49 protein-coding genes, 1 tRNA gene, 1 rRNA gene and 1 pseudogene (1 of these 52 running past the window's edge) are annotated in these 57,671 nt (G+C 66.7%); 15 read left to right on the top strand and 37 right to left on the bottom strand.

Going from position 1 to position 57,671, the window contains the following annotated elements; all coding sequences use genetic code 11:
• Nucleotides 1-1,118, bottom strand: the 5' portion of a protein-coding gene (locus NNX34_RS06950) for a class II 3-deoxy-7-phosphoheptulonate synthase (RefSeq protein WP_255766573.1). 244 nt of this gene lie to the left of the window's left edge; 1,118 of the gene's 1,362 nt are visible here — the first part of the coding sequence; the start codon lies at nucleotides 1,116-1,118; the stop codon falls past the left edge of the window.
• A gap of 516 nt (nucleotides 1,119-1,634) precedes the next feature.
• Nucleotides 1,635-2,315, bottom strand: a pseudogene (locus NNX34_RS06945) (lysophospholipid acyltransferase family protein); the annotation flags it as partial.
• Nucleotides 2,316-2,484: 169 nt separating this feature from the next.
• Here NNX34_RS06945 and NNX34_RS06940 point away from each other — a divergent pair.
• Together NNX34_RS06940 and NNX34_RS06935 are read left to right on the top strand one after the other, a co-directional pair.
• Entirely contained in the window at nucleotides 2,485-3,249 is a 765-nt protein-coding gene (locus tag NNX34_RS06940; protein ID WP_255765800.1) for a carboxylesterase, read from the top strand.
• Entirely contained in the window at nucleotides 3,246-3,773 is a 528-nt protein-coding gene (locus NNX34_RS06935; RefSeq protein ID WP_255765799.1) for a hypothetical protein, read from the top strand. Before NNX34_RS06940 ends, NNX34_RS06935 begins: the two co-directional genes overlap by 4 nt.
• A 31-nt stretch (nucleotides 3,774-3,804) precedes the next feature.
• On the opposite strand, the gene NNX34_RS06930 is transcribed toward NNX34_RS06935, so the two are convergent.
• Nucleotides 3,805-4,785 carry an ROK family glucokinase gene (locus NNX34_RS06930; RefSeq protein WP_255765798.1) on the bottom strand — a complete coding sequence of 327 codons (981 nt, stop codon included), beginning with the start codon at nucleotides 4,783-4,785 and terminating at the stop codon, nucleotides 3,805-3,807.
• Nucleotides 4,786-5,021: 236 nt separating this feature from the next.
• On the opposite strand from NNX34_RS06930, the gene NNX34_RS06925 reads away from it, so the two are divergent.
• Complete coding sequence (locus NNX34_RS06925; RefSeq protein WP_255765797.1) at nucleotides 5,022-6,830, top strand: long-chain fatty acid--CoA ligase; 1,809 nt, start codon at nucleotides 5,022-5,024, stop codon at nucleotides 6,828-6,830.
• A 32-nt stretch (nucleotides 6,831-6,862) separates the two neighbouring features.
• On the opposite strand, the gene NNX34_RS06920 is transcribed toward NNX34_RS06925, so the two are convergent.
• Both NNX34_RS06920 and NNX34_RS06915 read right to left on the bottom strand, forming a co-directional pair.
• Nucleotides 6,863-8,290 carry a mycothione reductase gene (locus NNX34_RS06920; protein WP_255765796.1) on the bottom strand — a complete coding sequence of 476 codons (1,428 nt, stop codon included), beginning with the start codon at nucleotides 8,288-8,290 and terminating at the stop codon, nucleotides 6,863-6,865.
• Nucleotides 8,291-8,346: 56 nt separating this feature from the next.
• Entirely contained in the window at nucleotides 8,347-11,745 is a 3,399-nt protein-coding gene (locus NNX34_RS06915; protein ID WP_255765795.1) for a pyruvate carboxylase, read from the bottom strand.
• A 264-nt stretch (nucleotides 11,746-12,009) separates the two neighbouring features.
• Between NNX34_RS06915 and NNX34_RS06910 the strand changes: the two genes are divergently transcribed.
• Complete coding sequence (locus NNX34_RS06910; RefSeq protein ID WP_255765794.1) at nucleotides 12,010-12,852, top strand: ParA family protein; 843 nt, start codon at nucleotides 12,010-12,012, stop codon at nucleotides 12,850-12,852.
• Nucleotides 12,853-12,963: 111 nt separating this feature from the next.
• Here the strand turns inward: NNX34_RS06910 and NNX34_RS06905 are convergent, their stop codons facing one another.
• The 7 genes from NNX34_RS06905 to NNX34_RS06875 all read right to left on the bottom strand — a co-directional run bounded on the left by NNX34_RS06905 (nucleotide 12,964) and on the right by NNX34_RS06875 (nucleotide 17,454).
• Nucleotides 12,964-13,551: a MerR family transcriptional regulator gene (locus NNX34_RS06905; RefSeq protein ID WP_308219735.1), complete on the bottom strand. Its 588-nt coding sequence runs from the start codon at nucleotides 13,549-13,551 to the stop codon at nucleotides 12,964-12,966.
• Between the two features lie 191 nt (nucleotides 13,552-13,742).
• A complete protein-coding gene (locus tag NNX34_RS06900) occupies nucleotides 13,743-14,237 on the bottom strand; it encodes a bifunctional nuclease family protein (RefSeq protein ID WP_255765793.1) in 495 nt (164 codons plus the stop codon).
• Between the two features lies 1 nt (nucleotide 14,238).
• Nucleotides 14,239-14,988: a MerR family transcriptional regulator gene (locus tag NNX34_RS06895; RefSeq protein ID WP_255765792.1), complete on the bottom strand. Its 750-nt coding sequence runs from the start codon at nucleotides 14,986-14,988 to the stop codon at nucleotides 14,239-14,241.
• A 37-nt stretch (nucleotides 14,989-15,025) separates the two neighbouring features.
• Entirely contained in the window at nucleotides 15,026-15,496 is a 471-nt protein-coding gene (locus NNX34_RS06890) for an FHA domain-containing protein (RefSeq protein WP_255765791.1), read from the bottom strand.
• 275 nt (nucleotides 15,497-15,771) lie between these two features.
• Complete coding sequence (locus NNX34_RS06885; protein ID WP_255765790.1) at nucleotides 15,772-16,584, bottom strand: rRNA adenine N(6)-methyltransferase family protein; 813 nt, start codon at nucleotides 16,582-16,584, stop codon at nucleotides 15,772-15,774.
• A gap of 317 nt (nucleotides 16,585-16,901) precedes the next feature.
• Complete coding sequence (locus NNX34_RS06880) at nucleotides 16,902-17,030, bottom strand: LPXTG cell wall anchor domain-containing protein (protein WP_255765789.1); 129 nt, start codon at nucleotides 17,028-17,030, stop codon at nucleotides 16,902-16,904.
• Nucleotide 17,031: 1 nt separating this feature from the next.
• On the bottom strand, nucleotides 17,032-17,454 hold the full coding sequence (locus NNX34_RS06875; RefSeq protein WP_255765788.1) for a hypothetical protein: 423 nt from the start codon (nucleotides 17,452-17,454) through the stop codon (nucleotides 17,032-17,034).
• Between the two features lie 500 nt (nucleotides 17,455-17,954).
• Between NNX34_RS06875 and NNX34_RS06870 the strand changes: the two genes are divergently transcribed.
• Nucleotides 17,955-18,533, top strand: a complete 579-nt coding sequence (locus NNX34_RS06870; protein ID WP_255765787.1) for a GNAT family N-acetyltransferase — start codon at nucleotides 17,955-17,957, stop codon at nucleotides 18,531-18,533.
• Here NNX34_RS06870 and NNX34_RS06865 read toward each other — a convergent pair.
• The gene (locus NNX34_RS06865; RefSeq protein WP_255765786.1) at nucleotides 18,530-19,486 is read right to left on the bottom strand and encodes a PQQ-dependent sugar dehydrogenase; all 957 of its coding nucleotides are present in this window, start codon (nucleotides 19,484-19,486) and stop codon (nucleotides 18,530-18,532) included. The two genes, NNX34_RS06870 and NNX34_RS06865, sit on opposite strands and share 4 nt — an antisense overlap.
• Nucleotides 19,487-19,692: 206 nt before the next feature.
• The gene (locus tag NNX34_RS06860; protein ID WP_255765785.1) at nucleotides 19,693-20,466 is read right to left on the bottom strand and encodes an SDR family NAD(P)-dependent oxidoreductase; all 774 of its coding nucleotides are present in this window, start codon (nucleotides 20,464-20,466) and stop codon (nucleotides 19,693-19,695) included.
• Between the two features lie 397 nt (nucleotides 20,467-20,863).
• Here NNX34_RS06860 and NNX34_RS06855 point away from each other — a divergent pair, with 397 nt between their 5' ends.
• Together NNX34_RS06855 and NNX34_RS06850 are read left to right on the top strand one after the other, a co-directional pair.
• Nucleotides 20,864-21,496, top strand: coding sequence for an Ltp family lipoprotein (locus NNX34_RS06855; protein ID WP_255765784.1), 633 nt, complete (start codon nucleotides 20,864-20,866; stop codon nucleotides 21,494-21,496).
• 283 nt (nucleotides 21,497-21,779) lie between these two features.
• A complete protein-coding gene (locus tag NNX34_RS06850) occupies nucleotides 21,780-22,295 on the top strand; it encodes an alpha/beta hydrolase (protein ID WP_255765783.1) in 516 nt (171 codons plus the stop codon).
• A gap of 32 nt (nucleotides 22,296-22,327) precedes the next feature.
• Here NNX34_RS06850 and NNX34_RS06845 read toward each other — a convergent pair whose 3' ends face one another.
• A complete protein-coding gene (locus tag NNX34_RS06845) occupies nucleotides 22,328-25,057 on the bottom strand; it encodes an AAA family ATPase (RefSeq protein ID WP_255765782.1) in 2,730 nt (909 codons plus the stop codon).
• Between the two features lie 276 nt (nucleotides 25,058-25,333).
• Here NNX34_RS06845 and NNX34_RS06840 point away from each other — a divergent pair, with 276 nt between their 5' ends.
• Together NNX34_RS06840 and NNX34_RS06835 are read left to right on the top strand one after the other, a co-directional pair.
• Nucleotides 25,334-25,918 (top strand): small multidrug efflux protein, encoded by a 585-nt coding sequence (locus NNX34_RS06840; RefSeq protein ID WP_255765781.1) that lies wholly within the window; start codon nucleotides 25,334-25,336, stop codon nucleotides 25,916-25,918.
• A gap of 89 nt (nucleotides 25,919-26,007) precedes the next feature.
• Nucleotides 26,008-26,649 carry a hypothetical protein gene (locus tag NNX34_RS06835; RefSeq protein ID WP_255765780.1) on the top strand — a complete coding sequence of 214 codons (642 nt, stop codon included), beginning with the start codon at nucleotides 26,008-26,010 and terminating at the stop codon, nucleotides 26,647-26,649.
• Nucleotides 26,650-26,738: 89 nt separating this feature from the next.
• On the opposite strand, the gene NNX34_RS06830 is transcribed toward NNX34_RS06835, so the two are convergent.
• The 10 genes from NNX34_RS06830 to NNX34_RS06785 all read right to left on the bottom strand — a co-directional run bounded on the left by NNX34_RS06830 (nucleotide 26,739) and on the right by NNX34_RS06785 (nucleotide 36,788).
• Nucleotides 26,739-26,812: transfer RNA gene (locus NNX34_RS06830), tRNA-Pro, on the bottom strand.
• 431 nt (nucleotides 26,813-27,243) lie between these two features.
• Complete coding sequence (gene der, locus NNX34_RS06825; protein ID WP_255765779.1) at nucleotides 27,244-28,806, bottom strand: ribosome biogenesis GTPase Der; 1,563 nt, start codon at nucleotides 28,804-28,806, stop codon at nucleotides 27,244-27,246.
• Nucleotides 28,807-28,976: 170 nt separating this feature from the next.
• Nucleotides 28,977-29,678 carry a (d)CMP kinase gene (gene cmk / locus NNX34_RS06820; protein ID WP_255765778.1) on the bottom strand — a complete coding sequence of 234 codons (702 nt, stop codon included), beginning with the start codon at nucleotides 29,676-29,678 and terminating at the stop codon, nucleotides 28,977-28,979.
• On the bottom strand, nucleotides 29,675-30,784 hold the full coding sequence (locus NNX34_RS06815; protein ID WP_255765777.1) for a prephenate dehydrogenase: 1,110 nt from the start codon (nucleotides 30,782-30,784) through the stop codon (nucleotides 29,675-29,677). The genes cmk and NNX34_RS06815 overlap by 4 nt, the downstream gene beginning before the upstream one ends.
• 3 nt (nucleotides 30,785-30,787) lie before the next feature.
• The gene (locus NNX34_RS06810) at nucleotides 30,788-32,008 is read right to left on the bottom strand and encodes a pseudouridine synthase (RefSeq protein WP_255765776.1); all 1,221 of its coding nucleotides are present in this window, start codon (nucleotides 32,006-32,008) and stop codon (nucleotides 30,788-30,790) included.
• A 24-nt stretch (nucleotides 32,009-32,032) separates the two neighbouring features.
• Nucleotides 32,033-32,677, bottom strand: coding sequence for an SMC-Scp complex subunit ScpB (gene scpB / locus NNX34_RS06805; protein ID WP_255765775.1), 645 nt, complete (start codon nucleotides 32,675-32,677; stop codon nucleotides 32,033-32,035).
• Nucleotides 32,674-33,627 carry a ScpA family protein gene (locus NNX34_RS06800; protein ID WP_370647242.1) on the bottom strand — a complete coding sequence of 318 codons (954 nt, stop codon included), beginning with the start codon at nucleotides 33,625-33,627 and terminating at the stop codon, nucleotides 32,674-32,676. Before NNX34_RS06800 ends, scpB begins: the two co-directional genes overlap by 4 nt.
• Nucleotides 33,605-34,498, bottom strand: coding sequence for a ParA family protein (locus tag NNX34_RS06795; protein ID WP_227922680.1), 894 nt, complete (start codon nucleotides 34,496-34,498; stop codon nucleotides 33,605-33,607). The genes NNX34_RS06800 and NNX34_RS06795 overlap by 23 nt, the downstream gene beginning before the upstream one ends.
• 114 nt (nucleotides 34,499-34,612) lie before the next feature.
• Nucleotides 34,613-35,200, bottom strand: a complete 588-nt coding sequence (locus NNX34_RS06790; RefSeq protein WP_255765774.1) for a GNAT family N-acetyltransferase — start codon at nucleotides 35,198-35,200, stop codon at nucleotides 34,613-34,615.
• 160 nt (nucleotides 35,201-35,360) lie between these two features.
• The gene (locus NNX34_RS06785; RefSeq protein WP_255765773.1) at nucleotides 35,361-36,788 is read right to left on the bottom strand and encodes a cation:dicarboxylate symporter family transporter; all 1,428 of its coding nucleotides are present in this window, start codon (nucleotides 36,786-36,788) and stop codon (nucleotides 35,361-35,363) included.
• A 131-nt stretch (nucleotides 36,789-36,919) separates the two neighbouring features.
• On the opposite strand from NNX34_RS06785, the gene NNX34_RS06780 reads away from it, so the two are divergent.
• Nucleotides 36,920-38,542, top strand: coding sequence for a sensor histidine kinase (locus NNX34_RS06780; protein WP_255765772.1), 1,623 nt, complete (start codon nucleotides 36,920-36,922; stop codon nucleotides 38,540-38,542).
• The gene (locus tag NNX34_RS06775) at nucleotides 38,539-39,258 is read left to right on the top strand and encodes a response regulator (protein ID WP_255765771.1); all 720 of its coding nucleotides are present in this window, start codon (nucleotides 38,539-38,541) and stop codon (nucleotides 39,256-39,258) included. The genes NNX34_RS06780 and NNX34_RS06775 overlap by 4 nt, the downstream gene beginning before the upstream one ends.
• Nucleotides 39,259-39,283: 25 nt before the next feature.
• On the opposite strand, the gene NNX34_RS06770 is transcribed toward NNX34_RS06775, so the two are convergent.
• Nucleotides 39,284-41,200 carry an AMP-binding protein gene (locus NNX34_RS06770; protein ID WP_255765770.1) on the bottom strand — a complete coding sequence of 639 codons (1,917 nt, stop codon included), beginning with the start codon at nucleotides 41,198-41,200 and terminating at the stop codon, nucleotides 39,284-39,286.
• A 185-nt stretch (nucleotides 41,201-41,385) separates the two neighbouring features.
• Here NNX34_RS06770 and NNX34_RS06765 point away from each other — a divergent pair, with 185 nt between their 5' ends.
• Genes NNX34_RS06765 through NNX34_RS06750 form a run of 4 tightly spaced genes read left to right on the top strand, consistent with a single transcriptional unit; the run spans nucleotide 41,386 to nucleotide 45,649 of the window.
• Nucleotides 41,386-42,051, top strand: coding sequence for a GntR family transcriptional regulator (locus tag NNX34_RS06765; protein WP_255765769.1), 666 nt, complete (start codon nucleotides 41,386-41,388; stop codon nucleotides 42,049-42,051).
• On the top strand, nucleotides 42,048-43,565 hold the full coding sequence (locus NNX34_RS06760) for an MmgE/PrpD family protein (protein WP_255765768.1): 1,518 nt from the start codon (nucleotides 42,048-42,050) through the stop codon (nucleotides 43,563-43,565). Before NNX34_RS06765 ends, NNX34_RS06760 begins: the two co-directional genes overlap by 4 nt.
• Entirely contained in the window at nucleotides 43,566-44,471 is a 906-nt protein-coding gene (gene prpB, locus NNX34_RS06755; RefSeq protein ID WP_227933236.1) for a methylisocitrate lyase, read from the top strand.
• 44 nt (nucleotides 44,472-44,515) lie between these two features.
• Nucleotides 44,516-45,649 (top strand): bifunctional 2-methylcitrate synthase/citrate synthase, encoded by a 1,134-nt coding sequence (locus NNX34_RS06750; protein WP_255765767.1) that lies wholly within the window; start codon nucleotides 44,516-44,518, stop codon nucleotides 45,647-45,649.
• A 284-nt stretch (nucleotides 45,650-45,933) separates the two neighbouring features.
• Here the strand turns inward: NNX34_RS06750 and NNX34_RS06745 are convergent, their stop codons facing one another.
• From NNX34_RS06745 to rrf, 11 genes are all read right to left on the bottom strand, one after another.
• Complete coding sequence (locus NNX34_RS06745) at nucleotides 45,934-46,416, bottom strand: 8-oxo-dGTP diphosphatase (RefSeq protein ID WP_255765766.1); 483 nt, start codon at nucleotides 46,414-46,416, stop codon at nucleotides 45,934-45,936.
• Complete coding sequence (xerD, locus tag NNX34_RS06740; protein WP_227922815.1) at nucleotides 46,416-47,378, bottom strand: site-specific tyrosine recombinase XerD; 963 nt, start codon at nucleotides 47,376-47,378, stop codon at nucleotides 46,416-46,418. The genes NNX34_RS06745 and xerD overlap by 1 nt, the downstream gene beginning before the upstream one ends.
• 302 nt (nucleotides 47,379-47,680) lie before the next feature.
• Nucleotides 47,681-48,343: an NUDIX hydrolase gene (locus NNX34_RS06735; RefSeq protein WP_227922710.1), complete on the bottom strand. Its 663-nt coding sequence runs from the start codon at nucleotides 48,341-48,343 to the stop codon at nucleotides 47,681-47,683.
• Nucleotides 48,344-48,345: 2 nt separating this feature from the next.
• Nucleotides 48,346-50,040 (bottom strand): CTP synthase, encoded by a 1,695-nt coding sequence (locus NNX34_RS06730; protein ID WP_308036363.1) that lies wholly within the window; start codon nucleotides 50,038-50,040, stop codon nucleotides 48,346-48,348.
• 46 nt (nucleotides 50,041-50,086) lie between these two features.
• Nucleotides 50,087-51,808 carry a DNA repair protein RecN gene (recN, locus tag NNX34_RS06725; RefSeq protein WP_255765765.1) on the bottom strand — a complete coding sequence of 574 codons (1,722 nt, stop codon included), beginning with the start codon at nucleotides 51,806-51,808 and terminating at the stop codon, nucleotides 50,087-50,089.
• Nucleotides 51,805-52,848 carry an NAD kinase gene (locus tag NNX34_RS06720; RefSeq protein WP_255765764.1) on the bottom strand — a complete coding sequence of 348 codons (1,044 nt, stop codon included), beginning with the start codon at nucleotides 52,846-52,848 and terminating at the stop codon, nucleotides 51,805-51,807. Before NNX34_RS06720 ends, recN begins: the two co-directional genes overlap by 4 nt.
• A gap of 54 nt (nucleotides 52,849-52,902) precedes the next feature.
• Complete coding sequence (locus NNX34_RS06715) at nucleotides 52,903-53,775, bottom strand: TlyA family RNA methyltransferase (protein ID WP_255765763.1); 873 nt, start codon at nucleotides 53,773-53,775, stop codon at nucleotides 52,903-52,905.
• A gap of 2 nt (nucleotides 53,776-53,777) precedes the next feature.
• Nucleotides 53,778-54,002, bottom strand: a complete 225-nt coding sequence (locus NNX34_RS06710) for a hypothetical protein (RefSeq protein WP_255765762.1) — start codon at nucleotides 54,000-54,002, stop codon at nucleotides 53,778-53,780.
• Nucleotides 54,003-54,076: 74 nt separating this feature from the next.
• On the bottom strand, nucleotides 54,077-55,075 hold the full coding sequence (locus NNX34_RS06705) for an HAD-IIA family hydrolase (RefSeq protein ID WP_255765761.1): 999 nt from the start codon (nucleotides 55,073-55,075) through the stop codon (nucleotides 54,077-54,079).
• Entirely contained in the window at nucleotides 55,068-57,245 is a 2,178-nt protein-coding gene (locus NNX34_RS06700; protein WP_255765760.1) for a hypothetical protein, read from the bottom strand. Before NNX34_RS06700 ends, NNX34_RS06705 begins: the two co-directional genes overlap by 8 nt.
• 330 nt (nucleotides 57,246-57,575) lie before the next feature.
• Nucleotides 57,576-57,671 (bottom strand): 5S ribosomal RNA (rrf, locus tag NNX34_RS06695); the annotation flags it as partial.

The following is a 57,671-nucleotide window of genomic DNA, read 5'->3' as shown; positions in this document are numbered from 1 at the left end:
AAGTTGCGGGTCTTGTAGCCGTTGGGCGAGGTGACGGTGTTGCCGTGCATGGGGTCGGTTACCCAGAGAACCTGGGCGCCCGAGGCGGTCACCTTCTCCACCAGTGCGGGAAGCTTCTCGCGGATGTTACGGGCACCCATCCGGGTGATGAACGTCAGCCGCCCGGGTTCCCGGTTCGGATCCAGCTTGTCGATCAGGGCCAAGGCGTCTTCGGCGCTCGTTTTCGGGCCGAGCTTCACGCCAATGGGATTGCGTACCCGGGACAGGAAGTCCACATGCGCGGAATCGAGGTCACGGGTGCGCTCTCCGATCCACAGGAAGTGTCCGGAGGTGTCGTACGGCTGGCCGGTCCGGGAGTCCACCCGGGTCAGGGCCCGTTCGTAGTCCAGGAGCAGCGCCTCGTGGCTGGCGAAGAACTCGACTCGCTTCAGGGCTTCGAAGTCCGCGCCGCAGGCATCCATGAAACGTACGGCGCGGTCGATTTCCCGGGCCAGGGATTCATAGCGGGAGTGCGCCGGATTGGACGTAAAACCCTTGTTCCAGTGGTGCACCAGCCGGAGATCGGCGAAACCGCCCTGCGTGAAGGCGCGGATCAGGTTCAGCGTGGATGCGGACGTATGGTACGCGCGCACCATCCGCGCCGGGTTGTGCCGGCGTGATTCGGGCGTGAAGTCATAGCCGTTGACCATGTCGCCGCGGTAGGCGGGCAACGTCACGCCGTCACGGGTTTCCTCGTTGGAGGAGCGCGGCTTGGCAAACTGGCCGGCCATCCGGCCCATCTTGATCACGGGAACGGACGCGCCGTAGGTCAGGACCACAGCCATCTGCAGCAGCGTCCGGACACGGGCGCTGATCTTGTCCGCGGTGGCCGCTTCGAAGGTCTCGGCGCAGTCGCCGCCCTGCAGGAGGAAGGCACGGCCCTGGGCGGCCTCGGCCAGTCGGCTGCGGAGGACATCCACTTCGCCGGCGAAAACCAGCGGAGGCACCATCGAGAGCTCGGCAATGGCCGCGTCATACCCCGGATCGTCCCGCCACGTCGGCTGCTGGGAGATCGGCAGGGAACGCCAGTTGTCCAACTCGGGGTGGGTCGCGGAAGTGGCCGCCGCGCCCGAGAGCATGGTCGGAATGGACTCGCGGTGTACGGGGGTGTCAGTCACGGCTTAAATCCTACTAGTTGCCCGGCTGGAGCGAACAACGCCGTCACAAATGCTGCCGGAGCCCGCAACACATGCACGGTCCCGCCATCCCCCGAGGGGAAGCTAGGCGGTGTGGGAGCGCGGGTCTGCGTCGCGGTCAGCGGCCGGGCGGGCACCGCCGGTTTCGACGCCGCTGCGTTCGTCGGCATCCGTCCGGGCAGCGCGGGCACCATTGGCCCCGGGCATCCGGCCACGGAACTTCGGGCGCCGTTTGTTTCCGGCTTCGCCCGCGGCGTCGCCCGCTTCGGCTGCAGCCGGCTTCGAGGATTTTCGGATCCCCTTCGCCGCGCTCGAACCGATGACGGTCACGGCGCCGGGCAGTTTGCCGCCCGCTTCGGCAGGCAGTTCCGAACCGCCGGCCGGGGGCACTGCACCGGAATCGGATCCGTTGGAAAGGCGGACAGCCGCGCTGCGTGCCTGTGCGGCCTTGACGCCCTTCTTAGCGGCCATCTTTTCCTTGACGGTGCTGGCGTATACATCCACGTATTCCTGGCCGGAAAGGCGCATGAGTTCATACATGATCTCGTCGGTCACGGAGCGCTGGATAAAGCGGTCGTTCTCCAGCCCGGCGTACCGCGAGAAGTCCAGCGGTTCGCCGACGATGATGCCGATCCGGCGGATATTGGGAATCCGCCGGCCGATGGGCTGGACCTTGTCGGTTCCGATCATCGCAACGGGGATGACGGGAACGCCGGTAGAGAGCACCAGCTTGGCTACACCGGTCTTGCCGCGGTACAGCCGCCCGTCCGGGCTGCGGGTACCTTCCGGGTAAATACCCAGCAGGCCGCCGTTTTCCAGGACATCGACGCCTGCCTTGAGGGAGGAAGCGGACGCTGCTCCGCCCGAGCGGTCCATCGGCAGCTGGTTCGCGAGCCGGAAGAAGGTTGCGGTGAGCTTGCCCTTGATGCCTTTGCCGTTGAAGTAATCGCTCTTCGCGAGGAAGCTCACCGGCCGGGGTACGGCCAGCGGAAGGAAGATCGAGTCGGAAAACGAAAGGTGATTGCTCACCAGGACGGCAGGCCCGGATTCGGGGATGTTATCCATTCCCTTGACCCAAGGCCTGAAGAGAAGATTTACCACCGGCCCGATGAATATAGTCTTCATCACCCAATAGAACACGCGGCTTGATCTCCTGTCCGGACAAGACAATAACGGGGGACCCGTTTGGTTCCCCAGACTCTACTGTATGCGCGCTTATCCCCGCTGGTGAATTTGGCGCGTGCCGGGGTTCCCGGGAGTTTCCCCCCTGCAGGGTCCAAAAAGGCCCCTCTAATGCAACCATAGACACATGACTTCCCTCCCCGGCGCTGATGCCTTCCACTCCGAGGGGCACGGACCCAACGCGGGCGTAGGCGTGCTTCTCAGCCACGGATTCACCGGATCCCCGGTGAGCCTTGCGGCTTGGGCGCGCCATCTGGCGGGCCGCGGCTACGCCGTGAGCCTTCCGCTGTTGCCCGGCCACGGCACCAGCTGGCAGGAATTGGCCCAGACACCGTGGCAGCGCTGGTACGAGGACTACGAGAGCGCCTATCTGGACCTGCGGGAGCGGACGGACTGTGTTGTATCGGCAGGCCTTTCCATGGGCGGCACGTTGGCGCTGCGGCTGGCGGCCCGGCAGCAGGTGGCCGGCGTCGTCGTCGTTAACCCCGGTCTGACGTTCGCCGACCCCCGGGCGCGCTATTCCGGCGTGCTGAAGTACTTCCTAAAATCGGTTCCCGCCATTGGCAACGACATCCGGCTCTCGGGACAGGATGAGGGTGCGTATCCGCGGACGCCGGTGGGCGCCGTGCAGCAACTTGGCAGGCTCTTCCGGAATACTGCCGCCGCCCTGCCCGACGTGACGGCTCCCGTGCTGGCGTTCCGTTCACGGGTGGACGCCGTGGTGCCGGAATCCAGCATGGAACTGCTCCGCCGACGGCTCCTTAATGCAGAGCTTGAGGTGGTGCCGCTTGAGAACAGCTACCACGTTGCCACCATGGACCATGATGCGCCGCTGATCTTCGACCGCTCTTCCGAGTTCATCCACCGTGTCAGTTCCGGGGTGCGGGCATGAGCGAACGCGAGCCGGAACATAACGAGTCCACCGACGAGGAAGTCTGGCTGGACCTGGTGGCCCGCCTGGAGCATATGGACGCCAGCGATCCGGTACGTCCGGAACCGGACCGGTCCGCCGGCACCCCGGATGCCGATGCCCCGCGCGGCAGCGGAGAACCGGGAGAAGCAACACCGCCCGGCGGTCCGGCGGCACCGACCCCGGCGGAACGGACCCGCGCCATCTTCGAGAACCAGCCGCTGGCATCAGCGGGGCCTCGGGACTATACCGCCGAGGATGAGGACGACGGCGGGTTTGTGCCGCCCGAACCGCCGCCGCTTGGCACCGGGGAACCGCTGGTAGTGCTCAGCTGGCTGGGCACGCTGGCCGGACCGCTCCTGCTCCTGGTGTTCGCCATGTTCTGGCGCACCGCGCCGCTGCCCGTCATCCTCGGCACTGTCGCCGTGTTTGCGGGATCCGCGGCCTATCTGCTTTTCCGGCTACCCCAGCACCGCGATGAGGATGACGACGGAGCGGCCGTCTAGGCCCGGCTTCCTCCCCCGGGGCCGCCCCGGCTCAGCGGCGTGCAGCGATCCGAGACAGGTCCGCGGCTCCGATCATCCCCGCGGCCGGACCCAGGGCCGCCCGCTCCATCTTGGCGGCGGGGCGGAAACCCCGCCCGGTAAGGTTCCGGGCAAAGGACCGCCGCGCCGGACCAAGCAGCAGGTCACCGGCATCGCTCAGCCCGCCGCCGATGACGAACATGCCAGGATCCAGGGCAGCGGCCAGGTTCGCCAGTCCCAATCCGAGCCACTGCCCCACTTCGTCAAGGAGTTCAATGGAGGCCGGGTCGCCTTCGAGGGCCAGGCGGGTGACGACGGCGCCGGTCACCTGATCCGCGTTGCCGTCCACGGCCCGGAGCAGCTCCTGGGCTACCGGGGAGTTGGCTGCGGCCAGTTCCCGGGCCTCCCGGCCCAGGGCGTTACCCGAGGCGTACTGCTCCCAGCACCCGCGGTTGCCGCATTCGCAGCGGTGCCCGCCGGGCATGATGATCTGGTGCCCGAACTCCCCCGCCACGCCGTACCGGCCGCGCTCAAGCCGGCCGTCGAGCACCATCGCCCCGCCGATTCCGGTTCCGAGGGTGACGCAGACCATCCTGCTCTCCCCCGCACCGGCGCCGAACCGGTATTCCGCCCAGGCGGCGCCGTCGGCATCATTGACGAGGAAGACGCGTCTGCGCAGCAGCCGCTCAAGGTTCTCGCGGAGGGGCTCATTGCGCCAGGCCAGGTGCGGGCTGAACAACACGGTGCCGCCGGCGAGGTCCATCCACCCGGCCGCACCGATTCCAACGGACCACACGTGGTGCTCGGCCGAGAGTTCCCGGACCAGGTCCACGATGACCGCTTCGACTTCCCGGGGATCCTGCCCCGGCGTCGACCGGCGGGCCTGCTTCAGCACGCGTCCGTCGCCGTCCACGAGCCCCGCCGCCACTTTGGTCCCGCCGATATCGATCCCGATGGCCAGGCCTCGCCGCCGCATCCGGTTCGGCAGGCGCATGGGCCTGCGTGGCCGGAAGGGTTCCGTAGCAGCAAGCCTGCGCTGGAGCGGGGTGGAAAGGGGACGGGGAACGGGTGCTGGGGTAACTGGACGCATCAGAAACCTATTCTAGGGAAACAGCAAGAGCGGCGACGCGTTCGTTATGAATCTGCAAGGTTACCGACGGGTAAGAAAATGTGATCTACGTTATAGGCTGAACAGTGCCTACGGGCGTAACGGATATCAAAGGAGCTATCGTGCGAGAATTCAGCGTTCCCGTCCTAGCGGAGTCCCCGCCGCAGACGAACATCACCAACATGCTGCTCGATCAGGCAGCCAAGCCAAGCAACCCCGCTCTCTTTGCCGTCCGGAACGGCCAGGGCGAATGGCAGCGGATCAGTGCCACGGAGTTCACCAAGGACGTCCAGGCACTGGCAAAGGGCTTTATGGCCAGTGGTATCAAGGCAGGCGACCGCGTAGCCATCATGTCGCGGACCAGGTACGAGTGGACCCTGGTGGACTTTGCACTCTGGTTCGCCGGGGCGGTATCGGTTCCCGTCTATGAGACCTCCTCCCCTTCGCAGGTCGCCTGGATCCTGAGCGATTCCGGCGCCGTCGGCATTGTGGTTGAAGCTGCCCGGCACGAGAACATTGTCCGCACGGCTGCAGCGGACGAAGACCTTTCCATGGTCGCCAACGTGTGGCAGATCGACGGCGGCGGACTCGACACCCTGCGCGCCGACGGCGCGTCGGTGAGTGATGAAGATCTCGAGAAGCGCCGCTCCACCGCACAGATGACCGACCTGGCGACGATTATTTATACGTCCGGAACCACGGGCAAGCCGAAGGGCTGCGAACTCACGCACGCCAACTTCGTCGATGTGTCCCGGAACTCCGAGCTGGCCGAGCCCGAGGTTGCCACCGAGGGCTCGCAGACAATCATGTTCCTGCCCCTGGCACACGTCCTCGCCCGTTTCATTTCCGTGTTGTGCGTGGCCACAGGCGCCACCGTGGCACACACCCCCGATGTAAAGAACCTGCTGCCCGACCTGCAGAGCTTCAAGCCCAGCTTCATCCTGGTGGTTCCCCGCGTCCTCGAGAAGGTCTTCAATGCCTCCATGCTGAAGGCCGAAGACGGCGGAAAGGGCAAGATCTTCCACGCCGGCGTCGCGACCGCCGTAGCCTGGTCGAAGGCGAAGCAGGAGGGCAAGGTTCCACTGAGCCTCACCCTGAAGCATGCCCTCTTCGACCGCCTGCTCTACGGCAAGATCCGTGAGGCCATGGGCGGCAACGTGAAGTACGCCGTCTCCGGCGGGGCTCCGCTGGGCGAACGGCTGGGGCACTTCTTCCACGGCATCGGACTGCTGGTGCTGGAAGGCTACGGTTTGACCGAAACCACGGCTCCGCTCACCACCAACACCCCGCAGCTCGTCAAGCTGGGCACCGTGGGCGCTCCCCTTCCCGGGAACAGCGTCAAGATCGCCGACGACGGCGAGATCCTGGCCAAGGGCATCAGCGTGATGAAGGGCTACTACAACCGCCCGGAACTGATGGCGGACACGTTCACCGACGGCTGGTTCCATACCGGTGACATCGGCGAACTCGACTCGGACGGCTTCCTGAAGATCACCGGCCGAAAGAAGGAAATCATCATCACCGCCGGCGGCAAGAACGTGGTTCCCTCCCAGCTGGAGGATTCCATCCGCGCCGATTCGATCGTGTCCCAGTGCGTGGTGGTCGGGGACGCCAAGCCGTTCATATCGGCCCTCATCACCCTCGACGAAGAGGCACTTCCCGGCTGGCTGGGGCGGCACAAGCTGCCGGCCACCATGACGGTGACCGAAGTGGCCAAGACCGATGAGCTGCAGAAGGAACTCCAGGCCCTGGTGGACCGCGCCAACAAGAAGGTGTCCTCCGCCGAGGCGATCAAGCAGTTCCGCGTGGTTCCGACCGACTTCACCGAGACCAGCGGCCACCTGACACCGTCACTGAAGATCAAGCGCGCCCAGGTGATCCGGGACTTCTCCGACGTCATCGACGACATCTACAGCGGGCAGCGGGTCTGATTTATCCGCGCGCCGGGCAGGAACCGACTCCCCTAGAGCCGGTTCCTGCCCGGCGTTTCCTTTGTCTTCAGCGAAAGCAGCGCGTTTTCGACCACTTCCGTCAGTGCCGGGTGGATCCAGTACTGCCCGCGGGCCATGGTGGCGGCATCCAAGCCGAACTCCATCGCCTGCACCAAGGGCTGGATCAGCATGGACGCCTCATGTCCCATGATGTGGGCGCCGAGCAGCCGGCCGCTTTCCTTTTCCGCCAGCAGTTTCACGAATCCGGTGGAATCCTCCATTGCCCAGCCGTACGCCGTCGACCCGTATTCCTGCACGGCCAGGGCGAGTTCGACGCCGCGGGCTTCCGTATCGGCGATGGCCTGGTCCTCGGTCATCCCGACGCTTGCAATCTGCGGGCTGCTGAAGACGGCCGCGGGCACGAAGCGGTGGTCCATGGCGCGGAGGTCCCCGGGGTGCACCAGGTTGTGCGCCACCACCCGCGCCTCATGGTTGGCCACGTGCTTGAGCTGGTAGGGGCTGCTGATGTCGCCCAGCGCCCAGATCCCCTCCACCGGAGCGCCGGATGCCAGCACCCTGCCGTAGCCGTCCACGGCCAGCCGGCCGTCCGCGGTGAGGTCAAAACCGGCGGCTGTGACGTCCAGCCGGTCGGTGTTGGGGGTTCGACCGGTCGCCACCAGCACCAGGTCCACGTCCAGGGCCGTTTCTCCGGCGGGGCCGGAGAGCACGGCGTGCACGGAACCGTCGGCGTTCTCCACCAGTGAGTCCACGGTGGTTTCGAACTGCACGTTCCACTGCTTGGCGGCTTCCGCGGTGAAGCGCTCGGACACGGTTTCGTCCAGGGACCGAAGCAGTGTCCCCGACCGCACGGCCAGGGTGACGTCCGACCCGAAGGCGGAGAAAACGAAGCCGAACTCCGCCGCGATATATCCGCCCCCGATGATCAGGACGCGCGCCGGCAGCTCATCGATACGCATCACCGTGTCCGAGGTATGCACCTGGGGAAGGTCCATCCCCGGCACATCCGGCAGGACCGGGCGGGATCCGGCGGCCACCACTATTTCATCGGCGGTGATTTCCTGCCCCGACGCCGTGACGAGTGCGTGCGGCGAGACGAAGCGGACGTATTCACTGAACAGCGTGACGTTGTCCAGCTCCTCGTCCCGGTAGCGGCGCCCGCCGTCGGAAATCGCGTCGATGCGGGTGAAGATCCGGTCCCGGATGTCCCGCCACCGGACCCCGGCAGACACCGTGTCCACGCCCAGCCGCGCGCCGTCCACAGCTGCTGCCGCGAGCTGGGCGGGATACACGAACATCTTCGTCGGGATGCACCCGACGTTGAGGCACGTTCCTCCGAACGTGCCTCCGTCAATGATCGCTACCTTTTTGCCGTCCCAGTCCGGGGTGATGATCGAGTTGCCGGAGCCGGAACCAATGATGGCCAGATCGAAGTGAGTCACGCTCTTCAGTCTATGCAGTCACGGTCCAACGTTCATTTCACACCGGAAGCCGGTGCTTATTTCGGGGCGATGACCAGCAGCAGATCCCCGCCCTGGACCTGCTCCACCCGGGAGATGGCGACCCGTTCCACGGTTCCGGCAACCGGTGCCGTGATGGAGGCCTCCATCTTCATTGCCTCGATGGTGGCGACGGTCTCTCCTGCTGCGACCTCTGCACCCTCCTTAACCGTGACCGTGACCGCACCGGCAAACGGTGCCGCAACCTGGCCGGCTTCCGCCGGATCTGCCCGTTCCGCCGATTTCGTGGTGCTTTCGATGCTGCGGTCCCGGACCGAGACCGGCCGCATCTGCCCGTTCAGGGTGGTCATGACCGTGCGCATGCCCTTTTCATCCGGCTCGGACACCGCGTCCAGCGCTGCGATCAGCCGCACGCCCTTTTCCAGTTCGATGACGTGCTCTTCCCCGCGCCGCAGCCCGTACAGGTAGTCCCGGGTCTCCAGTACTGAAACGTCGCCGTAGGTTTCACGGACGGTCGCGAATTCCTTGGCCGGGCCGGCAAAGAGCAGCCGGTTCAGGGTTTCCTGCCGGGTGGCCGAATCGGCGTGCAGCCCGGCCTTGTCCACCTCGGTCAGTTCGACGTCGCGGGCCTTGACCTTGCGGCCCTGCAGCGCCTTGGTCCGGAAGGGCTCCGGCCAGCCTCCGGGCGGATCACCGAGTTCACCGCTGAGGAAGCCGATCACGGAATCCGGAATGTCGTAGTTCTGCGGGTTCTCCTCGAAGTCCTCCGGGGAGACGTTGGAGCCGACCAGCTGGAGGGCCAGGTCCCCCACCACCTTCGACGACGGCGTGACCTTCACCAGGCGGCCCAGGATCCGGTCGGCGGCGGTGTACATGTCCTCAATGGCTTCGAACCGCTCCCCCAGCCCCAGGGCAATCGCCTGCTGGCGCAGGTTGGAAAGCTGGCCGCCAGGAATTTCGTGGCGGTACACGCGGCCGGTGGGACCCGCCAACCCGGATTCGAACGGCGCGTACACACGCCGCACGGCCTCCCAATACGGTTCCAGTGCGCCTACGGCGTCCAGGCTGATGCCGGTATCCCGTTCGGTATTGGTCAGCGCGGCGACCAACGAGGACATGGACGGCTGGCTGGTGGTGCCCGCCAGCGGCGCGCTGGCAACGTCCACGGCGTCCACCCCCACCTCGGCCGCGGCCAGCAGGGTTGCCAGCTGGCCTCCGGCGGTGTCATGCGTGTGCAGGTGGACGGGCAGGTCGAAACGTTCCCGCAGCGCGGCGACCAGCTTGGCCGCTGCAGCCGGCCGCAGCAGGCCCGCCATGTCCTTGATAGCCAGGATGTGCGCGCCGGCGTCCACGATTTTCTGTGCCAGGTCCAGGTAGTAGTCCAGCGTGTAGAGGTCCTCATGAGGGTTCAGCATGTCGCCGGTGTAGCAGAGGGCTACTTCGGCGACGGCAGTACCGGTCTTGCGGACGGCCTGGATGGCAGGCTCCATCTGGGACACATCATTCAGCGCGTCGAAGATGCGGAAAATGTCGACGCCGGTAGCCGCGGCTTCCTCCACGAAGGCTTCGGTGACTTCGGTCGGGTATGGCGTGTAGCCCACCGTGTTCCGTCCGCGAAGCAGCATCTGGATGCAGATGTTCGGCAGCTGGTGCCTCAGGGCGGCGAGCCGCTCCCACGGGTCCTCGCCCAGGAAGCGCAGGGCGACGTCGTACGTGGCACCGCCCCAGGCCTCCACGGACAGCAGTTCCGGAGTCAGGGCTGCTACGGCCGGTGCCGCCGCGGTCAGGTCCCTGGTCCGCACACGGGTGGCCAGCAGGGACTGGTGGGCGTCGCGGAAAGTGGTGTCGGTGACGGCCAGTTCGGTCCGCTGCCGCAGGTCCGCGGCGAAACCCTCAGGGCCGAGTTCCAGCAACCGCTGCCGGGAGCCCGGCGCGGCGTCCGGGAGATCGGCGGGCAGCTTCTCCGCCGGGTCGATATGCGCAACGGGATCGCCGTAGGGCTTATTCACGGTGACATCGGCGAGCCAATTGAGCAGCTTCGTACCCCGATCCGCCGAGCCGCGGGCATTAAGCAGTTCGGGGCGTTCCTCGATAAACGACGTCGCTACGTCCCCGGCAACGAAGTCCGGATCATCCAGGACCGCCTGCAGGAAGGAAATGTTGGTGGCAACGCCGCGGATCCTGAACTCGGCCAGCGCCCTCCGGGCCCGGTTGACCGCTATGGGGTAGGTCCGTCCCCGGCAGGTCAGCTTGACCAGCATCGAATCGAAGTGCGGGCTGATTTCAGCGCCCGCATAGACGGTGCCGCCGTCCAGCCTCACCCCGGCGCCGCCGGCGGAACGGTACGCGGTGATCCGGCCGACGTCGGGCCGGAACCCGTTCGCCGGGTCCTCGGTGGTAATGCGGCACTGGAGGGCGGCGCCGCGGACCTGCAGTTCATCCTGCTGCAGGCCCAGATCGGCCAGCGTCTCACCTGCCGCGATCCGCAGCTGGGACTGGACGATGTCGACGTCGGTGATTTCCTCGGTAACGGTGTGTTCCACCTGGACCCGGGGGTTCATTTCGATAAAGACGTGCTGGCCGGCGCGTTCACCGACAGTGTCCACGAGGAACTCCACGGTTCCCGCGTTGACGTAGTTCAGGGCCTTGGCGAACTTCACCGCGTCCCGGTACAGGGCCTGGCGGATGTTCTCATCCAGATTGGGCGCCGGCGCTATCTCCACCACCTTCTGGTGGCGGCGCTGCAGGGAGCAGTCCCGTTCGAACAGGTGCACGATGTTGCCGTCCGCATCGGCCAGGATCTGCACTTCGATGTGCCGGGGACGCAGGACTGCCTGCTCCAGGAACACGGTCGCGTCGCCGAAGGCTGTCTCAGCCTCCCGCATGGCCGCCTGCAGGGCTTCGGGCAGCTTGTCCGCGGTGTCCACCCGGCGCATCCCGCGGCCGCCGCCGCCGGCCACGGCCTTGACGAAGATGGGGAACCCGATGTCCTCTGCCTCGCTGAGCAGCTTCTCGACGTCGTCGCTCGGCTCGGTGGAGCGCAGAACCGGGATGCCTGCCTTGCGAGCCGCGTTCAGGGCATGGACCTTGTGTCCGGCCAGTTCCAGGATGTCCGCCGCGGGGCCCACAAAGGTGATGCCCGCGTCGGCGGCGGCGCGTGCCAGGTGCGCGTTTTCGGAAAGGAACCCGTAACCGGGGTAGATGGCGTCACAGCCGGATTCCTTGGCTACCCGGATAATCTCGTCAACGTCCAGATACGCCCGGACCGGATGTCCCTCTTCCCCGATCAGGTAGGCCTCGTCGGCCTTCTGGCGGTGGATGGAATTCCGGTCCTCCTGGGGAAACACGGCCACGGTCTTGGCGCCGAGCTCATAGGCGGCACGGAAGGCGCGAATGGCGATCTCGCCCCGGTTCGCTACCAAAATCTTCGAGAACATGGGTCTCCTGGATCAATTGCGGTGGGGCACCCGGACAGATACCGCCAATAACGGATTTTACCCACGGCGCGAGAGGAAAACCTCAAGCCGGACCGGGGTCCCGCCGACAGGCGGACTCCGGAGCTGCCGTGTTCGACATCACAGTGGCACCAGTCTAAGCGCCACCCCTGTAAAAGCCCGCTGCCAAGGTAACGGGTATGCGTCACATAGAATGAGTCAGCAGCGTCCAGTGATCCCTAGACACGTTAGGTTTTGGTTCATCAAGTGCAAGTAGTGAGCATCAGCAGCCTGAAGGGCGGCGTCGGCAAGACCTCCGTCACCCTCGGCCTGGCATCCGCAGCGCTGGCCGCCGGCATTCCTACGCTCGTCGTGGACCTGGACCCGCATGCCGATGCCACCACCGGTTTGGGCGTCAGCGCAGGCAACCAGCTCGGAATCGGCGAGATGCTCCGGACAGCCCGTCGGGCACAGCTTTCGGATCATGTGATCCCCAGCGGCTGGGTAGCGAACGCCCGCCGCCTTGCGAAGAATTCAGAAGGCCGGAAGCCCGTCCTGGATGTTGCCATGGGCTCGGCCTACTCGGGTATTTACGACCGTCCGGACCTGGGCAAGCGCGATCTTCGACGCCTGACCACCCTGCTGTCCCGGGTATCCGGATACGGCTTGGTCCTCATCGACTGCCCGCCGTCGCTGAACGGCCTCACCCGCATGGCCTGGACCGCCAGCAACCGGGTACTGCTCGTTGCGGAACCCGGACTGTTTTCGGTGGCCGGCACCGAGCGGACCATGCGTGCGCTCGAACTGTTCCGGGAGGAATTCGCTCCCAATCTGGCCCCCGCCGGAATCATCGCCAACCGGGTGCGGCCCAGCTCCAACGAGCACGTTTTCCGGCTTGCCGAAATGAAGCAGATGTTCGGTGACCTGCTCCTCACGCCCACCATTGCGGAACAGGCGAACTGGCAGCAGATCCAGGGTGCCGCCCATTCGGTGCATCACTGGCCGGGCGAATCAGCCAAACAGGCCGCCGGAACCTTCGACGCCTTGATGAAGAACCTGATGGATTCCGGCAGCGTGCGCAACCGCGTGATGCGTCGCCCGGTGGCCTAGCCTCGGCAGGCTACAAGCAACTGGACAAACGTTGAAGGGCATCCCCGCGGGGATGCCCTTCAACGTTAATGGTCTGTAAACCTGTGCGCTGCCCTAACCGGGCTGTGCGCCCTAACTGATTTTGCGGGCGATGCGGCGCTGGCTCAGTTCGTCTCCGGGAAAGTCCTGCTCGTTGACGTGCTCACTGGGCAACTGTGCGAGGCTGCCCTCGACTTCGCGCCAGACCCGGCCCACGGCTATGCCGAAGACGCCCTGGCCGCCCTGGACCAGGTCGATGACCTCGTCGGCGGAAGTGCACTCGTACACGCTGGCGCCGTCGCTCATCAAGGTGATCTGTGCCAGGTCCTCGACTCCACGTTCCCGCAGGTGCTCCACGGCAGTTCGGATCTGCTGGAGAGATACACCGGTGTCCAGCAGCCGCTTGACGACTTTCAGGACCAGGATGTCGCGGAAACCGTAGAGGCGCTGCGTGCCGGAACCGGATGCACCTCGTACCGCAGGTTCCACGAGGCCGGTGCGCGCCCAGTAATCCAACTGGCGGTAAGTTATCCCTGCAGCCTTGCAGGCGGTGGGGCCACGGTAGCCTGCGTCTTCATCGAGAAGAGGCAGGTCCTCGGTGAACAGCAAGCCCTGGGCGCTCTGGGAAGGGATGCTCCCCGGTGCTGCGGCGTGTTCGCCGGCATCGCCTTTCGGACTCACGTGTGCCTCCTAGTAACGGTTCCCCTGGGGGTCGGCACAGGCCGGAGCTGTCAGGGCTTCTTCAGTGTGCCCCGAGAACTCCCCCGGTGCAATGGGAACTCTATTCTTCGACGTTAGAACCGACTGGCACCAAGGTCAAAGATGCCGGGAACTTTTCCGCAGGCGTGTCGGAGGCAGAGGCGGAAAACCGGTCAGCGTTCGAAGTCTTCAGGCTCGACGTCGGCCAGGAATTCGCGGAACTGGCGCATCTCCTGCTCCGCGTTGTCCTGCTCTTCATCGTCTTCGGGGTCCGCGTCGGCAATCCGGACGCCGGCCTCATTCAGGACTTCGTCCGCGCAGTAAATAGGGCACGGGATCCGCAGGGCAACGGCAATCGCGTCGGATGCCCGCGAATTCACGGCTGTTCCGTCCTCGAAAAGGATCTCTGCGTGGAACACGGTGTCTTCCACGGAGATCAGCCGGACGAGTGTCACTTCGCGTTTCAGCGCGTGGATCAGGTTCACCAGCAGGTCATGCGTCATGGGCCGCGGCGGAACGATCCCCTGCTGCACAAAGGCGATGGCGCTGGCTTCCGGGGCGCCGATCCAGATAGGAAGGTGCCGTTCACCGTTGACTTCCTTAAGCAGGACCAGCGGCTGATTGGACGGGAGTTCAATCCGCACGCCGACAACTTCGACTTCCTGCATCTCAGCCCTCCATCCGCGCTATTTGCCCATGCACCAAAGCGCTGTGCAGGCTCAGGCACAGGTCGCTGATCTCGCGGGCGGTCTCAGCGGCGCGCGCCTTCGAGGCGACGTCCCGGCGGGAGGCGACCGGGGCAACCACGCGTTCAACCAGTCCGAGCTCGCGGTCCGCTGCCGCCCGGAAGGGACGCAGGTGCCGCGGTTCGATGCCGTGCGCCTCGAGCTGGACACAGGCCTTGGCCACCTTCAGGGCATGCTCGTCATAGTTTTCATCGCCGCTGGTGATCAGTCCGTAGCTGACCAGGCTGTGCACCAATTCCGTGCTCGCGCCGGATTCCTTAACCAGCTCCTGGAAGGTCAAGGTGCGGGCATGGGCGCGGGCAGCAAGCTCTCCGGCCAGCTGGTCCGAAACGACGCGCGGGGCCAGGGACATACCCCCGGGAAGCGACTCGGGCCGCTCTCCCCGGTCAATCGCGTCCAGATAATCCTTGATGACCTTCAGCGGCAGGTACTGGTCCCGCTGCAATGCCAGCACAAACCGAAGACGCTCGACGTCGGCCGTACTGTACTTGCGGTAACCGGCGGCCGTGCGCTGCGGCGTCACCAGGCCTTTTTCCTCAAGGAAACGGATCTTGGATGCGCTGATGGCAGGGAAGTCCGTGCTGAGCTCGCCCAGGACCTCGCCGATATTCAGCACCCTGCCACGCAGCCGTTCCGGTCCGGTGGTGCGCCTGACGGACTGTGATGCTGACATGTCTACTACCTTATCTGCCCTACGCCGGGGCCTGAGCCTAGTTTCCGGCAGTTGCGGGGCGGGCAGCGTAAAAAGTGAGTCGGAACTTACCGATCTGCACTTCGCTCCCGGTACGCAGCAGCACACTGTCGACCCGGTCATGGTTGACGTACGTGCCGTTCAGGCTCATGGAATCCACCACGCGGAACCCCTCGGGGGTACGGCGGAACTCAACATGCTTGCGCGAAACAGTGACGTCATCGAGGAAAACGTCTGCGTTGGGGTGCCGGCCGGCAGTGGTGACGTCCTGGTCCAGCAGGAAGCGGGCACCGGCGTTCGGACCGCTGTGGGCAATCAGCAGGGCTGAGCGCGCAGGGAGGGCCGCGACGGCGGCTCGCTCGTCCGGGGTCAGCTTGGGCTCAACCGATGTGGAATCGGACATCGGGGGAAGACTGATGGATGTGGTGTCTTCCGTGCCGGGCGCCTGTCGGTTGCCCGCTCGTTCGGCGCTGTACTGCTCGCCCGCCATGTGCAATTTCCTCCCCAAAAAGAAAACTGATCAGCCAAAATATCTGGCTGACCCGGTTCCGATGACTGTTTCTGCCTTACCTGCTGTATCAGCCTACCCGTTACAGGCCCGCTGTGGCACTGATTAACAAGTACTGCTTACGGCTTCGCCGCGCAGGAGGTAGTAATCAGGTGCGGGAGGGCGTCAACGCGCCGTAACAGGACCGCCGATTACCGCCCTTGCCAAATCCGAAGCGCACTGGCCGGCCGCGATGCATGCCCCCCGGCTGGCCTGGCTCAGCTGCCGGCCCGCCGGCGGGGACGGTTGCCTGCCCGGGCGCTGGGCTGGTCCACGACTGCCTGCCACAAACGCGGCCACTGCGCGGCTGCTGCATCCCTGGGCAGTGCCTGCAGCGGAACTCCCGCAGCGGCCAATGCGGTCCGTGCGGTCCGTGCCGACCCAAGATACCGGCCCAGGATCTCCCCCAGCCCCGCTCCGGGTCCGTTGTAAATGGCGCGGACAAACCGCTCGTAGGGTGTCCGGTCCTGTGGGTCCAGCAGCGGGACCGGGCGCCGCCGGACACTAAGGATGCCGCCGTCGACGGCGGGCCGGGGGCGGAACCCGGCTGCGGGCACCCGGCCGCGAAGATCGAAGCCGAACCAGGGAGAGGCCTGGGCCGTCAGCAGGGTTCCCCCACCCACTCCGGCCCGCTTGCGGGCAACCTCCCACTGGGTCAGCAGCACCGCATGGGTCCAGGTACCCGTTGCCAGCAGGCGCCGCAGGATCGGGGTAGTCAGGTGAAAAGGAATATTGCCCACAATCACCGGGCGGTCGAAGGGCACGGCCAGGGCATCTGCCTGCAGTACCCGGACTGTGGGCAGACGCCGTTGCAGTCGTCCTACGCAGCCTGAATCCAAGTCAATGGCCAGCAGGTCGCGGCCGAGGGCTGCAAGCGGACGGGTCAGGGCGCCGTCGCCGGCACCGAGTTCGAGGATGCTCCCGCCGCCCGAGGAACGGACCAGGCCAAGGACCAAACGGATGGTGGGTTGGTGGATCAGGAAATTCTGGCCGAGCTCCTCCCGGCCGCCATACTGGCTTCTCGCTCCCACGAGCGCTCCAATCGCCGCGACATGGAGCACCCTTCAGGCAGACGACGCCTTCCGGGTGCCTGGCATCCGGAACGACGGCGCGCGGTACCGCGAGTGGAGGCGCCGCCCGCCGTCAGCGGCGGCGGTCGCGCACGAAGAACCCGCAGCCGAATGCGCGGGAGGAAGTCCTACACGTGGAAGTCATAGGAAGGAGGATACGGCGACCGGCTCGACGGTTCCAGAGGGAGCAGCATGTTCGGCGCATGGATAAACGGCAGCCGGACCCGGGATGGGGTCCGGCTGCCGTTCGCCTACCGGGCTCTTGGGGGTGGCTATGCCTACGATTCCTGGACTCCGCGGCGACGCGTGAAGTACACGCCGGCAGCACCCGCAACAAGAAGGCCTCCGGCTCCGAGCAGGGCGAGCGATGTGCCGGAGGCTCCGGTGCCTGCCAGATCGGGGCTCACATCACGGGACGCTCCTGCGGAACCCATGCACGGCGGAGTGATGGACACGACCTGGACCATGGCTACCTCGGCACCCATTCCCGTTGTGCCCGATGAAGCTGACGGGGTGCCCGTCGGAGTGTCGCTCGGGGAGGGAGAGTCGCTCGGCGACGTGGTATCGCTCGGGGACGGAGAATCGCTCGGCGACGGGGTATCGCTCGGGGACGGAGAGTCGCTCGGCGACGGGGTTCCCGTCGGTGTTGGGGTAACCGTCGGGGTCGACGTCGGGGTACCCGTCGGAGTGACCGTCGGGATTGGAGTTCCCGTCGGTGTTGGGGTACCAGTCGGAGTGACCGTGGGCGTCGGCGTCCCGGTCGGAGTCGGGGTCGGCGTCGGCGTCCCGGTCGGGGTCGGCGTCGGCGTCGGCGTCGGCGTCATCCGGCACGTGGGCGTAGGGTCGGAAACGGCCAGCAGTACACCTGATTCCATTGGCGCGGCGGCGTTGACCCGAACGGAGGCCGCCGGCCCCTGTGCTGCAGCCGTCGGGGCGGCGGCCAGGGAACCGACGAGGGCGAAAGCTGCCGCAAGGCTGCAGATCGATGTAGTGGCAAGGGCATGTGGGAGGCGTTTTGTATGCATGCGGATGACGCTTACACCACGCTATGTTGTCCACAAGCGTAATAAAGGCACATTGTTTCACCCCAGCCCCAGAGCCCTCAGTAGTACCCGTTGCCACACGCCAGGGGGAAACCAACCCCCGGTATTCACCGGTCATCCACTGGACTATTCGGCCGATCAGGCGGTTCGGACAGCGCTCACGGGCAGGGTTCGCCACTGCTGCCCGGCTACCCGGGTCCGCTTCCGCTGCCCGGAGGCGCAGGCTACGGTACGAGGGATCGGGGGCCGAACGTGTAGCCGGGCCCCTAAACCCAGGAGCCTGCGAAAATGATCGAGGTCCATCCCGCCACCGCCGACCGGTTCGACGACGTCGCGGCGGTCCTTGCGCCGAAGAGCCCCGATGCCCAGGCCTGCTGGTGCCTCAGCTACCGTCTCCCGACGTCGGAGTTCCGTGCTCTCGCCGGCGCTGACCAGCAGGGCAGGCTGCGCCGGTATGCGGAGGAAGGCACCCCGCCCGGCGTCGTCGCCTATGTGGACGGCGAGGCCGCGGGCTGGTGTTCGGTGAGCCCGCGCGCCAGCCACCACCGGTTGCGGTCCTCACGGATCATCCCCGCCGTCGACGATGTTCCGGTGTGGAGCGTGGTCTGCCTGGTCATTCGTCCGCAGTTCCGCCGGCAGGGACTAGCCCGGCACCTGCTCCACGGCGCCGTCGACTATGCCCGTTCTGCCGGCGCTCCGGCGCTGGAGGCCTACCCGATCGACGCCGCCGGCGGCAGGATCAGTTCCTCGCTCGCGTACGTCGGCACTACTGCACTGTTCGAGGCAGCCGGCTTCGAACGCGTGGTGGAGACGGCGTCGAAATCCGGCGGGAAAACCCGGTGGCTGATGCGGAGACGCCTCGCCTAATCCGTTTCCAGGCGGAGAATCCGGTCGTCATCCTGCCCCGGACGTCCACGGCCGTCGGTGTTGTTCGTCAGGATCCACAGACTGCCGTCCGGAGCGTTGACGACGTCGCGCAGCCGGCCGTAGTCGCCGGCCAGCTGCTCGATGGAGGCACCGGGATTATCGAGCGGGACCTCCCGCAGCCGTTCGCCGCGCAGGTTGGCAATATACAGAGTGCTGCCGGCCACGGCGATGCCGCTCGGACTGGCTTCCCCGGGCGTCCACTGCTGGACCGGGTCAATGAAGCCTTCCTCTCCTGCTATGCCTTCGACCTCGGGCCAGCCGTAGTTCCCGCCGGGCTCGATGACGTTCAGTTCATCCCAGGTGTTCTGTCCGAACTCGCTCGCATAGAGGACGCCGTCGCTGTCCCAGGCGATGCCCTGCGGGTTGCGGTGTCCATAGCTGTACACGAGCGTTCCCGGGAAGGGGTTGTCCTCCGGGTTGCTGCCGTCCGGGTTCATCCGCAGGATCTTGCCCGAGAGCGAATCCCGGTCCTGCGCGCTGTCCCGGCTGCCGGCGTCGCCAGTGGTGGCGTACAGCTTGCCGTCCGGGCCGAACGCAAGGCGGCCCCCGTTGTGGACCGGGCCGGCGGGGATTGAGTCGAGGATGGTTTCCGCTTCGCCCAGCGCCAATGCCCCGGGGTCACCGGTGATGCTGCGGCGTTCGATCCGGTTCCCGGCGTCCCCGGTGAAATAGGTATACAGGTACCCGTCCTGGACGGCGATGCCGAGAAGCCCTCCCTCTCCCCTGCCTGCGGCGCCCTCGATGGTGCCGGCCTCGCGGGCATTACCGGCCGCGTCGAGCTCCAGGATTCGTGTAGAGTCCCGCTCACTGACCAGCGGGATACCCTCGTGGAACGCGATGGACCACGGGGCGTCGAGACCGGTGGCGAGGACTTCCGTTTCCGGTCTTTCCACTTCCAGTCCGGGCGAAACGGAAATCGGAGACTCCGGTCCCGGCCGGCCGTCTTCAGTACACCCGGCCACAGCGGCCACCGCCACCGTGACAGCCGCGAGGGCGGCGAACCGGCGTCGTGCCTTGCTCCGACGGGAACCCGCACCGGCACTCCCGGGGCCCGCAGCCGCAAGCCTCACGGTTCCCTGTCGCACCGATGATCCGGGTATCAATCGACGCTCATCCCGCTCGTGAGGTTCAGGACGGCCCCGTTCATACTCCCGGCGCCGCCCTCGACCAGAAAGACCGCTGCTTCGGCCACCTCCTTGAGGGTCGGGAGGGTTCCGGTGGTGGTGAGGGATTCCAGGAAGCGGGTGAACTCGTCCAGTGCCATCGGCAGGTCCGGCGTGCTTCCGATGGTTTCCAGGATGCGCTGCGGGCGAAGGCAGACAACCCTTACTCCCGAAGGGCCCAACTCCGCGGCAAGGGTACGCGTGAGTGCTTCGACGGCGGCACAAGCCGCTGCGAAGCCGCCCACTCCGGCAATGGAGACCCTCGCCGGCGAGGCGGACAGCAGCAGGACCGTTCCGCTTCCGCGTCCAACCATGTGTACGGCAGCGGCCCGCGAGGTGATGAACTGTGTGCGCAGCCAGCCTGCTGCCGGCGAGACGACGTCGTCCACGGACATATCGAGCAGCGGGACGCCTTGCACCGCGGGGAGGCCGGCCGCATTGAGCACGGCATCGATCCTTCCTGCGGCGTCGACGACGGCGTCGGCGTGCGCGTCCACGGCCGCCGGATCGGAGGCATCGACTTCTGCCGTATGCACCGGCCCGCCACCCAGTGCGCGGACGCGGTCCGCCGTCGTATTAACGGAGTCCAGGCGGTGCCCGGCGAGGAACAGCTCCGCCCCGCGGCGGGCAAATTCCTCCGCTACAGCACCGCCGATCGCCCCGCCGGCGCCATGGATAATGACCTTCCGGGATGGGATCACCGCAGCCATGGACCCGCTCCTTCTCCGATGCAATCTGGATGGCGGACGCCGGGACGCCCGGACGGACGAGGCTAACAGGGCCCTGCAATCACGCGGAATAGCATGCAGTCAACCGATGCACGAAAGAAGCGGGATTCGTTGCGTTGCTGATAATAGGCCATGGATCCCTACACCTACTCTCCGCCGGATTTGTGCCGCGACCGGTACTGCCACAGTGTGGGACCCACCTTCCGGCCGCATCGTTAGTTTGCCTGCGCTCCGCCGTCGAGCTCTGCTTTTAGCACCGAGGAATGCGGCGCTGAGATGGTCCCGTCGGCTCTAGGCAAGAACACACCCACATCCATAACACATGCTTAAGCATTTGACGGATATACTCAGTGTCTAATTGTTTATTTAGGAGACACCCATGTCCGATTTCCCCAAAGATCATTCTCCCCAGGGAGAATATCCCACACCCGGCCCCGCCTCTGTACCTACTAAGAAAAAACGCAAAAAGTGGCCGTGGGTTGTCGCCATTGTCCTAATCCTCTTTTTTGGCGGCTGCGTGTCCTCTCTTACGGGTGGGTCTGATGACAGCAGTACTGCATCCTCAACCGACGAGACCCAAACATCTGAGACGTCCTCAGAGGCGGCACCCTCGACTACGGCCCCGGAACCTGTAAAGGAGCCGGAACCTGCAAAGGAACCGGCTGCCCCCAGTCCCGCTGCTCCTGCCCCTGCTGAAAATTCTGTTCCCGTTGAATTCAAGTCGGCACTTCGTCAGGCCGACACCTACGCGAACACAATGCACATGTCCAAAGTCGGACTCTATGACCAGCTGACTTCCGAATATGGTGGGAAATTTTCACCCGAGGCCGCACAATATGCCGTCGATAACGTGAAGACGGACTGGAACAAGAACGCGCTGGAGAAGGCGAAAACTTATCAGGAGACGATGGCCATGTCTCCGGATGCCGTCTACGACCAGCTGGTTTCCGAATACGGAGAAAAGTTCACTCCGGCTGAGGCGGATTACGCGATTCAAAACCTGAACCAGTAGTTCAGGCCTCGCCAGCAAAATCCTCGAGGGCCATCCCGCATGCTGTAGCTGCGGGATGGCCCTTTTCGTGGCTCATGACCACATGTCCAGAGCGTATCCGCATGATTTGAACCGGGGCGGGCTTCAACCCACCATTGTTGTGCGATCAGTGCGAGCTCCAACTCGGGTTCGACGCCGCGTGACCGTGCACCCTTGACTGACCAGCGGGCGGAAGACCAAGCTGGCATGCAGGGAAAAGCGACCACTCCAGCCACGGGATGGCTACGAGATTCCGGGAGAACGCATGGAGATGCTCTTCGTCCATGGAGCCGGCGGCTACCAGGACGACCTACCCCTCGCAGAAGAACTGCACACCCGCCTCGGCCTGCCCGTTACGGCGCCCCGCTTCCCCGACGAGGACATGTCAGCCGCGGGCTGGCGGAGCGAGATCGAACGGCACCGGAACGCCCTCGCCCCTGACCTGGTCATCGTCGGGCATTCCTTCGGGGCGTCGATGGCCCTGCTTCACCTCGCCGATGGATTTCAGGGCACGGCGCCGCTGGGACTCGCCCTCCTGGCAATGCCTTTCTGGGGATCGGAGGGCTGGCAGGCGGAGTACACGCTGCCTGCGGACGCCAAGCTGCCGATCGGTTTCCCGGTCTGGCTCCACCATTGCGTCGACGACGATGTGGTGCCCATCGGCCATCTGGACCGGTACACGGCCCGGTTGCCGCAGGCGCAAGTCCGCCGACATACGTCCGGCGGGCACCAGTTCGAGGGGCGGATGGGGGCGGTTGCCGACGACGTCGGCACGCTCTAGTGGCGAGGCCTCGACCGTCACGCCCGCGGGCGTCAGGAAAGGGACAGCTCGCGGAGCTGACGGCGCGAGGTGACGCCCATTTTGCGGAAAATATTGCGGAGGTGGGCATCAATCGTCCGTGGGCTGAGAAAGAGTTCCGTGGCGACTTCGCGGGAGGTTGCACCGGTGGCCACCAGCCGGGCGATGTGCATCTCGTGGGCGGTGAGGGAGTCGGCCGGCTGGGCGCTTCGCTTGCGGGGGTGCTCGCCGGTGGCGCGAAGTTCGCGGGCGGCGCGGGCGGCGAACGCCTCGGCGCCCATGTCCAGTAACAGTTCGTGCGCGGTGCGGAGCTGTTCGCGGGCGTCCTGGCGGCGGCCCTCGCGGCGGAGCCACTCGCCGTAGACGAGGTGCGTTCGGGCGAGATGGGTGGTTATCCGGCAGCGGTTGAGTTGTTCGATCGCCTCGCGGAAGTGTTCCTCAGCGGCTGTCCCCGTAGAGGTCAAAGCCCGTGAACGCGCCGCCAGACCGAGCCCCCACGGCGTACCGCTGGCGAGGGCGCGTGAAGTGAGTTGCTCCAGCGCATCGGCCGCACTCTCCGGCCGGCCGGAACGGCACGCCGCTTCGACGAGTTCAGAGTGGGCCAGGTTGTTGAACCTCACCGCTTCGGTGTCGAAGGCCCGTGCCGCCGCGGCATGAGCTGCGGAGTAGTCGCCCAGACCGTTATGCAGCACCGCCATGGCGTACTGCGTCAGGGCATCCTCGGTGCTGTGCGCCTGTTCGGCAGCCTTGCGGACAATGCTCGCGCGCATCCCGGCGGTCTCGTCTGGACGGCCGCGCCAGGCAGACAGGAGGAGCTGCGCGTGCAGCAAGGGCACAGCCTCGGTCGCGGCTGCGATCGCTGCGTGCTCGGCTGCGCGGTCGAACTCACCCGAGAGCACTTGTATGACGGATTGGCCCAGAAGTGCGTCCGGGAGTGCGGCAAGCGCGCCGGACTCACGGGTCAGACGGACATGACGGATGGACACGGCGTGGAGCATCTCGTCGTCGAACACCGACATTGCGGTTCGGCTGGCGAGCCACCCCCAGCGGCAGGTGTCGGCGACGCTCAGCGCATCAACATCCTGCTCCTGGCCTCCGAAGGCCGCCAGCGCCCGCCGCAGCCCCGGCACACCGGCCGAATACCCCTGAGTGAAGGTCGTCACAAGCCCGTCGAGCAGCAGATCCGCAGGCCGCAGAGACCCCGTCGCGACGGGCGCCGTCAGGGCAGCCTCGGTCACTTCCGGTATGCCGCGGCCGCGGCGGAAGTCACCGGTGACTATCGCCGCTTCGAGCGCGCGCAGATACGTCTCACGGGACAGCACCGGGTCCAGCGGGGCCAGGCTCTTAGCGGCTTCCAGCAGCATCCTCTGCCCTTCGGCGTCGCGCGCGAGGTGGAACGCGATCCGCGCGCGCAGCAGTTCGAGGCGAGCCTGCTGCAGGGTATCGAGCGGCCCGGCCGAAGCGACCGTCAGCAACTCGGAGGCGTCCGCACCAGCCTCGTGCTTATCCTGCGCGGCCTCCAGCGCCCGGCTCGCGCGGGTGGCAGGGTCAGGGGTCAGTCTGGCCGCATGCTCCATGAACGCCGCCGCAGCGGCCAGCCCGCCGCGGGCGCGCGCCCGGTCTGCTGACCGCACCAGCCCAGCGGCGGCGTCCTCGTCGGTGCCCAGCACGGCCTGGGCCCGGTGCCAGGCGCGGCGGTCGGGGTCGACGTCTGGATCGATGGCAGCGGCCAGCGCGTCGTGTGCACGGCGGCGCTCCAGCGGGGCGGCGGACCGAAGCACAGCTGAACGCACCAGCGGATGGCGAAACCTCACCCGTGTATCAATCTCCAGGAGTCCGGCGGCCTCTGCGGGCGCGGCAGACTCGCCGGCGATCCCCAGGTGCGCGGCCGCACGCCAGAGCAGCGCCACCTCGCCGGTAGAATCGGCCGCGGCAACCAGCAGCAATAGTCGAGTAGGTGCCGGCAGGCTGTCCGCGCGGCGCCGAAAGGTGTCCTCGATGCGGTCCGTGATGCCCGGCACCGGCTCGAACCCGCCGGCCACCCATGCCGCCGGCGCGCTTCGGGCCAGCTCGAGCAGCGCGAGAGGGTTCCCGTGCGCCTCCGCGACGACATGCTCGCGCATCCCGTCGTCCAGGGGTACGTAGTCGGCTGCTGCCAGCAGCTCCCGCGCGTCGGCCTCGTCGAGCCCGCCCAGGCGTAAGCCGGGTATGCCGTCGAACCCGCGCACATCGCGGTCGGTGGGCTCCCGCAGTGCGAACACCAGCGCCATCGGCTCCGCGGCGACCCGTCGTGCCACAAATGTGAGGACCTGAGCCGACGCCTCGTCCAGCCACTGCGCATCGTCAACGAGGCACAGAAGGGGCCCTTCCTCAGCGGCCTCGGCCAGCAGGTTGAGAGTGGCCAGCCCTATCAGAAACCAATCCGGTACTGCACCGCTTCGCTGCCCGAACGCCACGCCCAGAGCGGTCTGCTGCGGCTCGGGCAGGGCACCCATGCGGTCCAGCAGGGGCGCGCACAACTGATGCAGGCCCGCAAAAGCGAACTGCGTCTCGCACTCCACCCCGACCGAGGACACTACTCGGAACCCCGAGGCATCAGCCCTGCCGCGGGCGTACTCGAGCAACGCCGTCTTTCCGATACCCGCTTCCCCTCGGACGATGACTGCCCCGCTCAGCCCGGCACGTGCCTGCGAGAGGAGGTTGTCGACCGTTGCGCGGTCCGCGGAGCGGCCCAGGAAGTCCATCAGTGTCGCTCCCTTCAGAGCATGTCGGCACCTTAGTAGGCAATTTTCGCCTACGCAATCGAAGTCGCTCCGACCCAAGCAGCTAGGCGGAAACCGGCGGAAAGGCAGGGGTTTCCACCGACGCGAAGACCCCGCTGCCGCTGCGAATCTGAAGACTCCGGTGCAGGCGAAGCAGTACGGCCCGGCCCAGACCTGGGAACACGGTTTGTGCCGGACCGTTTCGAGAATCGCACGAATCCACGACCCGCATAAGACATAAGAAAGAAGCGCCGAACCATGAACCTCATTCAGGAACTGATCATCAACTTCCAGGATCTGGCGGCCCAAGTGCCCGAGATCATCCGGCCCTTCATCGTGATGCTCGCCGGGGCCGTCCCGTTCATCGAGACCGAAGGGGCCTCCGTGATCGGCATCCTCGGCGGCCTCCACCCTATCGTTGCCGGTATCGCCGCCGCAGTCGGCAATTTCCTGAGCGTGGTTCTCGTGGTGCTCTTCACCTCCCGGGCCCGCACTGCGGTCACCAACCACAACAGGGACCGTGTCTCGGCTGCCCGGAGCGCCGAGCGCGTCCCGGCCTCCCTGGGTTACCAGGGGTCCGCTGCGTTCGAGGAGACGGCGCCGGCCAAGCCCGTATCCAAGGGGCGCCAGCGCTTCATGAAGTGGCTCGTCCGCTTCGGCGTCCCCGGCGCGAGCATCCTCGGTCCCCTTGCAATCCCGACCCAGTTCACCTCCGCGATCCTCATCGCGAGCGGAACCCCCCGTGGCTGGGTGCTGCTCTGGCAAGGTGTGGCAATCGTCATATGGACGACAGTGGCCACCGTCTTGTTCTGGGCCGCCCTCACCTTCGTCGTCGGGGTCTGAGTCACATGAAAGGCCGGATCGAAGATCCATCGGCGGAACGTAGCCGCGCTGGCAGGGCAGCTCCGAAGAAGCGATTCCGGGAGGAACAAGTGACACGCAAAGAGACGCCGGACCCCGGGGACGGCCATACGCTTCCGCGCTATCGATGGTGGCAGCTGTTCTCGCGTTCCCTCTTTCATCTGCAGCTCACCGGCGAGGACGGTTCACCGGAGATCTGGTCCGTAGAGGTCCGGCCCGGGGGTGATTCGGACGGCGAAGTGCGCGCGCAGCTCTACCGCAACGGGATCAACCAGGCCCGATCGAAACTTCCCGCGGTGTTCGCAGTGCCGGGTGGCGCCATCGAGGTCGAGGTCAGCATCTACGGGCTCAGACGCTGCCACTATGTGACGCCCGACGGGTCCGAGCAACAGCTTCTACCTGATCCTGCCTCGGCCGAAGGACTGCGCGCCCGACTGGAACGGACCAATCCGGCGCTGAGCCGTGCCGTTGGCATCGTATCGGCCAGCGTACTCGTGGTCGCGCTCGTGCTCGGCGTTCCGCAGATCATTGAGCAGATCATGCAGCTCCCGCCCGTCGCGGAGAACATCGGCACGTTCTCCAGCCCGTTCCAGCTTCCGGCATCGGCGAACTTGGTGCTGCTGCTGGCAACGCTGGCAGCCAGCACCGAGCGCGCACTGAGGCTGCGCTACAACTGGGTCCTCGACGGCGGCTTCCTTGAGGGTGGCGACTAGAGCATCGGCCGGGCTCTGCGGCAGGCTCAGCCCGGCACCCGCTTTAACGACAAAAGCCTGACGAAACTCGCGTTTCATCAGGCTTACCGTCGGGTTGACAGGATTTGAACCTGCGACCCCTTGACCCCCAGTCAAGTGCGCTACCAAGCTGCGCCACAACCCGCAGTTCTTCCGGATTATCTCCCGGCTGAACCACCTCAAATACCTTACACCACAACCGGCGATTACGTCGCATCGAGGCTCGCGGGAGTTGCGGGCACCGGCGTACGGCCAAAAACAGAGCGCGCACCAGCTCCCCCGCTTCGGCTTATCCGCTTCCCGGCCGCGGTGCTTGTACAGATAACGGGCTTATCAGCTTCCCGGCCGCCGCGCTTGTACAGATAACGGGCTTCTCGCAGCCGGATAGCCCCGTTATCTGTACAGTGATGAGCCGCCGGTCCCCCGGGCCGCTGTCACAGTCCCGAAGCCCCGCTGTCACACCCAACACCCTCGGCCCGCCTACCCGACAGCACCGCAGCCTGCGCCCCAAAACTGCGGAAAGCCCCGGCCCCGCTCCCCATAAGGGAACGGGACCGGGGCTTTACACCAAGAGACTTAGCGCTTGCTGGTCTTGCCGCGCTTCTCGCGGACGCGCATGCTGACCTCGATGGGCGTGCCCTCGAAGCCGAAGGTTTCACGCAGCCGGCGGGTGATGAAGCGGCGGTAGCCCGGATCCAGGAAGCCGGTGGTGAACAGCACGAACTTCGGCGGACGCGAGGAAGCCTGCGTACCGAAGAGGATGCGGGGCTGCTTGCCGCCGCGCACGGGGTGCGGATGGGCTGCCACAAGCTCACCCAGGAAGGCGTTGAGCTTTCCGGTGGGGATGCGCTTGTCCCAGTTTTCCAGTGCCGTATCCAGTGCCGGAACAAGACGGTCCTTGTGCCAGCCGGTCTTGGCCGAGATGTTGACGTGGGGAGCCCATTCAACGTGGGCCAGGTCCCGCTCGATCTCGATCTTGAGGTAACGGCGGCGCTCGTCGTCGAGCAGGTCCCACTTGTTGAAGGCGAGAACCAGTGCGCGGCCGGATTCGATGGCCAGCTGCAGGATGCGGACGTCCTGCTCGCTGAGGACCTCGTCTACGGCCAGCAGCACGACGGCGACCTCGGCCTTTTCCAGGGCAGCCTGGGTACGCAGGGAGGCGTAGAAGTCGGCGCCCTGTGCCATGTGCTGGCGGCGGCGGATGCCGGCGGTGTCGACGAAGCGCCAGGTGCGGCCGCCGAGCTCGATCATTTCGTCCACCGGGTCGCGGGTGGTGCCGGCGGTGTCATCAACGACCACGCGTTCGGAACCGGCGAGCTTGTTCAGCAGCGAGGACTTGCCCACGTTCGGGCGGCCGATCAGGGCGATGCGTCGCGGTCCGCCGGAGCGGTCCAGTCCGCCGTACGCCGAGTACTCGGGCAGCACGTCGAGGACGGCGTCGAGCATGTCACCGGTGCCGCGGCCGTGCAGGGCGGAGACCGGGTACGGCTCACCGAAGCCCAGGCCCCAGAGGGAGGAGGCATCGGCTTCGTTCTGGATGTCGTCCACCTTGTTGGCGACGACGACGACGGGCTTGCCCTTGCCGCGCAGCATCCGCACCACGGCTTCGTCGGTGGCGGTGATGCCGACGGTCGCGTCGACCACCAGCATGACGGCGTCGGCGTGGTCAACGGCGATTTCGGCCTGGTCGGCTACCCGGGCGTGGATGCCGCGGGCGTCGTGCTCCCAGCCGCCGGTATCCACCAAGGTGAAGTTCACGCCGTTCCAGGTCGCGGGGTAGGTAACCCGGTCACGGGTCACACCGGGGGTGTCTTCGACGACGGCCTCACGGCGGCCGAGGATACGGTTCACCAGGGTCGATTTGCCCACGTTCGGGCGGCCCACGATGGCGACCACCGGATCCTGGCGCAGGGGTGCGTCTTCGTCGTATTCTTCGAAGCCGCCGGCGAGCAGCGCGGCGTCTTCTTCATCAAGTTCATAGTCGTCGAGACCGGCGCGGAGGGAACGGGCGCGGATATCGGCCTCGTCGTCATCCATTGCCGCGAGGCGCTCGTCGATCTGGTCTTCTCCGGACGGGACGTACTCGTCCGTGGAGATCCCGTCACCGGCGGTGTCGTCGTTGAGAGGTTTTCCGTTCATTGAATTGCTTTCTTTCCGTTGAGGTCTGCAGCACTGCGTACAGGCCGTCGCCGGACGTTCAGCCCGGTAAGTGTGAGGGAGGATTCCTTGCGGCGTTGCCGCCGGATGTCCTCCTCCCATTGAAACACGGGCGGGTGCCCGTAGTTGGTGCCGGGTCCCCCGGCAGGGAGCTAGTGGGTACTGGTGAAAACCACTTCGAGTACGGCCGAGACCGTCTCTTCGAAGTCCAGGTCGGATGAATCGATGGTGACGACGCCGTCGGCGGCCTGCTGGAATTCCACCACGGTGGAGTCCTTCGCGTCGCGGACCAGTACCTGTTCCTTCAGGGCGGCTGCGGTCTGCGTGCCGCCCAGCTGGATGCCGCGGCGGCGGAGCCGGGCTTCTTCGCTGGCGGTGAGCAGGATCCGCACCTCGGCATGCGGAGCGACCACTGTGGTGATGTCCCGGCCCTCGGCCACGATCCGCAGGCCGGAGTCCCGAATCAGCTGCTGCTGGCGCCGGACGAGTTCCGCCCGGGCGCCCAGGGTGGTGGCGACGGCGCTGACCGAGGAGGACACGGCGGGCTCGCGGATCGCGTCGGTGACGTCCCGGCCGCTGACCCGCACCCATTCCTCGTCCGGGGACAGGCTGAGGGCAATATCGGCGTTTTCCGCGGCGGCCTCGACGGCCACCGAATCAGTCAGGTCGATGCCGGCCTCCATGCAGGAGAGCGTGACCGCGCGGTACATGGCACCGGTGTCGAGGTAGGCGGCGTGCAGGCGGCGGGCCACTTCACGGCTGATGCTGGACTTGCCCGAACCCGACGGTCCGTCGATGGCCACAACCAGCGGCTTGCCCTGCCGGAACTGGGCCGGATCCACATTAGAACTCACTGCACTACCTTCCACCCGCGGGCGCTTAATTCAGAAACAAGGTCATTCACCCGGCCGGGCAGGACGGAGATTTCCGCCCTTCCCACCTGCCGGCCGGAGGCGTGCTCCAGCCGGAGGTCCTCCAGGTTCACGCCGATCTCACCGATTTCGGTGAGCAGCCGGGCAATCTGGCCCGGCGTGTCATCCACCAGGACGGTGAAGGACACAAAGGTCTGCGCCGGTCCGCCGTGCTTGCCCGGAATCCGGGCCTGCCCTGCGTTGCCTTCGGCAATCAGCTGCGCCATGTCCAGGCGCGCACCGTCCGCCACCGGGTCTTCGAGCGTGCGGATCAGCCGGTTCAGGTCCTCGCGGACCCCGTGCAGGATCGGCACCAGCCGCCCGGCGTTTCCGCTGAGGATCTGCACCCAGAGACTCGGATCGCTGGCGGCAATCCGGGTCACGTCCCGCAGGCCGTTGCCGGACAGGGCGAGGGACTGCGGCGGGGTTTCCTGCAGCCGGCTCGCCACCAGGGAAGCCATGACCTGCGGCAGGTGCGAGGTCAGCGCCACGGACGCGTCGTGCTCTTCGGCGGACATCCGGGAGACCACGGCGCCCAGGTCGAAGGCAAGGGCCTCGGCACGGCGGACGGCGTCCGGGGCCGCTTCCTGCGGCGGGCAGATCACCCACGGCATCCCGTTGAACAGTTCCGCCCGTGCAGCCACCGGCCCGGATTTCTCCCGGCCGGCCATGGGGTGCGTACCCACATAACGGGTGAGGTCGGCGTCGCGCTCCCGCAGGTCCGCCAGGACGGCGGACTTGACGCTGGCAATATCGACGACGACGGCGGCCGGCCAGTCCTTCAGCGCTGCCACGGCCAGGGCCGCGGTGACGTCCGGAGGAGCGGCAACGACCACGAGTGCCGGCTCGAAGCCTTCACCGGCGGTGCTGAGCAACCGTCCGGCGCCGATGTCGCGGGCCACCGCCTCTGTCGAGGGAGACAGGTCCGAGAGCACCACGTCGACACCCCGGGCAGAAAGCCCGAGGCCGATACTGGTGCCCAGCAGTCCCGTGCCGATAATCAGCACGGATCCGGACAGGTGGGTGCCCCCGTCAGCGGCAGCGGCCATTGGCTACAGTCCTACTGAGGCGAGCAGGTGTCCGACCTCGCCGCGGCCGAGGACGCGGATGCTGCCCTGGCGCTGGTCGCCCAGGCTGATCGGGCCGATCTTGGTGCGGACGAGGCGCTCCACCGGGTGGCCGACGGCGTCGAACAGCCGGCGCACAATGCGGTTGCGGCCCGAGTGCAGGACTACCTCGACCAGGAGGTGGCCCGGGGTGGAGTCGACGAGTTTGAAGGAATCAACCTTCTGGAAGCCGTCTTCCAGTTCAATGCCTTCCCGCATCTGTGCGCCCACGCCGTGGTTCATCGGTCCGCGGACCTGCACCAGGTAGGTTTTGGGCACTTCGTAGGAGGGGTGCGTCAGCCGGTTGGTCAGCTCGCCGTCATTGGTCAGCAGCAGCAGGCCCTCGGTTTCGTTGTCCAGCCGGCCAACGTGGAACAAACGCTCGTTCTTGCTGGTGGACTTAAGGAAGTCGCTGATGCAGGGACGCCCTTCGGGGTCTTCCATGGTGGAGATGACGCCGCGGGGCTTGTTGAACACGTAGTACTTCTGGGTTTCATCCAGCTGCAGGCGCATGCCGTCCACATGGATGGCCACCGTCTCCGGGTCGACGCGGACGCCGAGCTCGGTGACAACCTGGCCGTCAACTTCGACGCGGCCTTCGGCGATCATTTCCTCGCACACGCGGCGTGAGGCAACGCCGGCGCTGGCCATGACCTTCTGCAGGCGGACGCCTTCGGGGTTGTGCTGTTCGGAAATCACCGGGGCCGCGGGGCGGCGGGTGGTGGAACGGCGCACGGGGCCCAGGTTCTGACCGAAGCGCTCCCCGCGGAAAGCGCGGTCGCCGCTCTTGCGCTGGCCTGCCTGCGGGCCGCCGAACTTGCCGGCACCGGACTTGGAACCCGGCTTGAAGCCGCCCGATTTGGGAGCACCGGACTTCGGGTCGCCGGTCCGGGGTGCACCGGTCTTGCCGGAGTTGCTTGATCCGAAGGCCTTCACGGCGTCGGACTTGAATTTCTCCGGGCGGGCGGCCTCGGGGCTGACGGGCCGGTAGCCGTTGGCGCGGTCTTCACCGGGCTTCAGGCCCGATGCCGAGCGCGGGCCGCCGGTGCGGTTGGAGGAGGGCTTGGAGCCGCGGCCGTAGCTCTTGCCGCCGGCGGGGCCACCGGCACTGCGTCCGCCGCCGCGAGGGGTATTGCGGCCGGATCCGGAACGGGGTGCTGGTGTCATGAGTAAGTCCTTTGGGTGTAGCGGTTAATAAGTAGTGTCTTCATATTCGGCCAGGTTTTCCAGCCCGGGCAGGTGCGGTGCAATCTGTGGAAGTTCGTCGAGGCTGCCCAAACCAAGCCGTTCCAGAAAGTACGGCGTAGTACGGTACAGCAGCGAACCGGTTTCCGGTTCGGTGCCGGCGTCGACGATCAATCCACGCTGAACCAGCGTGCGGACCACCGAATCGACGTTTACTCCCCGGATCGCGGAGACCCGGGCCCGGGAGACGGGCTGCCGATAGGCAATCACCGCCAATGTTTCCAGTGCGGCCTGCGACAGCCGTGCACTCTGGCCTTCCAGTACAAACTTCGACACAACGGGCGCATAGTCAGCGCGGGAAAAAATCCGCCATCCGCCTGCTACGTCGCGGAGTTCAAAACCACGCGGTGCGCCCTCGGGTCCATCCCCAGTATAACCGTCATACTCCCGCTGCAGTTCCGTGAGGGCCGCGAGCACTTCCGGCTCCGGCACACCGATCACCGAGGCAAGCACCTCGGGGGCTGCGGGTTCGTCCACCACCATCAGCACCGCCTCCACGGCGGCCTTCACTCCCCCGGGAAATGCTGCAATGTCTTCGCGGCCGTCATCCCCGCTGCTTTTCCCGGGACCAAAACCAGGTTCCGCCGTCATGACCGGTCCCCTTCCAGGGCTGTGTGTTGGATTGCTGCGCCATTGGATCCGATGTTTTCGCCGGCGCGCTCATTGCCATCTTCATCTCCCCCGGCGGCAACCGCGCCTGCCGGATCCGCGCCTCCGGTCCATGTGACGAGCAACTCGCCCAGCGGGGCAGGCTGTTCAAAGCTGACGGCTCCGTCACGGAACATTTCCAGCAGCGCGAGGAACCGGGCCACCGCCACCGGGCCGTCGGCGTCGGACACCAGGGCCCCGAAAGTGGCCGCGCCGTCGGCAGCGAGCCGTTCCGCGAGGATCAGGGCCTGCTCCCGGACGCTGGTCTTTGGTGCGTGCAGGTGTTCAAGCCCCACGGTCGGAGGCAGCTCGTCGCGCGGCTGCAGGGCACGGACGGCAAGGTCCGCGAACTGCTGCGGCGTGGTCCGCCAGACCAGCTCGGGAAGCATCGCCGCGAAGTGCGGATCCAGGGAGACCTGCCGCGGGAAACGCCGTGCCTCGTCCATCAGCCGGTCCCCCAACAGGGCGGCCATCTCGCGGAACGCCTTGTACTGCAGCAGCCGGGCGAACAGCAGGTCACGGGCCTCGAGCAGCGCGACGTCTTCCTCGTCCTCCACGTCGCCGGCCGGAAGCAGGCGCGCAGCCTTGAGGTCCAGGAGGGTGGCGGCGATAACCAGGAATTCGCTGGCCTCATCCAGTGCCACCTCGGGACCGGTGCCGAAGAGCTCCCGGATGTAGCCCAGGAACTCGTCGGTGACGGCAGCGAGGGCGATTTCGGTGATGTCCAGCTCGTGCTTGGAAATCAGTCCCAGCAGGACATCGAAGGGCCCGGTGAAGTTTGCCAGACGGACTTCGAAGCCGGCACGGGAAGCCGGATCCTGCGGTGCCGGCTCCGTGGCGTCCGGCCCCGCCAGGCGGGCGGGCGCCGGCTTAGGGCGCGCCGCCGCGGGCAATCAGTTCCTTGGCGAGACGGCGGTAGGAGTCGGCGCCCGGGTGGTTGCCGGCGTACGAGGTGATCGGTTCGGCCGCCACAGTGGCGTCAGCGAACTTGATGGTCCGCTTGATGACCGTTTCGAAGACCTTGTCCCCGAAGGCTTCCACGAGGCGGGAAATCACTTCACGGCTGTGCAGGGTGCGGGCGTCGTACATAGTAGCCAGGACGCCGTCCACCTGCAGGCTGGGGTTGAGCCGGTCCTGGACCTTCTCGATGGTCTCCACCAGCAGGGCCACCGCACGCAGGGCGAAGAACTCGCAGATCAGCGGGATGATCACGCCGTGCGCGGCAGTCAGGGCGTTGACGGTCAGCAGGCCCAGGGAAGGCTGGCAGTCGATGAGGATGACGTCGTAGTCATCCGACACCCGGCGCAGGGCGCGTTCGAGCACCTGCTCGCGGGCTACCTCGTTCACGAGCTGCACCTCGGCTGCGGAAAGGTCGATATTGGCCGGCAGCAGGTGGATGTTCTCGATGGAGGTTTCATGGATCGCCTCGCGGATATCCACCTTCCGGTCCATCAGCACGTTGTAGACGGTGAGGTCCAGTTCGTGCGGGTTGGCTCCCATCCCTGCGGACAGGGCGCCCTGCGGGTCAAAGTCCACCAGCAGAACACGGCGGCCGGCTTCCGCCAGGGCGGCGCCGAGGTTGATGGTGGAGGTGGTCTTGCCGACCCCGCCCTTCTGGTTCACCATCGCAATGATCCGGGCAGGACCATGGGACGTGAGGACGGGAGGCTCGGGGAATACCGTCAGGGGACGTCCGGTTGGACCCATCACCGTTTCGGCTCCGGTTGCGTCCTGCAGAGTTGATGAACCCTGTTCGCTGCTCACGTATAAATCCACGCTTCCGTATCTAGCTTTGCTGCGGGCTGTCTTTGTCAAGGTTACAGCCGCGCCACGGCCATCCCGCGAATCAGGGCCGTGATGACCGGCGAGCCTTGACGCTCAAGTAGAACTCGAACCTTGAAGGCGGACCGCAGCATGCAGATGCATGTCGTGCCAGCCGTCGGCATGCCTGAGGGCGCTGCGCCTGGTTCCTTCCAGCGCGAAGCCGGTTTTCCCGGCAACGCCGCAGGAGCCCTGGTTGTGCACCGAGTGGGACAGCTGGAGGCGCATGAGGCCGGCCGAGCCGAACGCCCAGCGCTTCAGCCCATCCACGGCCCGGGATGCCACGGCTTTTCCCCGATCCCCCGGCAGCACCCAATAGCCGAGTTCCGCGTCGCCTTCGTACAGATTGACGCGGCTGAGGGCCACGCGCCCAACCACGTTCCGATCACTGGTGCAGACGGCCCAGTTGGCCCCGGATTCTTCCTGCCACCGGGTACCCCAGCGGCGGATCCACTCGAGCGCTTCGGCTTCGGTTGCCATCGTCCGCCGGCTGAAGTGGCAGATATCCGGCTCGCGGTACGCCTTCACCACCACGGCGGCGTCGTCGTCCCGCCAGGGCCGCAGCACCAGGCCGTCCGCGTCGAGGCTCGGCTGCACCTGGCCGCTCAATGTCCCGCGCTGCAGATAGGGGCCAAGGGCTGTCATCGTAAGACCACCGTTTCGTAGAGCGGGCATCGAGGACCATTATGCACGCAGGCGGATTCCCCTCCAGCTGCCGGCAGCACGGACGCAGAAACGCGCCCCGCCCCGGAGTCTTCCGGGGCGGGGCGCGTTGTGAGGTACTGCCGGTGGTGGCGTCGGCGCCTTAGTGCCGCGGATCGCCGGCGGTGCCGGAGACCGCGGAAGTGCCGGCGGGGCCGGGAACCGATGCGGCGAGTTCGGCGGATTCCGCCGTCTGCCGCGGCTCGTCCGTGCCGGCGTCGACGTTCATGCTCGCCTCGTCGAAGGGCAGTTCGCGGTTCAGGACCGCCTTGACCTGCTCCTTGTCGATTTCCTTGGTCCAGGTGCCGATGAGCACGGTGGCGACGGCGTTGCCGGTGAAGTTGGTCAGGGCGCGGGCCTCGGACATAAAGCGGTCGATGCCGACGATCAGGCCTACGCCGTCGATCAGGTCGGGGCGGTGGGACTGCAGGCCGCCGGCCAGGGTGGCCAGGCCGGCGCCGGTGACGCCGGCAGCGCCCTTGGAGGCAATGATCATGAAGACCAGCAGGGAGATCTGCTCGCCCAGTTCCAGCGGCTTGCCCATGGCCGAGGCCACGAACAGTGCGGCCATGGTCAGGTAGATGGCGGTTCCGTCGAGGTTGAAGGAATACCCGGTCGGCACCGTAACACCGACCACGGGCTTGGAAATGCCCAGGTGTTCCATCTTGGCGATCAGGCGCGGCAGGGCCACCTCGGAGGAGGAGGTGGAGAAGATCAGCAGGTATTCACGGCCCAGGTAGCGCATGAGCTTGAAGATGCTGAACCCGGTGACCAGCTTCAGCAGTCCGCCCAGGATGACCACGATGAAGAGGATGCAGGTGATGTAGAAGGCAATCATCAGGGTTGCCATGCTCACGATCGCCTGGATGCCGGTCTCGCCGACGACGGCGGCGATGGCACCGAACGCGCCGATGGGTGCCAGCCACATGATCATCATCAGGATCCGGAAGACCAGGGCCTGGATGTAGCCGATGCCCTTGAGCACGGGGGCGCCGGCAGCGCCCATCTTCTGCAGGGCGAAGCCTACGAGCAGGGCAACGAAGAGGGTCTGCAGGATGGACTCGCCGGTGAGGGAGGCCAGCAGCGTGGTGGGGATGATGCTGAGGAGGAAACCGGTCATGCCGTCCCCTTCCTCGGGTGCCGCGGGGGCTGCGCCGGAGGCGGACTGGATGTCCAGGCCTTCACCGGGGTGGATCAGGTTGCCCACGACCAGGCCGATGGCCAGGGCGAAGGTCGACATGATGATGAAGTAGCCCAGCGCGAGGCCGCCGACCTTGCCGACGGTGGCAGCTTTGGCGATTGATCCGATGCCTAGGACAATGGTGCAGAAGATGACCGGAGCGATCATCATCTTGATGAGGTTAATGAACCCTGTTCCGAGCGGCTTCAGGGATTTCGCGAACTCCGGCGCCATGAGGCCGATAACGGCACCGAGCACAACCGCCGCAATGACGGCAATGTAGAGGAAATGGGTTCTGTCCGGTTTCCGGCTCTTCTGTGAACCGGCATACGGATTGGCGGCAGCTGCCATGGCGGTACTCCTTGTGCAATTGGTCGGCTTCCATCTTCGTTGGGTGATGTGATCACAGTCACCCTTGTGTTCATACTGTTCCCAGTGGAACCGCTTACACCGTGTAACGACTCGCAACCAAAGGATCGAAAGTGCATCGAGGCAGCCTGGCCGGCCGGTTGTTCCTGGCCCAGCTTGCCTTCATCCTGTGCGTCTCGGGCGGAATCGCCTGGGGCTTGTACCAGCAGGCGGAAGAGAACACCCATGAGGAGACCGGCTTACGGATGCTGGCAGTAGCCGGGACGGCGGCCGCCAGCAGCACGGTCCGCACCGCCGTCGATTCCCCGGACCCCGCGGTCCTTCAGGGTTACGCACGTGAGGTGATGGAGCGCGTGGGCGTGGATTTCCTGACCATCATGGATACCGACCGGACGCGGTTCACCCATCGGAACCCGGACCAGATCGGCAAGCCGTACATCGGATCCATCGACCCGGCCCTGGCCGGGGAGAGCTTCACGGAAACCTACACGGGTACGCTCGGACCCTCGGTGCGCGCCGTCACCCCGGTGTACGACGAGGCCGGCAATGTCACCGCGCTCGTCGCCGCCGGCATCACGGTGGACCGGGTGGCCATTGCCCGGGATGCGCGTCTGCCGGAGCTGTTCGCCATCGATGCAGCCGCGCTCGCTGCCGGAGCCGCGGGGTCATTCCTGCTCAGCCGGTATCTGCGCCGGGCCACCCACGGCCTCGGCCCCGCGGAGCTGACGCACATGTATGCCTTCTACGACTCGGCGCTGCACTCGGTGCGTGAGGGGCTGCTGCTGCTCAACGACCGGGGACAGCTGGTGCTCCACAACGACGAAGCCGCCGTCCTGCTGGGGCTGCCGCCGACAGATGCGTCCGTGCGGAGCCGGGAACTGCCGGACCTCCCCGGACCGCTGGCCTCCCTGCTGCGCTCCGGCCGGGACGCGCGGGAGGAAATCCACCTCACCGGCGAGCGCATCCTGGTGGTCAACCAGTCCGCAGCCGTGTCCGCAGGGCCCCACGGCAGGCGGTTCGGCACGGTGACTACGCTGCGGGACCATACCGACGTCGAATCCCTTACCGGCGAGCTGGCCTCCATGCGGACCCTCGCTGATGCCCTGAGCGCCCAGGCCCACGAGCACGCCAACCGCGTGCACACCCTGGCGTCCCTGATCGAGCTGGGGCGCAGCGACGAAGCCCTGCGGTTTGCCACCGCCGATCTGGAACAGTCGCAGCAGCTCAATGACGAAGTGCTGGCCGTGGTGGAGGAACCGGCGGTAACCGCCCTGCTGATGGGCAAGGCGGCACAGGCCCGCGAGCGCGGCATCGAGCTGGACATCGAGGTGGGTCCGGACACGGGACGCTTCAGCGGGGCCGGGTTGGAACCGGTGGAACTGGTGACCATCATCGGCAACCTGCTGGACAACGCCTTCGACGCGGCAAAGGACTCCGTGCGCCTGTACCTGGGCAGCGGCGACGGCCAGCTGCTGATCGAGGTGCAGGACGACGGTCCGGGCGTGGATCCCCGGATAATCGAACAGATATTCGAACAGGGGTTCAGCACGAAGGAGCTGCCGCAGGGACGGGTGCTGACCGGCCGGGGAATCGGGCTCGCACTGGTCCGCCAGGCCGTGACGCGCCTGAACGGAAGCATCCAGGTGCTGGGCGGCCCGGGGGCCTGCTTCAGCGTGGAACTCCCCCTGCCGGCTTCGGCCTCTGCTCAGGTCCCGCTGGCCGGGGCAGCATCGTGACCCGGCACTCCCCCGACGTCGGCGTGCTGGTGGTGGAGGACGAGGAAATCCCCGCAGAGGCCCACGCAGAGTATGTCCGGCGGGCGCCGGGATTCCGGCTGGCCGGCATCGCACGCACCGGTGCCGAAGCCCTGGAAGCGCTCAAGGCAGCCGAATCGGCGCCGCCCGGCAGCGAAGCGGAGATCGGCCTGGTGCTGTTGGACATGAACCTGCCTGACCTGCACGGGCTGGACCTGCTGCGCCGGATCCGCGGGGCGGGACTGCCCGTGGACGTCATCGCCATCACCGCGGTCCGGGACCTGGCGGTGGTGCGCAGCGCCATGTCCGGCGGCATTGTCCAGTACCTCATCAAGCCGTTTACGTATTCGGCGTTCAGCGCCAAGCTCACCGCCTACGCCGAGTACCGGCGCCGGATGACCGAGCAGGCCGCCTCCACCACGCAAAGCGAGGTGGACAGCGCCTTTGCCGCGCTCCGTCCAGCCGTGACGGGGCAGCTGCCGAAGGGCCTGTCCGCGGAGACGCTGGAGTCCGTGGCGGATCTGCTCAAGGGTGCCCGGGCACCGCTCTCCGCCACCGAGGCGGCCGAGTCGCTGGCGATGTCCCGGATCACCACCCGCCGCTACCTGGAGTATCTGGCGGACCAGCGATCGGTGCTGCGCTCGCCGAGGTACGGCACCCGGGGCCGGCCGGAGCTGGAGTACAGCTGGCGCCGGTGAGGCGCTCAGCCCCGGCCCCGGGCTCCTAGCGAACCGGCCGCAGCACCGCGGTCAGGGCCTCCAGTACGCCGGGATCCTCGATGGTGGAGGGCACCGTGTGCGGAACGCCGTCGGCAATCTGGCGCATGGTCTTGCGCAGCACCTTCCCGGACCGGGTCTTGGGCAGGGCGTCCACCACGTACACGTCCTTGAAATCGGCCACCGGGCCGATCTGCGAGCGCACCCGTTCAATCAGTTCCGCGCGCAGCACGTCGGCGTCGATCTCCGTTCCCGCCTTCAGCACCACGTAGCCGGACGGGCGCTGGCCCTTCACGGGGTCCGCAATGCCGATCACGGCCGCTTCGGCGACGGCCGGATGGGAGCCCACCGCCTGCTCCATGGCGCCGGTGGACAGCCGGTGGCCGGAGACGTTGATGACGTCGTCGGTACGCCCCATCACGAACACATAGCCGTCCTCGTCCACGTAGCCCGAGTCCCCGGTGGCGTAGTAGCCGTCGAAAACCTCCAGGTACGCGGCACGGTAGCGTTCGTCGCTGCCCCAGAGGGTCTGCAGGGTTCCCGGCGGGAGCGGCAGCTCCAGGGCGATGTTGCCCTCCGTCCCCGCCGGTACCCGCTTCCCGTCCGGCCCGAGCACGCGCACGGCAAACCCGGGAACCGGAACGGTGGGCGACCCGGCCTTGACCGGCAGCTCCTCCAGTCCCACGGGGTTGGCGCAGATGGCCCAGCCGGTTTCGGTCTGCCACCAGTGGTCGATCACCGGCACCCCGAGCGCGGCCTCCGCCCATTCCAGCGTGGCCGGGTCCAGGCGCTCGCCGGCGGCAAAGAGGTGCCGCAGCCGGGAGAGATCGTGGCGGCCCGGTTCGACGGCGTCGGGGTCGGCCTTCCGGATGGCCCGCAGCGCGGTGGGCGCGGTGAACAGGACGTCGACGCCGTGCTCCGCAGCCACCCGCCAGAACGCACCGGCGTCCGGGGTGCCCACCGGCTTGCCCTCGTACAGCACGGTCGTGGCCCCGGCGATCAACGGACCGTAGACGATGTAGGAGTGGCCCACCACCCAGCCGACGTCCGAGGCGGTCCACATCACCTGCCCCGGCCCCACTCCGTAGATGTTTGCCATGGACCAGGCCATGGCCACGGCGTGGGAGCCGTTGTCCCGCACCACCCCCTTGGGCGAGCCCGTGGTGCCGGAGGTGTAGAGGATGTACAGCGGATCGGCGGCGGCCACGGGGACCGGACCGGCGGGCACGGCGTCGGCGGCGAGCGTATTCCAGTCATGCCAGGCCGCCCCGCCGGTGCCGTCAAACTCCTCGCGGGTGGCCGTGAAGCCCGTCCGTTCGGCCACGACGACGGCGGCCACCTGGTGGGTAGCGGTTTCCAGGGCCTCGGCGACGGCCGGCAGGTATTCAACCGCGCGCTTGGGTTCGAGTCCACCGCTGGCCGTCACTATGACCGTGGGGCCGGCGTCGTCGATCCGGGCAGCGAGCTCCCGCGGGGCGAATCCGCCGAACACCACGGAGTGGACCGCGCCCAGCCGGGCGGTGGCCAGCATGGCGATCACGGCTTCGGGGATCATCGGCAGGTAGATGATCACGCGGTCGCCGGGGCCGACGCCGAGTCCGCGCAGCACGCCGGCGAAGCGTTCCACCTCGGCGAGCAACTGGCTGTAGGTATAGGTGCGGCTGGTGCCCAGCATCGCGGAGTCGTAGATCAGCGCCGCGGTGTCTCCGCGGCCGGCCGCCACATGGCGGTCCAGGGCGTTGAAGGAGGTGTTGAGCTCCGCCTCCGGATACCAGGAGTACAGCGGCGCCTTGGTGTCCTCGAGGGCGCGGGACGGCGGCTTGTCCCAGTCCACCAGGGCGGCGGCGCCCAGCCAGAAGCCTTCCGGATCGGTACTGCTGCGGGCATACGCCCGTTCATAGGCTCCGGTGCTCTGCGCGTCCATGAATCCTCCTTGATTCCAGTGGGACCCGCCATGCTAACTGATGCTCTGCGGGCCGCACAGGGGCGATTGTGTATACAGCGAGGCCTCCCGGGTGCCTTCTGTGGCACCACAGTACGCATATGAGCCAGCTCATGTATACACTGACGGGTAACGTGACGCAGTTATCAGTCGTGAGGAGGCGCACCATGCGGGCCAGTGACCGCGCGTACGCCGCCCTGCGGCAGGACATCGTGGAGTGGAGGCTCCCGCCGGGCACCGTCCTGGGCGAAGTGGAGCAGTCCGCTCGCCTGGGTGTTTCCCGCACTCCCCTGCGTGAAGCACTGAGCCGGCTGACTGCTGACGGCCTGGCCGCCCCGCACAGCGGACGCGGCGTCGTCGTTACCGGCATCTCCCTCGACACCGTCGCCGAGCTCTTTGAACTGCGCCAGGCGCTGGAATGCAAAAGTGCGGCCCTTGCGGCCGTGCGCGGGCAGGCAGCGGTCTTTGAAGATCTGCAGTCCCGCTTCCGCTCGGCCGGCAGCCTCATCAGCACCTTGGACCGGCAGAACCGCGGCGGCTACTACGAGCTGGTGGCCGAACTCGACGCCGCCATCGACGCCGCCGCCGCCAATTCCTACCTCACGCAGGCCCTGGGCAACGTCCGGCTGCACCTGGCCCGGGTACGGCGCCTGGCCAAGGACAACCCCGAACGGCTGCTGGAAACCGCCGGCGAACACGCCACCATCGCCGCTGCCGTAGCCACCGGCGACCCGGACCTGGCGAGCGCCTCGGTATCGGTCCACCTGCACAAAAGCCTTGAACACCTTCGATCCGCCCGGATCACCACCCCCGAGATAAGGACAATCCCTTGAACCTGAACAAAGTACGCGTCTACCGCAGCGACGAAAAGCTGGCCCGCGAAGACCAGCTGGCCTACAAGATCGCCAAGGTTGCCGCCGATCCCGTCGAGGTCACCGACGACGTCACGGACATGGTCATCAACCGCATCATCGACAACGCCTCCGTGGCCGTCGCATCCCTGAACCGCGGTCCGATTGTCGCCGCCCGCGCCCAGGCGCTGTCCTTCTCCCCCTCCGCCCACGGCAAGGGCGCCTCCGTGTTCGGCGTGCTCGCCAAGACCTCCCCCGAATGGGCGGCCTGGGCCAACGGCGTGGCCGTGCGCGAACTGGACTACCACGACACCTTCCTGGCCGCCGAGTACTCGCATCCCGGAGACAACATCCCGCCCGTCCTCGCCGTCGCACAGCACACCGGCGCCTCGGGCCGGGACCTGATCCGCGGCATCGCCACCGGCTACGAAATCCAGGTCAACCTGGCCAAGGCCATCTGCCTGCACAAGCACAAGATCGACCACGTGGCCCACCTCGGCCCGTCCGCAGCCGCCGGCATCGGCACCCTGCTGGGGCTCGACGTCGACACCATCTTCCAGGCCGTCGGCCAGGCCCTGCACACCACCACCGCCACCCGCCAGTCCCGCAAGGGCGAGATCTCCACCTGGAAGGCCCACGCTCCGGCGTTCGCCGGCAAGATGGCCGTCGAGGCCGTGGACCGGGCAATGCGCGGCCAGACCTCCCCCACCCCCATCTACGAGGGTGAAGACGGCGTCATTGCCTGGCTGCTGGACGGCCCCGACGCCGCCTACGAAGTGCCGCTGCCCGAAGACGGCGAAGCCAAGCGGGCCATCCTGGACACCTACACCAAGGAACACTCCGCCGAGTACCAGGCCCAGGCCTGGATCGACCTGGCCCGCAAGATCCACGCCGAGCACCCCGAGGCTGCGGACGCGGCCAACGTGGAAAGCGTCCTGATCGCCACCTCGCACCACACCCACTACGTGATCGGCTCCGGCGCCAACGATCCGCAGAAGTACGATCCCACCGCCTCGCGCGAAACCCTGGACCACTCGATCCCGTACATCTTCACCGTCGCCCTGCAGGACGGCGCCTGGCACCACGTGGACTCCTACTCCCCCGAACGCGCCGGCCGGCCGGACACCGTTGAGCTGTGGCACAAGGTCACCACCGTGGAGGATCCGGAATGGACCCGCCGCTACCACTCGCTGGACATCAGCGAAAAGGCCTTCGGCGGCAAGGTGACCATCGTGCTGACCGACGGCACCGTCATCACCGACGAGATCGCCGTCGCCGATGCCCACCCGCTCGGCGCCAAGCCGTTCACCCGCGAGCAGTACATCAACAAGTTCCGCACCCTGGCCGAAGGCCTGGTCTCCGCCGAGGAAATCGACCGCTTCCTCACCACCGTCCAGCGCCTGCCCGAACTGGCCGCCGGCCAGCTGGACCAGCTGAACATCACCGCTGCCGAGGGCGTCATTGACCCCGCGGCCGCACCGAAGGGACTCTTCTAAATGCTGTACTCCTCCGTAACCCCCGAGGCCAAGCGGATTGCCTTCCGCGAAGGGCTGGCCTCCGGCACCCTGCAGCAGTTCCCGGGAGCCTTCAACCCGCTCTCGGCACGCCTGATCGAGGAAAAAGGGTTCGACGGCGTCTACATCTCCGGCGCCGTCCTGGCCAATGACCTGGGCCTGCCGGACATCGGCCTGACCACGCTCACCGAGGTGGCCACCCGCGCCGGACAGATTGCCCGGATGACGAACCTCCCGGCCATCGTGGACGCAGACACCGGCTTCGGCGAACCGATGAACGTGGCCCGCACCATCCAGGAACTCGAAAACGCCGGCCTGGCCGGCTGCCACATCGAGGACCAGTTCAACCCCAAGCGGTGCGGGCACCTGGACGGCAAGAACGTGGTGGACACCGACACCGCGGTCAAGCGCATCCGCGCAGCAGCCGATGCGCGCCGGGATCCGAACTTCCTGATCATGGCCCGCACCGATATCCGCGCCGTGGACGGCCTGGAAGCGGCGCAGGACCGTGCCCGCGCCCTGGTCGACGCCGGAGCGGACGCCATCTTCCCGGAGGCGATGAAGTCCCTGGAGGAGTTCGCGGCCATCCGTGCCGCCGTCGACGTGCCGATCCTGGCGAACATGACCGAGTTCGGCAAGAGCGACCTGTTCACTTACGACGAGCTGGCCTCGGCAGGCGTGAACATGGTGATCTACCCGGTCACCCTGCTGCGCAGCGCCATGGGCGCCGCCGAACGCACGCTGGAGACCATCAAGGCGCACGGCACCCAGCAGGCCGATGTTCCCAATATGCTCACGCGTGCGCGTTTGTATGAACTGGTGGATTATGAGGCGTACAACCAGTTCGATACGTCCGTTTTCAACTTCCAGGTTCCGGGCACCCGCTAGGACCCGCCACGCATTTTCCCTGCACGACGAAGGAGTCAGCACCAATGACAGACACCCAGATCCACAAGGGCCTGGCGGGGGTACTCGTAGACACCACCCGCGTTTCCAAGGTCAACCCGGAAACCAATTCCCTGCTGTACCGCGGCTATCCCGTCCAGGAACTCGCCGCCCGGTGCAGTTTCGAAGAGGTGGCCTATCTGCTGTGGAACGGCGAGCTTCCCACCGAGGCACAGCTGGCCGAATTCACCAAAGGGGAACGCAGCCAGCGCGCCCTCACCCCCGAACTGAAGGCCGTCATTGACGCGCTGCCCGTGACCTGCCACCCGATGGACGTCTGCCGTACCGCAGCGTCCGTGCTGGGCGCGTCCCACGAGCAGGCCGGGGATTCCTCCGTCCAGGCCAACATGGACAAGGCCGTGAGCCTCTTCGCGGGGATGCCCGCCGTCGTCGCCTATGACCAGCGCCGCCGCCGCGGCGAGGACGTCGTGGAACCGCGCGACGACCTGGACTACTCCGCGAACTTCCTCTGGATGACCTTCGGCGAGGAAGCAGCCCCCGAGGTGGTGGAAGCCTTCAACGTTTCGATGATCCTGTACGCGGAGCACTCCTTCAACGCGTCCACCTTCACCGCCCGCGTCATCACCTCCACGCTTTCGGACCTGCACTCGGCCGTAACCGGTGCCATCGGCGCACTCAAGGGCCCGCTGCACGGCGGCGCCAACGAAGCAGTCATGCACACGTTCGCGGAGATCACCGAGAGCGCTGCCGACGGCGACGTCGCGGCCCACGCGGCTGCCTGGCTGGACGAGGCGCTGGCGGAGAAGAAGAAGATCATGGGCTTCGGCCACCGGGTCTACAAGAACGGCGACTCCCGGGTGCCGACCATGAAGGCCGCCCTGGACAACATGGTCAAGTACTACGACCGTCCGGACATGGGCGACCTGTACACGGCACTGGAATCGGCCATGGGTGAGCGCAAGAACATCATGCCGAACCTGGACTACCCGGCCGGCCCGGTCTACCACCTGATGGGCTTCGACACCCTCACGTTCACACCGCTGTTCGTGGCCGCACGGATCACCGGGTGGACGGCGCACATCATGGAGCAGCTCGAAGCCAACTCCCTGATCCGCCCGCTGAGCGAATACAACGGGGCCGAGGAGCGGCACCTGCCGTAGGGTTTAGGCCCTTCCGGGGCCCCGGGTCCCCGGGTCCCCGGGTCCCGTCGGGGCACCACCGGGGGCCCCGGAACGGCGGCAACGAAATTCCCCGCTCGCAGAGCTCGCGGAGAATATTAAAGCCGCCTTATCCGGGGTCCCCTGTGGCCGCATCGGGCGCCTCACCAGGGGTCACGTTGCCTCCCCGGTGCCTCCCGAACGCCGCCGCATCCCTGGGCCCGGTGCCATCTCCGAGTCCGAGCCCCTCCAGACCCCGCTTTTTCGCGACGGTGTTATGTCGTTGCCTAGGAAAAGACGACACTCGAAACGTTGACGTTGTCGTCCGCGATGGTGATGACGGCGTTGAAATATTCGCCGGCCAGAAGGCGGGGCATCCAGTGGGCCGAATCCGGCCACATCTTGGCGTAGGGCATTTCCCCGGCCGGATACCAGGCCGGAAGGATCTCGTCTGTCTCCCCCGGTTCGCCGTCCCAGCGGTGTGCCCGGAAGAGCACGGTGGACATGTCCAGGCCGGGCTGTGCGGGAAAGATCCACTCGATGGTGCCGGCCCGTGCCAGATCATTCTCCGCGACTATGACGCCGGACTCTTCCTCCACCTCACGCACGGCGGCCTGCTCCGGGGTTTCCCCGGCTTCGATATGACCGCCCAGCGTGACGACCCGGCCGAGGCCGAAACCGGTCTTTTTCAATCCCATCAGCACCTGACGGCCGTGGGGCGTCTCCCGGAACAGGAAACACAGGACCACCGGCGAGGCACGGAACTCCACTACAGTGCCCGCGGGTGGGCTGCGGCGTAGACCTCGCGCAGTGTTTCCGCCGTCACCAGCGTGTAGACCTGTGTGGTGGTCACCGAGGCATGGCCGAGCAGCTCCTGGACCACGCGGACATCCGCACCGCCTTCGAGCAGGTGCGTGGCGAACGAATGCCGCAGGGTGTGCGGCGAAACATCCCGGCCGATATCGGCCTTCTCGGCGGCGTTCTTCAGGATGGTCCAGGCGCTTTGCCGGGACAGCCGTCCGCCGCGGGCGTTCAGGAACAGGGCAGGCGTGCCCTTGCCCTTGGCCGAGGCCGCCGGGCGTCCGCGCACCAGGTACTCGTCCAGGGCACGGGCAGCATAGGAACCGAGCGGAACCAGCCGTTCCTTGGACCCCTTGCCGAACAGCCGCACGACATCCGGGCCCTTGGCCGGGATACGCTCCAGCGACAGGTCATCGACATCCAGGCCCACGGCCTCGCTGATGCGCGCTCCGGTGGAGTACAGGAACTCCAGCAGGGCACGGTCCCGCAGCCCGGAGGGCGTATCAAGGCTGACAGCCTCCAGGATGCGCGTGACCTCGTTGACGCTGATCGCTTTGGGCAGGCGCTTGCCCGGCATGGGCGGATGTACGTCCGACGCCGGATCGGCGGCGGTCATGCCTTCGAGCGCCCAGAACCGGTGCAGTCCGCGCACCGCCACGATGGTGCGGGCGGCAGAACGGACGCTCAGTGCGGAGGCACCGTCGGAGCCTTCGGAAATCGACTGGGCAAACGCTGTCACGTCGTGGCGGGAGATCCGGGAAATATCCTCCACGCCCCGGGCGCTCAGGAAGCGGGCGTACCGCAGCAGGTCCCGGCGGTAGGCATCGAGGGTATTGACCGCCAGACCGCGTTCAACAGCCATGTGCTGCAGATAGCTGCCGATGGCCCGGCCGGCCGGTGTGGAGCGCAGTTCCTCGGCCGCCGAAATCATCGTTGCGGCCCGGGAGCGTGCCTGGGTGGCAGGCTTGGGTGCGGGTTTCGCTGCGGGCCTCCGGGCGGGCGCCGGGTTTGGTTCGGCCTCGGTCCCGGGCTCCGCTGCCGCCGGGTTCCGGGGCAGCGGCTGCATGGAACCGGTCCGGTCCAGCTCGGCCAGGTCTGCGTCCCGCAGCCTGCGTGCCTCTTCCGATTCAAGGTCCAGCTTGAGGGTGGGGTTCAGGGATCCGTGCAGGCGAATGGCAACGGTGTCGTTATTCGTAGAGCTGGCATCAGCATCAGCGCCGGGCATTGTGGTTCCTAGCGCACGGGGCCGTTGGCCCAGGAGGAGTGCTGCGAGTGGTGTTCGGGCCACGGGGCGTCGGCGGGGCGCAGGTCGCGGTACCCGTTGCCGCGGGCGACGGCGGCGGCCAGGACGGCGGCCACCGCGGATGGGCTGTGCATGCGTCCCTGCAGGGCTGCCTGCACGGCCTCATCCAAATCCACCCATGCGGTAGTGATTTCGGCTTCCTCGTGGGTCCTGGTGTGCCGCTGCGCCTCCGGCACCTCGGAGATACCGCGGGCCAGATAGATGCGCAGGGCTTCCCGGGAGGAACCGGGTGAGAGGAACAGGTCCGTGAGGACCTGCCATTCGGAGGCTTCCAGGTCTGCTTCCTCGGCCAGTTCGCGTGCGGCGCCGACCTGGAAGTCTTCACCGTCCACGTCCAACAGCCCGGCCGGGATTTCCCACAGGGTCATCCGCACCGGGTGCCGGTACTGGTTGATCAGCAGCACCTGCCCGGCGTCGTTCATGGCAAGGATGGCCACCGCGCCCGGGTGGGCGATGTAGTCACGGACCAGGGGTTCGCCGTCGTCGGTCAGGAGGAATTTCTCCTTGACCACGTCCCACACCGGACCGCTGTAAACCGTTTCCGATTCCAGCAGCGGGCGCGGGCTTTGTTCGTCGGCGAACCCCGGTGCCATGGCTAGGCCTTGCCGCTCTGGTGGGCCAGGGCAGCCTTGACGAGTCCGGCGAACAGCGGGTGCGGACGCGTCGGACGGGAGCTGAGCTCCGGGTGTGCCTGAGTGGACACGTAGTACGGGTGCACGTCTGCCGGAAGCTCTACGAACTCCACCAGGCCGCCGTCGGTGGTGGTTCCGGAGAACACCAGGCCGGCGTCGGCAATCTGGTCGCGGTACTGGTTGTTGACCTCGTAGCGGTGGCGGTGGCGCTCGGCCACCTCCGTCTTGCCGTAGGTCTTGGCAACCACGGATTCCGGTTCCAGCTTCGCGTCCCACAGGCCCAGGCGCATGGTGCCGCCCATGTCGCCGCCGCCGGCAACAATGTCCTTCTGCTCGGCCATGGTGGCGATCACCGGGTACTGGGTATCCGGTTCGAACTCGGAGGAGGAAGCGCCTTCCAGGCCGACCACGTTGCGGGCGTATTCAATGACCATGCACTGCAGGCCAAGGCACAGGCCCAGCGTCGGAAGCTTGTTCTCCCGGGCGTAGGTCAGGGCGCCGAGCTTGCCCTCGAGGCCGCGGATGCCGAAGCCGCCGGGAACGCAGATGGCGTCCGCGCCGGCCAGGGCCTTGGCTGCACCTTCGGGGGTGTCGCAGTCATCCGAGGGTACCCAGCGGATATTGACCTTGGCCTTGTTGGCGAAGCCGCCGGCACGCAGTGCTTCGGTAACCGACAGGTAGGCGTCCGGCAGGTCCACGTACTTGCCCACGAGGGCAATGTCCACGTGGTGCTTCGGGTTGTGCACGGATTCAAGCAGGCGGTCCCACTTGGTCCAGTTGACGTCCTTGAACTTCAGGTCCAGATGCTGGACGATGTACGCGTCCAGGCCCTGGGAGTGGAGGGTCTTGGGGATGTCGTAGATGCTCGGGGCATCCGGGCAGCCGATGACGGCATCAACATCGACGTCGCACATGCGGCCGATCTTGTTGCGCATGGCATCGGGCACCGGGCGGTCGGAACGGATGACAATCGCGTCCGGCTGGATGCCGATGGACCGCAGGGCGGCCACGGAGTGCTGGGTCGGCTTGGTCTTCAGTTCCTGCGACGGGCCGATGTACGGCACGAGGGAAACATGCAGGAAGAAGACGTTGCTGCGGCCGATGTCCTGGCGGACCTGGCGGGCCGCTTCCAGGAACGGCTGGGACTCGATGTCGCCTACCGTGCCGCCGATTTCGGTGATGATGACGTCGGGGGTCTTCTTCGCCTCGGAGGGCAGGCGCATCCGGCGCTTGATCTCGTCGGTGATGTGAGGAATGACCTGGACCGTGTCGCCGAGGTATTCGCCGCGGCGCTCCTTGGCGATGACCGTCGAGTACACCTGGCCGGTGGTTACGTTGGCGGAGCCGTCGAGGCTCTCGTCAAGGAACCGCTCGTAGTGTCCGATGTCGAGGTCGGTCTCGGCACCGTCGTCGGTCACGAAGACTTCGCCGTGCTGGAAGGGGTTCATTGTGCCCGGATCCACATTCAAATACGGATCGAGCTTCTGCATGGTCACCGCTATGCCGCGCGACCTCAACAGATGGCCGAGACTTGACGCTGTCAGTCCCTTGCCAAGTGAGGACGCCACGCCACCGGTGACGAAGATGTGTTTGGTCGTAGAAGACGACTTGGGAAACCTGGAATTTGATCGCTGCACCACGGAGTTCGAGCCTATCACCTTTTGTCGTTTCGGGTTTGACCTGTGTCTGGATTCCTGCGGGACGTCACTGAAGATGTCCCGCCGAATCCAACAGTTCCTCGGCGTGGGCACGGGCCGACGCCGAATCTTCCTGCCCGGCTAGCATCCGGGCGAGTTCCTTGATCCGCTCCTCCTGGCCCAGCACCCGGACGTCGCTGGCGGTGACGCCCGAACCGTCGTCGGTTGCCGTGGAGGTCTTGATCACGCGGATGTGATGATCGGCGAACGCGGCCACCTGCGGAAGGTGGGTCACGACGATCACCTGCACGTGCTTCGCCAGCATGGCCAGCCGGCGGCCGATTTCGACCGCTGCCTTGCCGCCGACGCCTGCATCCACTTCGTCGAAGATGAAGGTGGGGACCGGGTCCACCGCGGCCAGGACCACTTCGATCGCCAGCATTACGCGGGAGAGTTCACCGCCCGAGGCACCCTTCCCCAGCGGGCGGGCCGGGGCACCGGGATGCGGTGCGAGCAGGAAGGATATGCTGTCGGCACCGTGCGGTCCCGGCTCCCCCGTGGGTTCCACCTCGATGACCAGGTTGGCGTCCTTCATCGCCAGCGCCGTGAGCTCGTCACTGACCCGCTGGGCGAGTTCCGCGGCCGCCTCGGTCCGCAGTTTGGTCAGGGCCGCACCGCGGGTTGCCAGGCGTTCGCCCAGGGCACCGATCTCCGCCTCTAGGGCTTCGATCCGGGAATCGTCGGAGCTGAGTTCGGCGAGGCGTTTGGCGCTTTCGCCGCTCCACTCCAGGACCCCGTCGATCGAGGGGGCGTATTTGCGGACCAGTCCTGCCAGTTCCGCCCGGCGGGACTCCACCTCGGCCAGCCGTTCCGGTCCCTCGGAGTCCAGTGAAGCCCCGTAGCTGGCAAGCTCGGTGGCGATGTCGGCCAGGATATAGCCCACCTCGGCCAGGCGCTGCCCGGAAGCAGCCAGGGCCGGATCGTGCTCCCCTGCCGATTCCAGCTGCCGCTTGGCGGCGTCCACCAGCGACGTGGCGTCGCCGCCGTCGGCAAAATCGTCGGCGATCAGGGCCGCGTGGGCGCTCACCGCGGCGGTGCGCAGTTCCTCGAGGTTGCTCAGGCGCATGGCCTCCGCCTTGAGGGAATCGTCCTCCCCCGGCTGCGGATCCACCGCTTCGATTTCCTCCAGCGCGGCGGTCAGGTATTCGGCTTCGCGCAGCCGGTCCCGGGCCTGGTCCCGCAGTTCCGCGAGTTCCTTTGCCGCGGTCCGCCAGCGGGCGTAGTCCTCGCGGTAGGTGCCGAGTTCGGCGGCAAGCGGGGAACCGGCGTACTTGTCCAGCGCCTCGCGCTGGGCTGCCGCGCTCTTCAGGCGCAGCTGGTCGGTCTGTCCGTGGACCACCACCAGGTGCTCTCCGACTTCCGCCAGCACGCCCACCGGAGCCGACCGTCCGCCCACATGTGCACGGCTGCGGCCGTCGGCGTTGACGGTACGGACCAGCGTAAGTTCGGCGGCGCCGTCGTACTCTTCGAGTTCGGCTCCCGCCTCGGCTGCGCGGACGGCCGCAGGGCTCTGCGGATCCACGTGCACGAGCGCCTCGGCGACGGCGGACTTGGCACCAATGCGCACGGCACCGGCGTCGGAACGCGCGCCCAGGAGCAGTCCCAGCGCGGTGATGACCATGGTCTTGCCGGCGCCGGTCTCACCGGTCACCACCGTAAAGCCCGGGCCTAGGTCCAGGGTGGCGTCGGTGATAACACCGAGGTCCCGGATCCGGATTTCCTCAATCATTCGACAATGCCTCCGCTGTCCGAAACTGCTGCGTCCCTGGCCGCCGGCCGGTCGTGTGCTGCGCCGCCGTCGGCAGGGTTCCCGCGAGGATCCGCCTGGCCTGCTGCAGGGCTGAGCTGGGTCCCGGCGGCGGGGACCGGTGCAGGTCCCCGCCATCCGTGGGTAGGCAGCTGGAACTTACGGACCAACCGCTCCGAGAACGGGGTGAGATGCGTGCGTGCCAGACGGACGGGCGTCTTGGACCGGGTCACTTCCACGCGTGCTCCCGGCGGCAGATCGACGCTGCGCCGGCCGTCGCACCAGAGCACTCCGGCAGCGTCGGTACGGGTCAGGATCTCCACTGCCAGCACGGACGCCGGCGAAACCACCAGCGGCTTGGCGAACAGGGCGTGTGCGCTGATGGGTGCCAGCAGCAGGGCTTCGACCTCGGGCCAGACCACGGGGCCACCGGCGGAGAAGGCGTAGGCGGTGGAGCCGGTGGGCGTGGCCAGCACGACACCGTCGCATCCGAAGGAACTGATGGGGCGGGCGTCCACTTCAATGACCACTTCGAGCATGCGCTGGCGGTCGGCCTTTTCCACTGCAGCCTCGTTCAGCGCCCACGTCCGGGCGATGAGTTCTCCGCCGAACCAGACCTTAACGTCAATGGTCATGCGTTCTTCAACCGTGTAGGCCCGCTCCACGACCCAGTGGACGGTCTGGGCGAGGTCCGCACGCTCGCTTTCGGCCAGGAAGCCTACGTGTCCGAGGTTGACGCCCAGCAGGGGCACGCTGGTTCCGCGTACCAGTTCGGCGGCACGCAGGATGGTCCCGTCGCCTCCGAGCACCATGCCCAGGTCCACGTCGTCCAGTGCAACATCCTCGTCGAGGATTTCCGTGGGGGCGGTGAGCACTCCGTATTCGGCCTGGATGTCTTCAAGGTCGCTGCGCCGCATCACCGGAACGAGTCCGGAGGAATGAAGCTGGGTGCAGGCTTCCTGGGCAGCGGTCATGGCGGCCCGCCGTCCGGTATGGGCCAAAACCAGTATGCGTCTGCTCATGTCCCTCTTCGTCCTCTTCGTCCTACGGGTGAATGCCTGCGGCATGCCCATCCGTCAGTCTTCTACGGCGGGCTTCCGCTCCGCAAACCCGGCAAACGCCGTATCTACCAGTTCGGCGGCCGCAGCGGCCGGCGACGGGCCGGCGCCTTGTGGACTTCCCGCGGTTTGGTCAGCTGTGGAGGCGGAGTGCTGCCGGGGCACCTGCAGCCACATAAAGAACTCCACGTTGCCGTTCTGGCCGGGAAGCGGGCTCGGTGCAATGCCCGCGATTTCCAACCCCGCACCGAGCGCAGCCGCCGCTACGGACGTTACGGCCGAGCGGTGCTGGAGCGGATCGGTGACTACTCCCGTCCGGTCCAGCCTCTCACGCCCCACCTCGAACTGGGGTTTCACCATCAGCAGCAGGCTTCCCCCGGGGCGGGTGGCGGCCGCCAACGGTCCAACGACCATCGTCAGGGAGATGAACGACAGATCCGCCACCGTGAGGTCTACGGTTCCCCCGATGTCCGCCGGATCGAGGTAGCGGACATTCATGCCCTCGTAGACACTGACCCGGGGATCCTGCCGAAGCGGTTCCACCAGCTGTCCGTGCCCGACGTCGACGGCGGCCACGTGTGCGGCGCCGGAGCGAAGCAGGACGTCGGTGAAGCCTCCGGTGGAGGCACCGGCATCCAGGCAGCGCAGTCCGTGCGGCTGCACGGCAGGGAAGGCGGCAAGGGCGCCGGCCAGCTTGTGCCCTGCGCGGCTGACGTAGTCCGGCAGACCGTCGTCGAGCACTACAAGGCGTTCGCCGGCATCCACCGCTGCAGACGGTTTGACGGCAGGCTTCCCGGCGCGCAGCACCCGCCCTGCGGCAATCAGCTTGGCCGCCTGGGTCCGGGAGCGGGCGAGTCCCCGGGTGACGAGTTCCTGGTCGAGCCTGGGCATGCCTAGCCTGCTGTCCCGAGGTGTGCGCCGGGCGCCGGCGGCGCCGCCGGGGGTTCGGTGTTCAGCTCGGTGAGCAGGGCGTCGTGCAGCTCCCGGTAGACCGCCGCGTGGCCGGCCACGGGCTGGGCACCCAGCGGATCGAGGGCGTCAAGAACGGAATCGACGGCGTCGTCGTCCGTGGAGACCGGTGTCTGCGGCCATGGCTTTGACGGCTGGGATTCAGGCATCGGTCTTCCTCCTGCTGTTGCATGCTGGATGCATTTTGAATGCGTAAATGATGAACGGAACTTCTCTTGGAAGCCTAGCCGCGTGCGGTGACAGTCCAGCGGATCTCGGGTGCCCGGGCGGATTCCAGCTCCGGGAAGGCGGCCCACCAGGCGGCACAGCCGGCGCGCCAGCTGTCCAGGTCGGAGGAGTCGCCTGTAATCACCAAAGCGGTGTCCTCCACCCAGGCGGCAGCAGCGCCGCAGCGGTACTGCCCGCCCTCGAGGACGGGTGCTGGATACGGTTTAAACAGCGCCTCGAGGTTCTCAATGAGGTACACCGGCCGCTCCGGCATTCGTGCGGCCAGCGCCGTCAGCGGGGTGTCGACGCCGGTGAGTACCAGCGCCGTATCAAAACCGGCGTTGGTGCCGCCCAGGATGTCCGTGTCCAGCCGGTCCCCCACCACCAGCGGGCGGTGAACGTCCAGGTGGCGGGCCGCCGTCGTAAACAGCGGAGCTTCAGGCTTGCCGGCAACGAAAGGAACGCGACCCGTGGCGGCACCGACGGCGGCCACCAGTGTCCCGTTGCCGGGCGCAATGCCGCGGGCCTGCGGGATGGAGAGATCCGTGTTCGTGGCCACCCAGACAGCTCCGCGTCCAACGGCGAAGGCTGCCTCGGCCAGGTCGGCCCACCCCAAGGAGGGATCGAACCCCTGGATCACGGCGTCGGGAGCGTCATCGGCTGAGGCAACGCGCACCATGCCCACAGCGTCGACAGCCGCGGCCAGGGTCGCGCTGCCGGTGACCAGGACCCTGGATCCCGGTGCAACCTTGGTTGCCAGGAGCTCCGCACCTGCCTGCGCGGACCCGAACACATTTTCCGCAGTAGCGGGTGCTCCGAGTTCGCGCAGGTGGGCGGCAACGGTTTCCGAGGAGCGCGATGCGTTGTTGGTGATGTAGGCAAGCTGGACCGATTCATCGGCCAGCCTGCCGAGGGCCTCCACGGCCCCCGGAATCGCGTGCGGTCCGGCGTAGACCACGCCGTCCAGATCGGAAAAGACCGCGTCGTAACCGGAGACCAGTGAAGGATTAGCCATCAGTGCGCTGCTGCTCCGTCTCGTCGGCGTCTTCACGAGGGGTTTCCTCGTCCTCATCGTCGTCGTAATCGAAGTCCGAGACTACGACTTCCACGGCCTCGCCGTCGTCATTAACGTCGCTGTCCTCGGTGAGCAGGTTTTCCTGCTCGTCGCTGGGCAGCGCGTCGATGTCGTCGGACGGGTCGAGGTTGTCCTTCGGGGCTTCTTCGGCCGGTGCGAAGTAGGCACCGGAGCGGTCCTCGCGGGCCTCGGGACGGCGCTTGGGACGTTCTTCTTCCTCAGGTACCAGGTCGAAGATTTCCGGCTCTGCAAAGTCGCCGAAGCCCAGGGCTTCGTCAGCCCGCAAGGCCTGCTTCTGCCACTTCTGTGCTTCTTCGTTGCGGCCTGCAACCTCCAGGGCGTCCGCGTAGGCACGGAACAGCCGGGGGCTGTAGGAGAAGGCCCGGTTGCGGTCCAGCTGCGGGATCTCCAGTGCGGCAACAGCTGCGTCGAACTGGCCCATGTCCATGCGGGCACCCGAGACGACGATGGCGAGGTCTACCTGGCCGGCGGCGTCCAGGTCCTTGGCGTCGTCGGACCGGGCCATGTCCAATGCCTTTTCCGGGTGGCCCAGACCGCGTTCGCAGTCGGCCATCATCGGCAGGTAGGTATTGGAGCCGCTGATCCGGCGGTAGGTGCGGAACTCGCGCAGGGCTTCACCGAAGTGCTCGGCTGCATAGGCGGTCAGGCCGACAGCTTCGCGGACCACTGCCATGCGTCCGCCGCGTCGGCTGGCGGCCAGTGCATGCTGGAAAGCCAGTTCAGGCTCGTCGTCGATCAAGCGACCGGCCATCACCAGGTGCTTGGCGACCCACTCGCTGTTTACTTCCTCCAGGTTGCGCAGCTGGGCGCGGGTGACCTTGTCCAGCTCCTGCCCTGTAACGTCCTCATCGATTTCCGGTGAGCGTTCACGGTCAGGCCGGTTGGCGCTGCGCAGGTCCTTGGCGTTACGGGGACGGGGTGCTGCCGGGGCGTCATCACGGCGGAACGACGGACGGTCGGAACCGTGTGAGGGGCGGTCGCCGAAAGGCTTCCGCTCACCGTCGCGGGGCGGACGGGAATCACGCTGGGGACGATCATCGCGCGAGAACGGCTTGCGGTCGCCGCGGTCGCCGAAGGACTTACGCTCGCCATCACGCGGCGGACGGGAATCACGGGAGAACGGCTTACGCTCACCGTCACGGGGCGGACGACGGTCATCGCCTCCGAATGACGGCTTACGGTCGCCGCGGTCGCCGAACGGCTTACGCTCAGCGGACGGACCACGATCACCAAAGGACTTACGCTCACCGTCACGCGGCGGACGGCTGTCACGCTGCGGACGATCGCCGCGGTCAGCGAAAGGCTTCCGCTCACCGTCGCGGGGCGGACGGCTGTCACGCTGGGGACGATCATCGCGCGAGAACGGCTTGCGGTCGCCGCGGTCGCCGAAGGACTTACGCTCGCCATCACGCGGCGGACGGGAATCACGGGAGAACGGCTTACGCTCACCGTCACGGGGCGGACGACGGTCATCGCCTCCGAATGACGGCTTACGGTCGCCGAAAGGCTTCCGCTCACCGTCACGGGGCGGACGGCTGTCACGCTGCGGACGATCATCACGCGAGAACGGCTTACGGTCCCCACGATCACCAAAGGACTTACGCTCACCATCACGCGGCGGACGACGGTCATCACTCCCCCGGCTGGCACGCTCATTCCGGTCAGAACGATCGCTGAAGGGGGTCCGGCCTTCGGTGTCACGGGCAGGACGGCGATCGTCGCCGCCGAACGACGGCTTGCGGTCGCTGCGGTCGCCGAAGGGCTTACGCTCACCGCTGCGCTCAGAGAACGGCTTACGCTCACCGTCGCGTGCGGGACGGCGGTCATCGCCGCTTCGTGCGGGACGATCACCGAAGGACGGCTTGCGATCCTTCGAATACGGCTTGCCGGCTGCTCCGCGGTCGCCGAAAGACTTGCGTTCGCCGTCGCGTGCGGGACGGCCGCCGAAGGACGGCTTGCGATCTTCAAAGCGCTTGGGCGCGTTACGGTCATTCGTGGCGGGACGGCCGCGGTCATCGCGTCGGTCTGACGAGCTGCTGTTGCGGGCTGCGTCGCTGCCCCGCTGATCCCTGTTATCTTGCTCTGACATGCTGCTGAGTTCCTCTCGTCGTGAGCCGACCAACGGAATTACTGCAGTCGCTCGTCACTATGTACCTGTAATGAAGATGTAAAAGTTATGGGAGGCCATCATGCCTCTGGGTAATTCTAGTCCAGTGTGCTGCCTGGCGCCGATTCCGCCGGCCTCATTGAAGCCCCGTTGGACAGTGAGTCTCGACACCCGCGGGCCCCGGGCATCCACGGTCCAGGTACGGAGCACGACGCCGGCGCCGCCGCTTTCGGCCTACCGGACAGTTTCCGCGGGTTAAAGAGGAAGAGCCCGTACCAGCACTGGTACAGGCTCGACCTGTATTCAAATATTGTCCGGCGGTGACCTACTCTCCCACATCCTCCCGGATGCAGTACCATCGGCGCTGTGGGTCTTAGCTTCCGGGTTCGGAATGGGACCGGGCGTTTC

Source organism: Arthrobacter sp. zg-Y1116 (assembly GCF_024385485.1).
Lineage (GTDB): Bacteria > Actinomycetota > Actinomycetes > Actinomycetales > Micrococcaceae > Arthrobacter_B.
This window is presented reverse-complemented; position numbering and strand designations above follow the sequence as displayed.

Coding starts and splice junctions, on each gene's coding strand:
- NNX34_RS06785 (WP_255765773.1), bottom strand. CDS start 36,788: ATGGCAGCTGCCGCCAATCCGTATGCCGGTTCACAGAAGAGCCGGAAA.
- NNX34_RS06750 (WP_255765767.1), top strand. CDS start 44,516: ATGACAGACACCCAGATCCACAAGGGCCTGGCGGGGGTACTCGTAGAC.
- NNX34_RS06860 (WP_255765785.1), bottom strand. CDS start 20,466: ATGGCTGCGGTGATCCCATCCCGGAAGGTCATTATCCATGGCGCCGGC.
- NNX34_RS06855 (WP_255765784.1), top strand. CDS start 20,864: ATGTCCGATTTCCCCAAAGATCATTCTCCCCAGGGAGAATATCCCACA.
- NNX34_RS06870 (WP_255765787.1), top strand. CDS start 17,955: ATGATCGAGGTCCATCCCGCCACCGCCGACCGGTTCGACGACGTCGCG.
- NNX34_RS06705 (WP_255765761.1), bottom strand. CDS start 55,075: ATGGCTAATCCTTCACTGGTCTCCGGTTACGACGCGGTCTTTTCCGAT.
- NNX34_RS06735 (WP_227922710.1), bottom strand. CDS start 48,343: ATGGCACCGGGGTTCGCCGACGAACAAAGCCCGCGCCCGCTGCTGGAA.
- NNX34_RS06890 (WP_255765791.1), bottom strand. CDS start 15,496: ATGGCGGGCGAGCAGTACAGCGCCGAACGAGCGGGCAACCGACAGGCG.
- NNX34_RS06845 (WP_255765782.1), bottom strand. CDS start 25,057: ATGGACTTCCTGGGCCGCTCCGCGGACCGCGCAACGGTCGACAACCTC.
- NNX34_RS06720 (WP_255765764.1), bottom strand. CDS start 52,848: ATGAGCAGACGCATACTGGTTTTGGCCCATACCGGACGGCGGGCCGCC.
- xerD (WP_227922815.1), bottom strand. CDS start 47,378: ATGATTTCGGCGGCCGAGGAACTGCGCTCCACACCGGCCGGCCGGGCC.
- NNX34_RS06840 (WP_255765781.1), top strand. CDS start 25,334: ATGAACCTCATTCAGGAACTGATCATCAACTTCCAGGATCTGGCGGCC.
- NNX34_RS06810 (WP_255765776.1), bottom strand. CDS start 32,008: ATGACACCAGCACCCCGTTCCGGATCCGGCCGCAATACCCCTCGCGGC.
- NNX34_RS06930 (WP_255765798.1), bottom strand. CDS start 4,785: ATGCGCCTGCCGAACCGGATGCGGCGGCGAGGCCTGGCCATCGGGATC.
- NNX34_RS06895 (WP_255765792.1), bottom strand. CDS start 14,988: ATGTCAGCATCACAGTCCGTCAGGCGCACCACCGGACCGGAACGGCTG.
- NNX34_RS06710 (WP_255765762.1), bottom strand. CDS start 54,002: ATGCCTGAATCCCAGCCGTCAAAGCCATGGCCGCAGACACCGGTCTCC.
- NNX34_RS06770 (WP_255765770.1), bottom strand. CDS start 41,200: ATGGACGCGCAGAGCACCGGAGCCTATGAACGGGCGTATGCCCGCAGC.
- NNX34_RS06700 (WP_255765760.1), bottom strand. CDS start 57,245: ATGTCAGAGCAAGATAACAGGGATCAGCGGGGCAGCGACGCAGCCCGC.
- NNX34_RS06790 (WP_255765774.1), bottom strand. CDS start 35,200: ATGACAGCCCTTGGCCCCTATCTGCAGCGCGGGACATTGAGCGGCCAG.
- scpB (WP_255765775.1), bottom strand. CDS start 32,677: ATGACGGCGGAACCTGGTTTTGGTCCCGGGAAAAGCAGCGGGGATGAC.
- NNX34_RS06935 (WP_255765799.1), top strand. CDS start 3,246: ATGAGCGAACGCGAGCCGGAACATAACGAGTCCACCGACGAGGAAGTC.
- NNX34_RS06815 (WP_255765777.1), bottom strand. CDS start 30,784: ATGGCCGCTGCCGCTGACGGGGGCACCCACCTGTCCGGATCCGTGCTG.
- NNX34_RS06940 (WP_255765800.1), top strand. CDS start 2,485: ATGACTTCCCTCCCCGGCGCTGATGCCTTCCACTCCGAGGGGCACGGA.
- NNX34_RS06715 (WP_255765763.1), bottom strand. CDS start 53,775: ATGCCCAGGCTCGACCAGGAACTCGTCACCCGGGGACTCGCCCGCTCC.
- der (WP_255765779.1), bottom strand. CDS start 28,806: ATGAACGGAAAACCTCTCAACGACGACACCGCCGGTGACGGGATCTCC.
- NNX34_RS06765 (WP_255765769.1), top strand. CDS start 41,386: ATGCGGGCCAGTGACCGCGCGTACGCCGCCCTGCGGCAGGACATCGTG.
- NNX34_RS06915 (WP_255765795.1), bottom strand. CDS start 11,745: ATGTTCTCGAAGATTTTGGTAGCGAACCGGGGCGAGATCGCCATTCGC.
- prpB (WP_227933236.1), top strand. CDS start 43,566: ATGCTGTACTCCTCCGTAACCCCCGAGGCCAAGCGGATTGCCTTCCGC.
- NNX34_RS06850 (WP_255765783.1), top strand. CDS start 21,780: ATGGAGATGCTCTTCGTCCATGGAGCCGGCGGCTACCAGGACGACCTA.
- recN (WP_255765765.1), bottom strand. CDS start 51,808: ATGATTGAGGAAATCCGGATCCGGGACCTCGGTGTTATCACCGACGCC.
- NNX34_RS06900 (WP_255765793.1), bottom strand. CDS start 14,237: ATGCAGGAAGTCGAAGTTGTCGGCGTGCGGATTGAACTCCCGTCCAAT.